The 57,671-nt window shown below is 46.5% G+C and carries 54 protein-coding genes and 1 pseudogene (1 of these 55 cut by a window edge); 34 read left to right on the top strand and 21 right to left on the bottom strand.

The window, feature by feature from the left end:
* Window positions 1–391: 391 nt before the first annotated feature.
* Complete coding sequence (locus CXK86_RS17495) at window positions 392–1,144, bottom strand: MBL fold metallo-hydrolase (protein WP_076251341.1); 753 nt, start codon at window positions 1,142–1,144, stop codon at window positions 392–394.
* Window positions 1,145–1,275: 131 nt separating this feature from the next.
* On the opposite strand from CXK86_RS17495, the gene CXK86_RS17490 reads away from it, so the two are divergent.
* A complete protein-coding gene (locus CXK86_RS17490; protein ID WP_036611514.1) occupies window positions 1,276–1,707 on the top strand; it encodes an Lrp/AsnC family transcriptional regulator in 432 nt (143 codons plus the stop codon).
* 34 nt (window positions 1,708–1,741) lie between these two features.
* On the opposite strand, the gene CXK86_RS17485 is transcribed toward CXK86_RS17490, so the two are convergent.
* The 3 genes from CXK86_RS17485 to CXK86_RS17475 form a co-directional block, all read right to left on the bottom strand.
* Window positions 1,742–2,242 carry a hypothetical protein gene (locus CXK86_RS17485; protein ID WP_076251342.1) on the bottom strand — a complete coding sequence of 167 codons (501 nt, stop codon included), beginning with the start codon at window positions 2,240–2,242 and terminating at the stop codon, window positions 1,742–1,744.
* 104 nt (window positions 2,243–2,346) lie between these two features.
* On the bottom strand, window positions 2,347–4,164 hold the full coding sequence (locus CXK86_RS17480; RefSeq protein ID WP_076251344.1) for an ABC transporter ATP-binding protein: 1,818 nt from the start codon (window positions 4,162–4,164) through the stop codon (window positions 2,347–2,349).
* Window positions 4,157–5,899 (bottom strand): ABC transporter ATP-binding protein, encoded by a 1,743-nt coding sequence (locus CXK86_RS17475; protein ID WP_076251346.1) that lies wholly within the window; start codon window positions 5,897–5,899, stop codon window positions 4,157–4,159. The genes CXK86_RS17480 and CXK86_RS17475 overlap by 8 nt, the downstream gene beginning before the upstream one ends.
* 361 nt (window positions 5,900–6,260) lie before the next feature.
* On the opposite strand from CXK86_RS17475, the gene CXK86_RS17470 reads away from it, so the two are divergent.
* Complete coding sequence (locus CXK86_RS17470; RefSeq protein WP_076251348.1) at window positions 6,261–7,184, top strand: S-layer homology domain-containing protein; 924 nt, start codon at window positions 6,261–6,263, stop codon at window positions 7,182–7,184.
* 451 nt (window positions 7,185–7,635) lie between these two features.
* Here the strand turns inward: CXK86_RS17470 and CXK86_RS17465 are convergent, their stop codons facing one another.
* Window positions 7,636–9,150, bottom strand: coding sequence for a glycoside hydrolase family 43 protein (locus CXK86_RS17465; RefSeq protein WP_076251350.1), 1,515 nt, complete (start codon window positions 9,148–9,150; stop codon window positions 7,636–7,638).
* A 179-nt stretch (window positions 9,151–9,329) separates the two neighbouring features.
* On the opposite strand from CXK86_RS17465, the gene CXK86_RS17460 reads away from it, so the two are divergent.
* A complete protein-coding gene (locus CXK86_RS17460; protein WP_076251351.1) occupies window positions 9,330–10,193 on the top strand; it encodes a helix-turn-helix domain-containing protein in 864 nt (287 codons plus the stop codon).
* A gap of 80 nt (window positions 10,194–10,273) precedes the next feature.
* On the opposite strand, the pseudogene CXK86_RS17455 reads toward CXK86_RS17460, so the two are convergent.
* From CXK86_RS17455 to CXK86_RS17440, 4 genes and pseudogenes are all read right to left on the bottom strand, one after another.
* Window positions 10,274–10,843 (bottom strand): annotated as a pseudogene (locus tag CXK86_RS17455) (YdeI/OmpD-associated family protein).
* 11 nt (window positions 10,844–10,854) lie between these two features.
* Window positions 10,855–11,364, bottom strand: a complete 510-nt coding sequence (locus CXK86_RS17450; RefSeq protein WP_076251353.1) for a DinB family protein — start codon at window positions 11,362–11,364, stop codon at window positions 10,855–10,857.
* A gap of 83 nt (window positions 11,365–11,447) precedes the next feature.
* Entirely contained in the window at window positions 11,448–12,365 is a 918-nt protein-coding gene (locus tag CXK86_RS17445; protein ID WP_076251355.1) for a helix-turn-helix transcriptional regulator, read from the bottom strand.
* Window positions 12,366–12,639: 274 nt separating this feature from the next.
* Window positions 12,640–13,557 carry an ArsR/SmtB family transcription factor gene (locus tag CXK86_RS17440; protein WP_076251357.1) on the bottom strand — a complete coding sequence of 306 codons (918 nt, stop codon included), beginning with the start codon at window positions 13,555–13,557 and terminating at the stop codon, window positions 12,640–12,642.
* Window positions 13,558–13,954: 397 nt separating this feature from the next.
* On the opposite strand from CXK86_RS17440, the gene abnA reads away from it, so the two are divergent.
* From abnA to CXK86_RS17400, 8 genes are all read left to right on the top strand, one after another.
* A complete protein-coding gene (gene abnA / locus CXK86_RS17435) occupies window positions 13,955–14,866 on the top strand; it encodes an arabinan endo-1,5-alpha-L-arabinosidase AbnA (protein WP_076251708.1) in 912 nt (303 codons plus the stop codon).
* Window positions 14,867–14,998: 132 nt separating this feature from the next.
* Window positions 14,999–16,339 carry an ABC transporter substrate-binding protein gene (locus CXK86_RS17430; RefSeq protein ID WP_036611486.1) on the top strand — a complete coding sequence of 447 codons (1,341 nt, stop codon included), beginning with the start codon at window positions 14,999–15,001 and terminating at the stop codon, window positions 16,337–16,339.
* Between the two features lie 157 nt (window positions 16,340–16,496).
* Window positions 16,497–17,387 carry a carbohydrate ABC transporter permease gene (locus CXK86_RS17425; RefSeq protein ID WP_036611613.1) on the top strand — a complete coding sequence of 297 codons (891 nt, stop codon included), beginning with the start codon at window positions 16,497–16,499 and terminating at the stop codon, window positions 17,385–17,387.
* 26 nt (window positions 17,388–17,413) lie between these two features.
* Window positions 17,414–18,256 (top strand): carbohydrate ABC transporter permease, encoded by an 843-nt coding sequence (locus tag CXK86_RS17420; RefSeq protein WP_036611483.1) that lies wholly within the window; start codon window positions 17,414–17,416, stop codon window positions 18,254–18,256.
* Between the two features lie 56 nt (window positions 18,257–18,312).
* The gene (locus tag CXK86_RS17415) at window positions 18,313–19,728 is read left to right on the top strand and encodes an arabinan endo-1,5-alpha-L-arabinosidase (protein ID WP_101314202.1); all 1,416 of its coding nucleotides are present in this window, start codon (window positions 18,313–18,315) and stop codon (window positions 19,726–19,728) included.
* 611 nt (window positions 19,729–20,339) lie between these two features.
* The gene (locus tag CXK86_RS17410) at window positions 20,340–21,320 is read left to right on the top strand and encodes a glycoside hydrolase family 43 protein (protein WP_101314164.1); all 981 of its coding nucleotides are present in this window, start codon (window positions 20,340–20,342) and stop codon (window positions 21,318–21,320) included.
* 195 nt (window positions 21,321–21,515) lie between these two features.
* Window positions 21,516–22,361 carry an EcsC family protein gene (locus CXK86_RS17405; RefSeq protein ID WP_101314163.1) on the top strand — a complete coding sequence of 282 codons (846 nt, stop codon included), beginning with the start codon at window positions 21,516–21,518 and terminating at the stop codon, window positions 22,359–22,361.
* A 58-nt stretch (window positions 22,362–22,419) separates the two neighbouring features.
* Window positions 22,420–22,908: a YbaK/EbsC family protein gene (locus CXK86_RS17400; protein ID WP_101314162.1), complete on the top strand. Its 489-nt coding sequence runs from the start codon at window positions 22,420–22,422 to the stop codon at window positions 22,906–22,908.
* A gap of 421 nt (window positions 22,909–23,329) precedes the next feature.
* Here CXK86_RS17400 and CXK86_RS17395 read toward each other — a convergent pair whose 3' ends face one another.
* The gene (locus CXK86_RS17395) at window positions 23,330–24,604 is read right to left on the bottom strand and encodes an MFS transporter (protein ID WP_036611474.1); all 1,275 of its coding nucleotides are present in this window, start codon (window positions 24,602–24,604) and stop codon (window positions 23,330–23,332) included.
* 210 nt (window positions 24,605–24,814) lie between these two features.
* On the opposite strand from CXK86_RS17395, the gene CXK86_RS17390 reads away from it, so the two are divergent.
* Entirely contained in the window at window positions 24,815–25,027 is a 213-nt protein-coding gene (locus tag CXK86_RS17390; RefSeq protein ID WP_101314161.1) for a hypothetical protein, read from the top strand.
* A gap of 138 nt (window positions 25,028–25,165) precedes the next feature.
* Here CXK86_RS17390 and queF read toward each other — a convergent pair whose 3' ends face one another.
* The 6 genes from queF to CXK86_RS17360 all read right to left on the bottom strand — a co-directional run bounded on the left by queF (window position 25,166) and on the right by CXK86_RS17360 (window position 29,305).
* Window positions 25,166–25,657 carry a preQ(1) synthase gene (queF, locus tag CXK86_RS17385; RefSeq protein ID WP_036668798.1) on the bottom strand — a complete coding sequence of 164 codons (492 nt, stop codon included), beginning with the start codon at window positions 25,655–25,657 and terminating at the stop codon, window positions 25,166–25,168.
* 148 nt (window positions 25,658–25,805) lie between these two features.
* A complete protein-coding gene (gene queE / locus CXK86_RS17380) occupies window positions 25,806–26,579 on the bottom strand; it encodes a 7-carboxy-7-deazaguanine synthase QueE (RefSeq protein ID WP_101314160.1) in 774 nt (257 codons plus the stop codon).
* Window positions 26,572–27,063, bottom strand: a complete 492-nt coding sequence (gene queD / locus CXK86_RS17375; RefSeq protein ID WP_036611465.1) for a 6-carboxytetrahydropterin synthase QueD — start codon at window positions 27,061–27,063, stop codon at window positions 26,572–26,574. The genes queE and queD overlap by 8 nt, the downstream gene beginning before the upstream one ends.
* Window positions 27,060–27,740 (bottom strand): 7-cyano-7-deazaguanine synthase QueC, encoded by a 681-nt coding sequence (gene queC, locus CXK86_RS17370; protein WP_076319156.1) that lies wholly within the window; start codon window positions 27,738–27,740, stop codon window positions 27,060–27,062. Before queC ends, queD begins: the two co-directional genes overlap by 4 nt.
* 386 nt (window positions 27,741–28,126) lie before the next feature.
* Complete coding sequence (locus tag CXK86_RS17365) at window positions 28,127–28,831, bottom strand: AIM24 family protein (RefSeq protein ID WP_036668803.1); 705 nt, start codon at window positions 28,829–28,831, stop codon at window positions 28,127–28,129.
* Window positions 28,832–28,849: 18 nt separating this feature from the next.
* Window positions 28,850–29,305 carry a hypothetical protein gene (locus CXK86_RS17360; RefSeq protein ID WP_036611459.1) on the bottom strand — a complete coding sequence of 152 codons (456 nt, stop codon included), beginning with the start codon at window positions 29,303–29,305 and terminating at the stop codon, window positions 28,850–28,852.
* A gap of 330 nt (window positions 29,306–29,635) precedes the next feature.
* Here CXK86_RS17360 and CXK86_RS32110 point away from each other — a divergent pair, with 330 nt between their 5' ends.
* From CXK86_RS32110 to CXK86_RS17350, 3 genes are all read left to right on the top strand, one after another.
* Window positions 29,636–29,803, top strand: coding sequence for a hypothetical protein (locus CXK86_RS32110; protein WP_164783260.1), 168 nt, complete (start codon window positions 29,636–29,638; stop codon window positions 29,801–29,803).
* A gap of 207 nt (window positions 29,804–30,010) precedes the next feature.
* Complete coding sequence (locus CXK86_RS17355; protein ID WP_017690195.1) at window positions 30,011–30,715, top strand: hypothetical protein; 705 nt, start codon at window positions 30,011–30,013, stop codon at window positions 30,713–30,715.
* 151 nt (window positions 30,716–30,866) lie between these two features.
* On the top strand, window positions 30,867–31,838 hold the full coding sequence (locus tag CXK86_RS17350) for a helix-turn-helix transcriptional regulator (RefSeq protein ID WP_036669185.1): 972 nt from the start codon (window positions 30,867–30,869) through the stop codon (window positions 31,836–31,838).
* A 57-nt stretch (window positions 31,839–31,895) separates the two neighbouring features.
* Here CXK86_RS17350 and CXK86_RS17345 read toward each other — a convergent pair whose 3' ends face one another.
* Window positions 31,896–32,567, bottom strand: a complete 672-nt coding sequence (locus tag CXK86_RS17345; RefSeq protein WP_017690193.1) for a 3'-5' exonuclease — start codon at window positions 32,565–32,567, stop codon at window positions 31,896–31,898.
* A gap of 441 nt (window positions 32,568–33,008) precedes the next feature.
* On the opposite strand from CXK86_RS17345, the gene CXK86_RS17340 reads away from it, so the two are divergent.
* Window positions 33,009–34,955: an FAD-dependent oxidoreductase gene (locus CXK86_RS17340; RefSeq protein ID WP_257467897.1), complete on the top strand. Its 1,947-nt coding sequence runs from the start codon at window positions 33,009–33,011 to the stop codon at window positions 34,953–34,955.
* A gap of 368 nt (window positions 34,956–35,323) precedes the next feature.
* Window positions 35,324–37,108 (top strand): proline--tRNA ligase, encoded by a 1,785-nt coding sequence (locus CXK86_RS17335; protein ID WP_101314159.1) that lies wholly within the window; start codon window positions 35,324–35,326, stop codon window positions 37,106–37,108.
* A gap of 597 nt (window positions 37,109–37,705) precedes the next feature.
* On the opposite strand, the gene CXK86_RS17330 is transcribed toward CXK86_RS17335, so the two are convergent.
* The 3 genes from CXK86_RS17330 to CXK86_RS17320 form a co-directional block, all read right to left on the bottom strand.
* On the bottom strand, window positions 37,706–39,505 hold the full coding sequence (locus tag CXK86_RS17330; protein WP_101314158.1) for a 5'-nucleotidase C-terminal domain-containing protein: 1,800 nt from the start codon (window positions 39,503–39,505) through the stop codon (window positions 37,706–37,708).
* A 172-nt stretch (window positions 39,506–39,677) separates the two neighbouring features.
* Entirely contained in the window at window positions 39,678–40,094 is a 417-nt protein-coding gene (locus CXK86_RS17325) for an ImmA/IrrE family metallo-endopeptidase (RefSeq protein ID WP_101314157.1), read from the bottom strand.
* A gap of 42 nt (window positions 40,095–40,136) precedes the next feature.
* Window positions 40,137–40,580, bottom strand: coding sequence for a helix-turn-helix domain-containing protein (locus tag CXK86_RS17320; RefSeq protein ID WP_082219000.1), 444 nt, complete (start codon window positions 40,578–40,580; stop codon window positions 40,137–40,139).
* Window positions 40,581–41,369: 789 nt separating this feature from the next.
* On the opposite strand from CXK86_RS17320, the gene CXK86_RS17315 reads away from it, so the two are divergent.
* The 9 genes from CXK86_RS17315 (at window position 41,370) to CXK86_RS17280 (ending at window position 49,993) form a co-directional block, all read left to right on the top strand.
* Window positions 41,370–41,852: an ArpU family phage packaging/lysis transcriptional regulator gene (locus tag CXK86_RS17315; RefSeq protein WP_017690187.1), complete on the top strand. Its 483-nt coding sequence runs from the start codon at window positions 41,370–41,372 to the stop codon at window positions 41,850–41,852.
* Window positions 41,853–41,894: 42 nt separating this feature from the next.
* Complete coding sequence (locus CXK86_RS17310) at window positions 41,895–43,619, top strand: GAF domain-containing sensor histidine kinase (protein ID WP_257467894.1); 1,725 nt, start codon at window positions 41,895–41,897, stop codon at window positions 43,617–43,619.
* Between the two features lie 18 nt (window positions 43,620–43,637).
* Window positions 43,638–44,372: a response regulator gene (locus tag CXK86_RS17305; protein WP_101314155.1), complete on the top strand. Its 735-nt coding sequence runs from the start codon at window positions 43,638–43,640 to the stop codon at window positions 44,370–44,372.
* 188 nt (window positions 44,373–44,560) lie between these two features.
* Window positions 44,561–45,136, top strand: coding sequence for an NADPH-dependent FMN reductase (locus CXK86_RS17300; protein ID WP_076319051.1), 576 nt, complete (start codon window positions 44,561–44,563; stop codon window positions 45,134–45,136).
* A 47-nt stretch (window positions 45,137–45,183) separates the two neighbouring features.
* Window positions 45,184–45,642: a VOC family protein gene (locus CXK86_RS17295; protein WP_076327336.1), complete on the top strand. Its 459-nt coding sequence runs from the start codon at window positions 45,184–45,186 to the stop codon at window positions 45,640–45,642.
* Window positions 45,639–46,274: a VOC family protein gene (locus CXK86_RS17290; RefSeq protein WP_101314154.1), complete on the top strand. Its 636-nt coding sequence runs from the start codon at window positions 45,639–45,641 to the stop codon at window positions 46,272–46,274. The genes CXK86_RS17295 and CXK86_RS17290 overlap by 4 nt, the downstream gene beginning before the upstream one ends.
* A 179-nt stretch (window positions 46,275–46,453) precedes the next feature.
* Window positions 46,454–47,413: a hypothetical protein gene (locus CXK86_RS17285; RefSeq protein ID WP_373888069.1), complete on the top strand. Its 960-nt coding sequence runs from the start codon at window positions 46,454–46,456 to the stop codon at window positions 47,411–47,413.
* 521 nt (window positions 47,414–47,934) lie between these two features.
* Window positions 47,935–48,105 carry a hypothetical protein gene (locus tag CXK86_RS32105; RefSeq protein ID WP_180361785.1) on the top strand — a complete coding sequence of 57 codons (171 nt, stop codon included), beginning with the start codon at window positions 47,935–47,937 and terminating at the stop codon, window positions 48,103–48,105.
* Window positions 48,106–48,136: 31 nt separating this feature from the next.
* The gene (locus tag CXK86_RS17280; RefSeq protein WP_101314152.1) at window positions 48,137–49,993 is read left to right on the top strand and encodes a DUF4127 family protein; all 1,857 of its coding nucleotides are present in this window, start codon (window positions 48,137–48,139) and stop codon (window positions 49,991–49,993) included.
* 165 nt (window positions 49,994–50,158) lie between these two features.
* On the opposite strand, the gene CXK86_RS17275 is transcribed toward CXK86_RS17280, so the two are convergent.
* Entirely contained in the window at window positions 50,159–51,181 is a 1,023-nt protein-coding gene (locus tag CXK86_RS17275; protein WP_101314151.1) for a hypothetical protein, read from the bottom strand.
* Window positions 51,182–51,682: 501 nt separating this feature from the next.
* Here CXK86_RS17275 and CXK86_RS17270 point away from each other — a divergent pair.
* The 8 genes from CXK86_RS17270 to CXK86_RS17240 form a co-directional block, all read left to right on the top strand.
* Complete coding sequence (locus CXK86_RS17270) at window positions 51,683–52,606, top strand: hypothetical protein (protein ID WP_144029804.1); 924 nt, start codon at window positions 51,683–51,685, stop codon at window positions 52,604–52,606.
* Between the two features lie 181 nt (window positions 52,607–52,787).
* Complete coding sequence (locus CXK86_RS17265; protein WP_017690177.1) at window positions 52,788–52,988, top strand: YqzN/YkzM domain-containing protein; 201 nt, start codon at window positions 52,788–52,790, stop codon at window positions 52,986–52,988.
* Window positions 52,988–54,451, top strand: coding sequence for a phage tail sheath subtilisin-like domain-containing protein (locus tag CXK86_RS17260; protein ID WP_101314149.1), 1,464 nt, complete (start codon window positions 52,988–52,990; stop codon window positions 54,449–54,451). Before CXK86_RS17265 ends, CXK86_RS17260 begins: the two co-directional genes overlap by 1 nt.
* A 150-nt stretch (window positions 54,452–54,601) precedes the next feature.
* On the top strand, window positions 54,602–55,009 hold the full coding sequence (locus CXK86_RS17255; RefSeq protein WP_101314148.1) for a phage tail tube protein: 408 nt from the start codon (window positions 54,602–54,604) through the stop codon (window positions 55,007–55,009).
* A 174-nt stretch (window positions 55,010–55,183) separates the two neighbouring features.
* Window positions 55,184–55,618, top strand: a complete 435-nt coding sequence (locus CXK86_RS17250; RefSeq protein WP_017690174.1) for a phage tail assembly chaperone — start codon at window positions 55,184–55,186, stop codon at window positions 55,616–55,618.
* A gap of 35 nt (window positions 55,619–55,653) precedes the next feature.
* Window positions 55,654–55,776, top strand: coding sequence for a hypothetical protein (locus CXK86_RS32690; RefSeq protein WP_255319811.1), 123 nt, complete (start codon window positions 55,654–55,656; stop codon window positions 55,774–55,776).
* A gap of 24 nt (window positions 55,777–55,800) precedes the next feature.
* A complete protein-coding gene (locus CXK86_RS17245) occupies window positions 55,801–57,543 on the top strand; it encodes a hypothetical protein (protein WP_101314147.1) in 1,743 nt (580 codons plus the stop codon).
* Window positions 57,544–57,599: 56 nt separating this feature from the next.
* Window positions 57,600–57,671: the 5' portion of a LysM peptidoglycan-binding domain-containing protein gene (locus CXK86_RS17240; RefSeq protein WP_101314200.1), read on the top strand. Its footprint extends 561 nt past the window's final position; only the first 72 of its 633 coding nucleotides appear in the window; it begins with the start codon at window positions 57,600–57,602; its stop codon lies beyond the right edge, outside the window.

Raw genomic sequence — 57,671 nt, 5'->3', positions numbered from 1 at the left:
CGTTGTATTTTATAGGGAAAGGGAAGGCATGGGGGACATGAGTGATGATGTGGCAGACAAGATAGCATATGAGTTAGGTAATGGTGTGTGTTGAAAATGAAGTGCAAAGTCCTGTCATACGCATACGCGCTAACGAACCTGGGACACCTTATTGTGCCGATTATCGTTATAGTAGATATTTAACGAATCTGAGACACGGTATCCTGGCAAAATGATGGATAAATCTCGGTAAAAGCATGCCCAGAGCGGAAATAACATGTCTAGGATTCGTTAGGATATCAGATTAGCTGAAAACAGACTAATAACGTGTGCTGAGTTCGTTACAATCCACCCACCTGTGTGAAAAGTTTATTTCTCTTCCGCTTTGATTCAGCGTAGCTTCCGCTTCAATTTAAAACTCAAAACTTTCGCCATCACGTGGAATGAGCACCTGACCATCCATCTGCTCGGATGCCAGATAAGTCGCAAGATCCGTACGAGACATCACACAATGGTTAATCGCATCCATGTGCACAGCGATGACATGAGCAGATGGCGCATGGCGCTTCACGGCGACAACGTCAGGCCCGTCCATCGTAATGGGATCACCCTCCACGAAGCGTGCACCTCCGGCATTCACGATAATGACTTCAGGCGTATATTGGCGGATGGCCTCAGCAGGTTCTTCACACCAGATGGTATCCCCCGCAATATAGGTGACAGGTTCTCCATCTGCTTCAAGTACGAAACCGGACACCTTGCCCATACGTTCACCGATTTCACCTGTGCCATGATGCCCGGATGTACGGGCGAATCGGACAGAGTGATGCTCATGTTTTTCATCTACAGCTGTTACATTTGTGAATCCAGCCTCCAGAAATACATTCTCGTCCCCAGGCTGGCAGATCAGGGGAATGTCTTTGCCAAGTTGTTTCGCCGCGGCTTCATCCCAGTGGTCCACATGGGTGTGTGTCACGATCAACAGATCCGGATTCAGATAATCCGTTTCGAGTTCAGGCAGACCGACTCTCGGGTTACGTAGCTCATTCGGTGTGTTCGGGAATGCAGGCATGACTTCAGCATCCATCAGCATCGGATCAACGAGAATGTTCAGCCCTCCGTATTCCAGCCACAGTGTAGCATTGCGAATCAATTGGATTTTCATTATATTTGCACTCCTTCGAGTTGTTTAATAGTATTACCCTATATGGTATACAACCCGTTTAACGGCGTACATAACATGATGAATGGAATTAGGCCACGCTAATTTCACCGTGAAAGGATTGCTGAAGCAAGATGAATGAAATGATAGATGACACGGATATACGTATTTTGCAGATTCTGATTCAGGATGCCAAACGTTCTCACAAAGAGATCGGTGAAGAGGTTCATCTCACGGGACAGGCGGTTGGTGCAAGAGTGCGCAAGCTGCAAGATCTGGGTGTAATAGAAGGGTACACGGTAAAATGGAACCCGGAACGCCTTGGCCTCGGCCTACAGGCCTTTGTCACAGTTTTCTTGAACTCCGGCGACAGACATGCCGCCTTTCGTACATTCATTGCTGAACGTGAGGACATCGTTGAAGTCCATCGCGTCAGCGGAGAAGGCTGCTATCTGATGAGAGTGCAGACTGGCACCACAGAGCAGCTTGGCCAACTGCTTGAAGCATTACTGCCCTACGGCAATTACAAAGTCAGCCTGTCCATAGGTGTAGAGAAATCACAGTGATGTGTGGGGAGCTTGTCCTCATCCATCCCGGTACTCAACGATCCTGTTTCTGTTCCTGCAAAGTCTCCTGAAGCAAAGTCACAGCCTGGTTCAGCTCTTTTTTGCTCAGCAGATGATCTGTCTGAATATGAGACCGTGTGCCGTCCTTTAAGTACAGGACAAACATGGGAGAAGCGGACAGGAGCCACTTGCTGCGGGCAGGTGAGGCGAGTTCGACTTTGCGAATCTGGCTCCAAGCAATCTTACGTTTGCCCGTGCTTAACGCATCATCATCCCAGGATAACAACACGGCAGGGGTCTTGGTTAGTCGTGACACAAACATGAAGAACAGCGGTCCGATCAACCACATACCCAGCACGGCTGCAATGGAATAGTATATTGTCTCCAGTCTTTCGGCTTGTCCGTCCACGATGATCCATAATAAGCTCACGCACAAGAGAAGGAAAAGGAAGCATAGACTTCCCTTCCATAGAGCTGTGCTGCGTTGGTAACGAATCTGCTGATGGTCACGCTTGGGTGTTTCGGGTTGTTGCATAGATGTTCCTCCTAATTAACAATGCTGATCGATATGCCAAACGTGCCGCCTGCATGAGCAGAGCGGCATGTTCAACGTTCTGTATTTACTATAACTCAGGTTCATTACCCTGATATAGCTGAATTTTTACCTGCATCACGCGCATGGGTGTACAAGTCTGCATATACACCGTTGGCTGCAATTAGTTCCTGGTGCGGTCCTTCCTCCACAATCTCACCATTCTCCATCACCAGAATTCGATCGGCATGCATCACTGTGGACAGGCGATGAGCAATGACAATGGTGGTGCGTCCCTGGGATACCGATTCCAACGCCTGCTGAACAAGCTGTTCCGTGTGTGAGTCCAGATTGGCGGTTGCCTCATCCAGGATGAGTACTCGGGGCTGGAACACCACGATTCGGGCAAATGAAATCAACTGCCGCTCCCCAGCGGATAGTCCGCTTCCGCGTTCGGATAGATGTGTATCATATCCGTGAGGCAAACGTGAAATCATCGCATGTGCTCCGACAAACCGGCAGGCCTCAATCGCCTGCTCTCGCGTAATATCCTCACGAAACATCCTCACATTATCAATAATGGAACCGGAGAACAGGAAGGGTTCCTGTTGAATCAGACCCACGATCCGATGAAGCTTAGCCTGCGGCAGATGCCGGATATCAGTACCATCAATCTCGATACTGCCCTTGTCTACATCATAGAAGCGATTGAGCAGGGAGATCAGTGTGCTTTTTCCAGCGCCTGTTGTGCCTACAATACCTACCATTTCACCCGGATAGAGGTGCAGGTTCATCTGTTGGATCAAGGGCCGGTCTGCCCGATAACCAAACGACACATCGTTAAAATCAATCTGGCCCATCACATTTTGTGGTTCCAGCGAGGAGGCCATCACGGGTTTGGGATCGGCAACTTCAGGTCGTGTATTCAGAATGTTCCAGATGCGATCCATCGAAACGGTAGTAGACTGGAATGTATTCCATTGCATCGTAATCTGGTTAATCGGTTGAAAGAACTGACGAATATAGCTGATAAACGCATACAATACCCCGACTTGCAGGGACTCACCAAGTACGGCGCGACCTCCAAGCCAGACCATCATAACCAGTGCCGCATTACCAAGGATATCAAACGTCCGGTTGAAGATAACATTGGAGCGGGCTTGAGCAATGTTGGCTTTCAGGTGAAGTGCGTTCTGTTCCGAGAAACGTTTCTTCTGTTCTTCCTCTTGGTGAAAAGCCTGAATCAGGAACATGCCGGACAGGTTCTCCGCCGTAAATGCGATCAGACGGGAAAGACGCGTACGGGCATTTTGATAAGCTTTTCGCAGTCGACTACGGAATAACACTGCAATTACCGCAATAACAGGCAGAACGATCAGGGAGTATGTCGCCAGCACAGGATCAAGTTGGAACATAAAAACGATAATGAGCACCAGCATCATACCATCCCGAATCAGACTGAGCAGTACTTGAGTGAAAAAGCTGCTGATGGTCTCCGTATCACTGGATACGTTTGTAACCAGACTGCCGATATGAAAACGGTCAAAGAAGGACATGGACATCTTGGAAATATGCTTGAACAGGTCCTTTCTGATCCGGGATACAATGTTCTGACCCACATGCTGCAACAGATTATTCTGGATATAGGTGAAAATAAAACTGATGACAGCCAGCCCAAGAAAGATGGCTGCGAGCTGAACGAGAAAGCCCACACTGGTCTGGCCCACGGCCAGATGATCATCGATGGCGATCTTCACCAGATAGGGTTGCAGCAGATCTGCCGATATGCCAAGCAGTGAGCAGAAGAAGATACCGGCAAAAGCCCATTTATGCGGTTTGGCGTATGCCATCATGGCCTTAAACGAAGTTCGTTTACTCTGATCGGCCTCTGCATCTGGGTGAAGTTCAGCGTTAGTGTTAGACATGGTGTAATCCCTCCTCCTGCAAACGGTAGGTGGCCGCATATAACCCCTTGGCAGCCATCAACTGCGCATGTGTTCCCTGTTCAGCGACTCGCCCTTCATCCAGAACGATAATATCGTCCGCATGACGGACCGCGCTGATGCGATGAGAGATGATTAATGTAGTCTTGCCCTTGCCGATCTCACGCAGGCTACGCAGAATACCACTCTCGGTGACAGCATCAACCGCGCTCATGCTGTCATCCAGAATAAGTAACTGTGCTTGTTTGATCAGTCCTCTTGCAAGACTGGTTCGCTGACGCTGTCCACCAGACAAGGTGAGTCCACGTTCGCCAAGCAGTGTATCGAAGCGATCAGGAAAACGGACAATATTATCATAGATCATGGCTTGCCGTGCACTATGTTCCACTGTATCCAGCGATACTTCCCGGTCGCTAAATGCGATGTTATCTCGGATGGTGGTACTAAACAGGAATCCATCCTGAGGGACATAGGCGATGCGTGATCTTAGACTTTCCAGCGACAACTGCCGAATATCGGTACCATTGATGCGAATCGTTCCTTCAGGTGGTTCATATGTACGCAGCAATAGCTTAACGAGGGTACTTTTACCCGAGCCGGTCTTGCCTACAATACCGACCGTTCGCCCGGCACGGATATGGAGTTGAATGTTTTGGAGAGCAGGAGATGAACTGCCAGGATAGGAGAAGGTTAGATTCTCCATGGTGATATCTTGTACGGTTTGGAGCGATGTGGCTTCAGGAAGTTCACGCACATCCGCTACTTCGCTGAGCAGGTCATTCACCCGCTCCAGTGATGCGCCTGAGCGCTGAACGGTATTAATAACATTGCCGATCTGTTGAAGCGGTCCCATAATAATGCGCAGATATAAGGTTAAGGCGACAAAACTCCCGAGTGTAATAGAATTCTGCATGGTCATAATACCTCCGACAAGCAGAGAAACGACCAATGAGATGGCTCCCAGCAGCGGGAGCAAAGCCTGAAACAACGAAGACAGACGAACCAGACGAAGCTGCTTGCTCTTGATTGCATCGACGGTAGTTCCAAAGCGCGCACGAGCACTGTCTTCGATTGCAAATGTCTTGGTTACGCGAATGCCACCCAGCTGCTCTTCCGCAGATTCCGTCATGGTAGCAAGAGCTTCCTGCACGTCGCGAGAGCGCTTGCGAATCCGCGGACCAAAAAACACGACCAGAAATGGAATCGCCAGCAAAGGAACAACACTAATTAGAATGAGCGTCAACGGAATCCCGCTAAGCAGCATCATGACAATGCAGGACACCAGCAGGAAGGTGGCGTTGGTCATGAGTGTCACACCATTGGATATCGCTTCACGTACGGAAGTCACGTCATTCATGACATAACTGAGCAGTTTTCCGTTCCCCTGTTTGGAGAAATAATGTTCGCTAAGTTCGGAAAACTTACTGAATATACGCTCACGCGTCATGAATTCGAAGCGTCGACCGAGCTTCATAATCATGAATTGCCCAGTACCGAACAGCAGATTATACCCGATGGCAATAGCCAGAAGGGACAGGCTGTACCTTACGACCGTCTGCATCTGAAGAGAGTTCTGCATCAACTGATCCGTGAAGCTGCCGAGTATGCGGGGCAGGGATGCTTGCCCGACATTGGAGGCAATAATCAGAAGAACAGCAACCAGATAAACAGGCCAGTTCGACACAACATAACCGCGAAGTAATCCTTTCTTGGACATAAGCGTTGTTCTCCTTTTGTTATAGGTGAAGTCAGTTCAGGCAGGTGGAGTCAAGAAAAGGGCCGACACCTGTTATTAGCGCGTCGTGCCCTCTTACTGTATGCGATCCAGTTCGTTGTTTATCCGTCATCCGATAGATTTCTCTATTCTTATTTTTGCGCTAATCCGATGGGATGTCAACGAAGCCAGTTAGCAATAGCAGGTGGCCCCGATTAGTGACAGCGGAGAAGAGTTCTATGTCGTGTTCTCCTGTTGTATCCACCAGATGTCGAAATTACTGAAACATTTTCTAGGGATGCCCCGTCTGTAGGAATGAAGAGGTTAAAAATAGGCTTTACTAATCATATGGAGGTGCCAGGAAATGAAACATAAAAAAGGATTGGCCGCAACACTTGCGCTCTGCGTTTCTTTGACAGCAGGAGGTGCATCGGTATTTGCTTTCACAGATGTGAAGGATGAAGGTCAGAAGTCGGTTGTGGATTCATTGAAATCAAAAGGCATTGTTAACGGAGTAACAGCGGATCTGTTCCGTCCAGATCTTGCATTGTCCGAGCCACAGGGTGTTCAACTGATTGTGAATGCATTTGGTCTGAAAAATGAATTTGCGGAAGCATCCGCTCAGAATAAAATCAGTCCGGATACGTGGTATGCCGATGCGGTGCAGGCCGCTACTCAGAATGGACTGTCCATTCCGGTTGAAGTGAACCCGCAGGGCAAGATGACGCGTGAACTGTTTGTCATTTTGCTGAATGAAGGGATTAACACAACCGGGAATTATCCGGTCATCATGAAGTATAATCTTGTTAAGGACGAAAATAAAATCGGTAAGGACGCCATATCTGCAGTCCAGAACCTGCTGAACATGAACATCATTGAACTGGATAAGGACGGGAATTTCCGTCCAGATCAGTCGCTTACCCGTATGGAGGCTGCAAGCATGATCTTCAATGCACTTGAATTTGTGGATAAACACGGCAATGGCGGCTCGACAGAGCCAGCTCCAACCAATCCAGGTGAAGGCCAACAAGCGATTGTACCTGAAGTAACAACGACGAAGGTTGATGACAAAACAACCAAAGTTAAACTCAGTGCTGAAATGCCGCACCCTGGTTATGGATTGAAGATTGATGATGTGAAATTGGAGAAGGATGGACGCGCCATCGTGCTCTATTCCATTATTCAACCTGATCCAGACATGATGTATCCAATGGTTATCACAAATGTGACTGCAGAAACCGATATCCCAACAGGGTATACAGCAGAAGCTCAACCTTCTGGTAAGTAAATTATTCTTTGAGATATCAAACTTGCGCTAAGCACAACGTCAATGAACAGAATATAGCTTAACTTAAAAACCCACCCTTCATGCGTACATGGAGGGTGGGTTTTCGTTGATGGAGAGGACGACACCAATAACCAAGATCCAACTGATGCAAGGTGAGATATGCTAACGAACTCAGCGCACCTTATTTGGACGTTTATAGTGGTTATGCAATTCTAACGAACTTGAGACGCGTTATTCCCGCAAATAAGACTGGAAACAACAGAGAAAGCATCTAATAGGCAGGAATAACGCTTCTACGATTCGTTAAAAATCCCAATCAGTTAAATAGCGTCGAATAACGTGTGCTGGGTTCGTTAGACTTTCCTGATTCACGACGCTTCTGCGAAAGGTAAATTAGTGAGAGGTTACATAGTACGAACCTGATCGAAAGGTATTGGATCTTGCGGTTTGATTATTCGTCCAGAGGTTCATAGTCAAACCAATCGAAACTTGCAGGCGTACACTCCCCCGATGGAGCATAAGCGTACATGGCGATCATCACACCTGTGAAACCACTTGCCACTTCCGTAGATAACAGATGTGTTTCTCCTGAACCCACTTCGATGGCATCGGATGAACCTTGCTGATAGAGGAACGTGAAGTGGTTACGGTCAGCCTTGATTTGTAATACAACCGGCCCCGGGTCACAGTCAAGCACCTGTTCGGTTCGCAGAGAGCCGACGGTTCGCCGCAATACGATTTTTTTCTGCCCATCGACCTGTGTTACAGCCAAATCGTAATGATATTTATCATTCATAAATACGGTTAATCCAGCTTCCTCACCGCTCGCACTTGGTTCATAATGCAGCTCGGCCGCCATTTCGCATAAGAAATGGCTCAAGCGACGTCCGACAAAGGCTGGATTTCCTCCATCATCGAGTGAAACCGGCTGACCCCGCAGGATGAGTTGCCCGGGATTTTCAGTGAGCGTCCAACTACCCGGAGCCGGATTACGTAAGAAGATCCAGTTCATGCCTAATGATGGTTCGTCAAAATGATCCCGTATAGCCCGAGGTGACCAAGGATGCTCAGGCAATGAAGGTCCGGTCATCTCTGGTTCAATATGTCCGTCCACACCGATTATCAGCCAACCGGTGTCCGTCCAAGTGACAGGTGCCAGGAACGTTTCGCGTCCCAGATGGTGCCGCATAGGGTAACCTGCTGGACGAATGCCCAGACATACGGCCCACCAGCTTCCATCCTGGATCTGGACAAGGTCTGCATGACCGGTTGCATGAATGCTGGATTTCATGCTCCGATTGGACAGAATCGGATTATGAGGACACGGATCAAATGGACCGTATGGCTCTGTGCTCCGAGCAATGGTCTCCATATGACCATACTCGGTTCCACCTTCGGCGATCATGAGATAGTAGAGGCCGTTTATTTTATACATGTGTGGAGCTTCGGGGGCTGCTCCTCCGGTTCCAGTCCAGATCAATCGGCTATCGGTTAGTCTGGCTCCGGTCGTGATGTCTATCTCGCACTGATAAATGCCCTCGCCTTCAACGCCGTTACAGGCCGTTTGAAAATACACACGTCCATCATCATCAAAGAGAAAAGAGGGATCAATGCCGCCCTGATCAACAAAAATCGGAGCAGACCATGGTCCCTCGGGCAGGGCACTACGCACATAAAAATTTCCGCCGCCGCTGACATTGGTTGTTGTCATGTAGAACCAGCCATCATGGTACCGGAGTGTTGGGGCGAAAATGCCGCCAGAACTGCCCGCGTTCGCTAGAGGGAGTTGCTCAGTTGTTGTGAGGACATGGCCGATCTGTCGCCAGTTCACAAGGTCTTTGCTGTGGAAGATGGGTACACCAGGGAAATATTCAAAGGTACTGGTTACCAGATAATAGTCTTCATCTACACGGCAGATACTTGGATCTGGGTAAAACCCCGGAATCACCGGATTGGTATATTTCATCATGTTATGCTCCTATTCATTTCGAGAGTTTAATATGAATCTGAAAGTGAACGTATGAAATGTATCCTTGCTACAAGGGGAATTATATCGTCTTTAATCATTTCCAACCTTGATTTTTCGGTCCTCGAATAGCATGATATAGACATTCAACCCAACATGGTTTGCGGAGGGGAATGCTTTTGAGTAATGCATATTTGAGATGGTTTACTTCAGATCAACAGTTTCCATTTTTCATTCAGTATGGTGGACACGACCAAGACATGGAACTTCATAATCATGTGGACTTTACGGAACTTGTCATTGTTCTGAGTGGTCATGCAACCCATGTGGTGAACACCGAGGAATTTTTTATTAAAAAAGGGAACGCATTTGTGATTAATGGCGACACTCATCATGCGTATAAAGACCCTCATGATTTTAGGATCTGTAACATTATGTTCAGTCCCGAAATGCTTGCTTCGGCTGGGCCCGATCTGAGAAAATCTAACGGCTTCCAGGCGCTGTTTGTTTTGGAACCGTTTTATCGTAATATTCACTCCTTTCCGAGTAAATTGGCGTTATCCATTTCCAGTCTGGAGTATGTAGAATCACTGATATCGTTCATGATTGAAGAGTATCAGAGTAAACAGCAAGGGTATCAGACGATGTTGATCTCACGTCTTACGGAGATGGTTGTTTATTTGTCGAGGCAATATGATACGCAGGAGAAAGGGATCGAAGGTAATAATCTGATGCATCTGGCAAATGCCATTTCATTTATTGAAGATCATTATCTGGAGCCACTGTCGCTAGAGGATATTGCGGGGAAGTCGAATATCTCAATAAGGCATCTGAATCGGATTTTTCGATCCTATTATCAGATGACCCCGATCTCTTATCTGCAAAAGTTGCGTCTGGAGAAGGCATGTCATTTGTTGAAAAACGGGAATCTGTCCATCACGGAAATTTCGTATGAATGTGGATTTAACGACAGTAATTATTTCACCCGCCAGTTTAAGAAAGCTTTTGGCAAGTCTCCAAAAACATACAGGCAGACTCATTAATACATGACCGAATATAAAACACCAAAACAGGGCCTCCTCATATGGAGGTCCTGTCTGCTGTCTCAGGGAAAAGGGGGAGTTCAATAGTTCAAGAGCCGTCCGTTGTCATGCCACTGACCGTACATTTTATTTTCCTTTGTGTTGGTTATGAACTTATTCAATCTGCTCTGGAATAATGCTGGCTGATTCTTAACACTTTGGATCGTATCGATCCGAACGTTTTGATACAGGGTAGGAAAGGACATGAAATTTGCATAAACCTGATGATCTTATTTCAGCCTCTGTTCGATCACACCATCAATTATGAAAGCATTTGGCTCCATAACAGGAAGAACCTTTCTACCCTCGTCATGCATGAAGCCCAACTTTTCAAGACGACGGACACGTTCCTTGTTCAATTCAGTCCATGAGCTGCGTTTACTTCTAGGAGATAATCTCTGTGCTAATTGAGTCTCGGATATTTTCTTTTTGACTCCATCGATCCAGCCAAAGCACAGCGACTCCTCAACCACGTCCAAATACAGCAGGGTATTTGGCACGGGTTTTATGCTTATCATTACCCAGCAAGATTTCTCGACTTTTCCACGCGTATGCAACCAATTTCTCAATTCATCCCTCGACGTCATGGGGATACAATTTACATTTTCCATCCGATTGTCAACTATACTTGAGCCGGTTCCTGATACCAAAAGAGTGAATAGTCATTCATGATGGAGGCATACCCCAATTGACGCAGCATGGTAGAAACATTGCCTCGATGATAGGTTCCGTGGTTAACCACATGGATTACGATGTCCGATAAGCTGGTTTCGCGAACTCCTGCAAATGGATTATCGAGTAGAATGGTTTGCTCCAGATCAGCTTGGCCTCGTAACCACTCACTGTATTGTGCCGACAGGTCGGTAAAACATTGGATGTACTCATCCACAGAACCGTGAATTTCACTATTGAGTGGTATGCATGCTTGCAGTGCCTCGGGCATCCCGGTGCCAGTTAACACCAGATACCACATCTTATCCACTGTATAGATATGGCTGAGTGCGTGAGCAATGGTTGGATATGAACTGTTCACTTCCTGACTCAGGACAGAGGAGGGCAGTTCCTTGATTCTGCCCAGGATGGTTTGATTGGCCCATGCGTGGTAGTTATACATTTGTTCCGGATGATTCATTGATGATCGTCTCCTTTAATTTGGCGATGGATTAGATGAACTTACTGAGATGATTATAAAAAAAGAAGTATGACAACAGCGTGTCATACTTCTTCATAGAGCTTAAGTGCGTTTCGAAGTTGTTCTTTCAGAATGTCTCTTAATTCAATCGGTTCAAGTACCTCGGCGCCACTGCCTAAACTAAGTAGAAACGACCATAACCACTTGGCTTGTAACGGTTGATGAACCGAGATACGCATTGTCATACTTCCATCCTCGTGAAATTGCTTATCTGCCTGTTGAAAATGATCCATGGCTTCCGCGAGCGCTTCCGGGTTCACCCGAAATACCACATCACTTACCTGATCTTGCCATGATGGATCTGAGACAACCGTCTCTTGGGGAAGCTCAAGGTGGGGTTGGAAGTGTTCCGATGTCAGTTGCACGTTCATCATCCGGGACAGTCGGAACTCGCGATAATCCTGCCGTGTCTGGCAAAATCCATATATATACCAATTACGATATTTAAAATGAAGTCTTACCGGTTCCAGATGGCGGGGGGTATGTTCATTTTTCGTATTGATGTAGTCAAAACGGACAACCTGATGATCCGTAATACCTTTACGCAGATGAGGAAGGGCATCAGGTTCTGTTCGACGTGTCTCCAGATCCACCGAGAGACTTGAGGTTTGATGCTCCGGTCCAATCGTTTGCAGACGTTCAATCGTGCCTTGTGCACGTGCATCTTCGAATACTGTGGACAGACTGCTCAGGACCGTGATCAGGGAATCCACATCATAAGAACCAAGCAAGCTTTTATCCATCTTGTATCCGTCCATCATGCCATAGCCGCCTTTGAGTCCCTGATGGGAGACGACCGGGAAGCCGGCGGCACAGATTACATCAATATCCCGATAGATCGTTCTTGGGGACACCTGAAACTCTTCAGCCAAGGTGGAAGCAGACAATACTTCGTGGTTCAGTAGTTTATATATGATTGAGATTAATCGCTCCAATTTCAAAAGGTATCCCCGCCCGTTATTCCATTTTGTCTTTATAGGCCATTATTATATCACGCCAGGGTAAACAACATGGAGGATTACAGAGGGGCTATAGGAGTCATATCATCCAGTATGTTTTGTTCCAACATGATAGGACAAGTTCTTAGGCGAGAGCAAACAAAAAAGAGTGCTGGATAGCACCCTTTCGAAGACACATGATTGTTGTTGTGTTGAACAGTTACGTTAGCAGATCGGTCGAACTTAATTAATATCGAGTGAATAGTCAGAGCCGGCTCTACTCTTCTTGCACGTTATAGAGAACCCGAGCGAGCAGATTCTGTCCATAGTTTCCGAAGTTTTTACCAAAGATCGTTAAGCCCCGTTTGTTCAAAGGTTCGTCCGTAACCGCAATGCGGAAGTGAATATCGCTTTTGTAATCCAGCCTAATCTGGTCCAACGTCACGTCCGAGATGCGGCATCCGTCGATATAGCTGCCTTCCTGTGTAATCCGGATCAGCTTCAGCATGCCGTACTGATTCAAGTGCGGAGGCCACCATTCCGGATTAAAGGTACCGCGTGTATTGCCAAAATCCCCCGGACTTGTCCAGCAGCCAATCTCAATCCCATTGACATAGAAGTAAATATCCGAAGGGTAATTGTCACAAAAGCCAGGGGCCTCCGATCCCAGTTCCATCGACAACTGAATTTCGCTAAAGGACTGATTGGGTTTGAGATAGTTTGGAATCCGATATTCCAGATAACCTTCAGCCAGCCAGATCATCTCCGCATCAATTCGCAGTGGATCAGCAAAGTACCGCGGATCATCGAACTCTCCAACAATGCTGTCCCGGGTAGCGAGACCACATGTAGGTGCGGCCTGATAATCGCTATAATGACCGACCTGAATTTCCACCTCATAACGATTGTTAATCTCTTGTGAACGCAGATCAACCATCAATTTTTCCTCATTGAGATAACATATCTTCTGAATTCCATGTTTGCCAACGGCGGTGTTGATCTCGATCAATCCGCTCTCTTCAAGCTTCTTGATATGCATCGTGATGGCGCCATTGCTCAGTCCCAGCTTGGTTGCAAGATCATTGAGATTAAGACTTTGGTTCTTGGCCAGCAGCTCGATGATCTGAATCCGGATTTCCGAACTGAGCGCTTTGAAGATATTCACACCCGACATCAGATCTTTAATATAAATCATAGGTGGATTTCCTTTCCCCGTTCTGAACAAAGTCTTCGACACAGACATTTGCACATTTATATGTTTTATTTCAGATAATTATAAATCATTCCCTCATGGAAGGGAAGGGTGGAGAAATAGAAGCCAAAACCCTTGTATATAGCGCAAATACGAAAATATAATCTATATTTTGTCCACTAATCCGGTTAAAATAAGTGTTAATCAGTTCACATATATTTGAAATATACCATTGAAATGTCATGTAACCGCTTTTATAATCCTATTATACCTAAATTGATTCAATACTTCATGAACCTAATTAACCATTTGAACAGGAAAGGTGGAGTTCAGTTTGGAAAAGTTAAGCAATGTGAAGAGGTTTAAGTGGAAACGGTTGGCGTTACCGGCATTACTTGTGATGGTATTACTGCTGGCAGGTCAGTCAAAAGCTTTGGCGGCATTCTGGAATCTGACCGGAGATACCGCTGTTCATGATCCGTCGATTATCAAAGAGGGCAATTCCTGGTACACCTTTTCAACCGGCCCGGGCATTCAAGTATTGAAATCCGATAATGGATCGTCCTGGTATCGTGTTCCACAGATCTTCTTAAGTAAGCCATCCTGGTGGGCTTCTGCCGTTCCGGGACAAAGCGGATTGGATGTATGGGCACCGGATGTAGAGCAGTATAACGGAAAAGTATGGCTCTATTATTCAATCTCCACCTTTGGCTCCAATCGGTCTGCGATTGGTCTTGCGTCTGCGAATAGCATTGGAGCAGGGCAGTGGAAGGACGAAGGATTGGTGCTTCAAACCACGACCGCCAATAATTATAATGCCATTGATCCAAATCTGGTCATTGATGCTTCAGGCAATCCATGGCTGGCCTTTGGTTCTTTCTGGAGTGGCCTGAAGATTGTCAAGCTGGACAAAAACACGATGAAACCGACGGGAAGTATAACTTCCATTGCTGCGCGCCCGAATAACGGAGGTGCTATTGAAGGACCAAGTATTGTATATCGTGGCGGCTACTATTACCTGTTTGCTTCCATCGATTCTTGCTGCCAAGGGGTGAACAGTACCTACAAAATGGTCTATGGACGTTCGACCAGTATAACAGGCCCTTATGTGGACAAAAACGGAGTTAATATGCTGAATGGTGGCGGAACGATATTGGATACAGGCAATGTAAAATGGAAAGGTCCAGGTGGTCAGGACGTGTACAACGGCAATGTCATCGCAAGACATGCCTATGATGCAGAGGATAATGGCAATCCGAAATTGCTGATTAATGACTTGCTTTGGGACTCGAGTGGCTGGCCGAAATATTGATTTATTTTATATAAATATAAAATGTTTTATAAAAGTGTTGACTAAAGTGATCTGGATTTGATAAATTTAACAACAGAAATCTTATTTCATCCAATTGAATACGGTTACAAGTCCAGATCAGGAGGGGTTCAGATGGTAAAGAAAAAGAATTGGGTCACATTTATGCTTCTTATGCTGGTAAGTGCGCTGGTACTCGCAGGTTGCGGAGGAAGCAGCGGTGCAAGTGGGGACAAGGAGTTAACGTTTATGTTCCGCGGCGGTACTGATGAGCAGAAAGCATACCAAGCGGTGGTCAAGAAATTCGAAGAAGATCATCCGGGTGTGAAAGTCAAAATTATCGTAACGGCTGCGGATCAATATGCAACCAAGCTAAGAGCGGCAATTACAGGCAACAGCTTGCCTGACGTATTTTATATCAATCCGGGTGACGTGAAAGCGTATGTGAACAGCAATGTGCTGATGAACCTCACTTCGTATATTGAAAACAATCCGGATGTTGATCTCGATAATATCTGGAAATACGGCGTGGACCTGTATCGTTATGACGGCCAAATGGCAGGTCAAGGTGATATCTACGGTATGCCGAAGGATCTGGGGCCATTTGCACTGGGCTACAACAAAACGTTGTTTGAAAAAGAGGGCATCCCACTCCCTGACAAGGATAAACCATACACATGGGAAGAGTTCATCAAGGTGAACCAGCAAGCGACCAAGGATACCAATGGAGATGGTAAACCGGATGTATACGGTACTGGATTCAACGTACAGTGGGCACTGCAATCCTTTGTATGGAGTAACGGTGGGGATTGGTTGGATGAGACCAAAACAAAAGTAACGATTGATGATCCAAAATTCGCTGAAGCACTGCAATTCTTCGCGGATATGCAGAACGTATACAAAATTACACCTTCCATTGAGGAAGCGCAAACATTGGATACGTATCAACGCTGGATGAAAGGTGAAATGGCTTTCTTCCCTGTAGGCCCATGGGATATGAGTACATTTGAGAAATTGCCTTTCGATTATGATTTGCTGCCATTCCCTGCGGGATCAACTGGCAAATCGGCAACGTGGATCGGATCTCTGGGAATCGGAGTATCCGCGAAAACGAAACATCCAGAAGAAGCAGCAGCATTGGTGAACTACCTTACGGCTTCGAAGGAAGGCATGCAACAACTGGTAGATGCCAAGGTACAAATTCCGAACTTGCTTGATATGGCAGACGAGTGGGCCAAAGATACATCCACGAAACCAGCCAACAAACAGGAATTCATTGATATTGTTGAAGATTACGGCCGGGCTCTGCCAGGTAACTACACGTACAATGCGGAATGGTATGACCTGTTCTTCACGGACATCCAGCCGGTATTGGATGGCAAGATTACAGCCGCAGACTATGTGAAGCAGCAACAACCGAAAATGCAAAAACTGCTCGACAAAGCGGTAGAACAAGAAAAGAAATCTCAGAAATAGTAGATAGGAAAGGGTGATGCCGGCAGCCTGCAATCATGCTGCTGGCATCATTCGTATTGGAACTTATTGGATTCCATACGGGCATGTGGCATTCGTTGATCGACAAGGTTCAATCGAAGAATGCCACATGCTGATACTAGAAACAGGGGTGAACGCCGTGATTACGAAATCGAGTTTGTATCGCAAAGAGATGCTGTACGGATATCTGTTTATTTTACCTCCGATTCTTGGATTGCTGATCTTTGTCATGTTCCCGTTCCTCTACTCCCTTTATGGTTCCTTTACGGATTGGGACGGACTGGGACAGATGAACTTTATCGGTTTGGCCAACTTCAAGGATTTGCTCACGGATGACCTCTTTTACAAAGCGATGTTTAATACATTCTTCCTGATGCTTGGTATTCCAATTGGATTGTTGCTCGCATTATTGCTGGCAATGGGTCTGAATCGTAAAATTCCCGGCACGACGACATTCCGTGTGATCTATTACATTCCGGTTATTTCTTCCCTCGCTGCGGTGTCCATCATGTGGAACTGGGCGTACAACGGGGATTACGGTCTGGTGAACCAGTTCCTTGACCTGTTTGGGATTAAAGGTCCTAACTGGCTAGCGAACAAAGACACGGTTAAACCGGCTTTGATTATTATGACGGTGTGGAAAGGCTTGGGATACACGATGTTGTTGTACCTGGCAGCACTGCAAAGTGTATCACGTACATACTACGAGGCGGCTGAGCTGGATGGAGCGAACGGGTTCCAAATCTTCCGCAATATCACCTGGCCTATGGTGAAGCCAGTTACCTTTTTCCTCATTGTTACAAATATCATTGGCGGTTCCCAGATCTTCACCGAGATGAACATTATGACACCTACGGGTGGTCCTGAATACTCTTCGGCATCAATCGTTTTCTACATCTGGCAGAAAGCCTTCAGTAACTTGCAGATGGGTTATGCCTCAGCGATGGCCATGATTCTTGGTATTTTCATTTTTGTCATTACCCTGGTGCAATTCAAAATGAACGAAAAATCAGCCTATGATGGGGATTGATTGTCAAGGAAAGGAGTGAACCGGAGATGTCTTACAGTCAAAAGAGGAAATTAACGAACTCTATCATCTTTATCGTACTCGCGATTGGTGCGATTGCGATGATTGCACCACTGATCTGGATGTTGTCCACTTCATTGAAGGAGAAGCAGGATGTGTTCGCGCTTCCGCCTGTGTGGATACCTGAAGTATTCCAATTTGGAAAGTATAAAGAAATCTGGGAAGCCGGTCCCCTACTCAGCGGGATCAAAAACAGCCTCATCGTTGCGGTGAGTGTAACGGTGGTGGGTACGTTTACGTCCAGTATCGCTGCCTTTGCTTTTGCCAAATTAAGATTCCCGCACAAAAACAAACTGTTTCTCGCGTTGCTGGCATCCATGATGATTCCTTATCCAACAGTCATGATCCCGCAATTCATCATGTTTGCAAAGCTGGGCTGGGTGGATACGCTGTTACCACTGATTGTTCCTGGCCTGTTCGGTAACGTAATCATGATCTTCTTCCTGCGCCAGTACCTGCTTAGTGTACCTGATGCAATTATTGAGGCGGCCAAAATCGATGGAAGTTCCTACTTCCGGCTGTACTCCAGTATTACGTTTCCGCTTATCAAACCGGCGATTGCTGCACAGCTGATTCTCTGGTTCATGGGCATCTGGAACGATTATCTGGCACCGATTATTTATCTGAATTCACCAGAGAAGCAGACGTTACAGCTCGTTATAGCAAACTTTAATGCCACGTATGCGATTCAAACCGATTACCCGCTTATTATGGCGGCGTCGATTGTGGCTCTGTTACCTGTATTAATCATCTTCCTGATCTTCCAGAAACAGATTATTGAATCGGTTGCCATTTCGGGAGTGAAGGGATGAACCAGCGGAAGAAATTCCGACGGTGGTCGAATTCAGGAAAAGGAGTGGTTGCTTCCATGTTGTTATTGTTGGTTGTTGGAGCTACTGGTTGTTCTGGAGCAGGAGAAACGGTTTCCCGTCCGGTCTTTCCTGAAGCTCCTCAAGATACTCAGCTGTATGACACATCCATACTGGATGATGAATCCCGTTGGACGGTAAATAATGCGCATGATCCAGCCATTATCAAAACCGATCAGGGATACTATGTCTATTCCACAGACGTTCGTGTAGCAGGAGAAGCGAAACCCGGTGTCATGGTACGCAAATCAGATGATCTGATTCACTGGACATGGGTAGATCAGGCTCTGCCCGGTATTCCGCAAGAAGCGCTGGATTGGACAGGTGCAGTCAATCTGTGGGCACCGGATGTGATCCAGGCTGGCGATACCTATCGGATGTATTATTCGGCTTCTTCTTTTGGCAGTACCCAGTCTGCCATTGGTCTGCAGACATCCTCATCTCCCGAAGGTCCATGGACAGATGAAGGACTGGTTGTGAAAACTTCTGCGAATGAACAGGACAAATTAAATGCCATTGATGCCAATCCCATCGTAGATGCCGAGGGCAATTCGTGGATGGTATATGGTTCATTCTTTGACGGCATCTATATTGCGCCACTCGATCCGGAGACGGGGAAATTCAAGGACGAAGGTTATGGTACACGCATTGCCGCTCGGGATCGTGCTACCGAAGAAGGTGCAGTGGAAGGTCCTTACATTGTGTATAACCCGGAATTCAAAAAGTATTATCTGTTCGTCTCCTATGATTCCTTATTTGAAGATTATAACGTGCGGGTTGCGCGTGCTGATTCAATCACAGGACCGTACACGGACATGAATGGCATGAACATGCTGGATACGGATCATCTGCCGCAATATGAGATCGGCACCAAAATTCTCGGCGGTTATCGCTTCACAGAAGGTGAGGGCTGGGTTGCGCCTGGACATAACTCTGTGTTGAAGGACGGAGACGATTATTACATCGTACATCATGCACGGGGTGAGACGGATAAAAACTGGCCATATCTACATGTACGCAAAATGTTATGGACGAAGGACGGTTGGCCTGTGGTTTCACCTGAGCGTTACGCAGGTGAGACAGCACAGGACATTCCGAAATCCATGATTGCCGGGGAGTGGGAAGGCATGGCGATTGATCCGTCCGTAGACGGGCAAATTCAGGCCGTGCCTTATACCCTAACAAGCAACGGTAAAATTAAAAGCGAAAAAGGTTCAGGAACCTGGACATTTGATGACAAACAAACACTGACGTTGAAGTGGAAAGAAAGCCCATGGGGCGGAGCCTCCATAGAAGAGCTGAAGCTGCTCCCGTCCTGGGACTGGGAGCGAAGCCAGCCCGCGCTGGTGGTAACAGGCCTCAATGACCACGGTGTGGCGGTCTGGGGCAAGCAGATCAGCGCAGCTGAGGAATAAGGAGCGAGCTGCGAGAGAGAAAAGAGACGAGCTGCTGCGCCAAGGTGCACAAGCAGAGAGGGGGAGGAAGGAGCCGCAGGAGCGAGTTTGGCATCCGATTTCAACCGCAGAGAGCGGTAGTAAAAGAAATCGGAGGACAAGAGAGCACCAAGGCTCTACCGCCCCCGAGCGTCCGCTGTGTATGCAAGCTGTCCTATTAAGCTGCGCTAACGCAGATAGACACTTAAGATTCATCTGTGCTGGCCTATGTCTGAGGCCAATCATGCACTAAATATGGGGAGGGTTGACCCTGCGAAGCGGTCGACCCCATAAAACCGAGCCAACAAAAAGGCTCGAAGTGAGGTTGTAACCCGGCGAGCGCGGTAAGAGCGAGCTACCGCTCCGAGGGTGCACAAGCAGTGAGGGGGAGGAAGGAGCCGCAGGAGCGAGTTTGGCATCCGATTTCAACCGTCAAGAGCGGTGGAAAGAGAAATCGGAGGACAAGAGAGCACCAAGGCCCTGCCACCCCCGAACGTCCGCTGTGCACCACCCCAAAAGGGTTTTCGCTTTTTCGCAATTGGGTTACATCCCCAAACTTCGAGCCAAACAACATTTGAAAGGGGAGCATTCCCATGACTGATTCCATTACATTTACTAATCCCATTCTGGAGCAGCGCGCTGATCCGTGGGTGTACCGTCATACAGACGGTTACTATTATTTCTCCGCTTCCGTGCCAGCTTTTGACCGGATTGAGATCCGGCGAGCAGAGACGTTGGAAGAGTTAAGAGATGCTGAGCCGGTAACGGCTTGGACGAAGCGTGACACAGGGCCGATGAGTGCCAACATCTGGGCACCGGAGATTCATTTTATCGATGGAAAATGGTACATACATTACGCTGCTGCTCACACCAGTGAGACCAACGAAGGTCTGTTCGATCATCGGATGTATGTTTTGGAGAACGATTCTGCGAATCCACTCGAAGGAGAGTGGGTAGAGAAAGGGCAGATTTACACACGGTGGGAATCATTCGCGCTGGATGCAACAACCTTTGAACATAAAGGAATCCGCTATCTGGTTTGGGCACAGAAAGATCCTGATATTGTGGGCAACTCGAACCTGTACATTGCCGAAATGGAAAACCCATGGACGCTGCGCGGCGAACAGGTCATGATCTCTACGCCTGAGTACGATTGGGAAATCATCGGCTTTAAGGTGAATGAAGGCCCAGCCGTGATGCATCGGAATGGGCGCTTGTTTATCGGCTACTCGGCAAGCGCGACCGATTACAATTATTGTATGGGTCTGCTCACCGCAGATGAAAATGCCGACTTGCTTGATCCGGCCAGCTGGGTGAAATCACCCGAGCCGGTATTCCAGACTTGTGAAGCGAACGGCCAATACGGTCCTGGCCATAACAGCTTTACGGTGTCGCCGGATGGCAAGACCGATATTCTGATTTATCATGCGCGTAATTACAAAGACATCGAGGGTGACCCCTTGTATGATCCGAACCGTCACGCCCGTGCTCAAGTGATTCGTTGGCGTGAAGATGGCACACCTGACTTCGGTGTTCCGGCACCGGATGGCAGCGCAGTAGCGGAAGCAAAATAAGAGGTCGTGTAACCTTTCATACGAGAGCCCTTAGTTAGCGAGTAATGCTGATTAAGGGCTCTTCTGTATGTGAACGATAAGATAGAATGGCCTGAACATATGTGTCCTGGACACAAAACAAAGCAACCACAACGATGATTTCTGCGTATGAGAAAGATACAGATTACGATGCAGAACCTATTAGGAGGATCATATATGGATTCACGCGAGACGTTGGACAAGGAACTTGAACAGATTTTAAAATGGGAGAAACAACAGAAAGACTTGTTTATTTGGGATAAAATCGGGCGTTTGCCCTTTGCGATGTTGGATAAAGTGATGCCTAAAGCGCTGAAACAGAAGATCGGAGATTCCCTGAACGATGTGGGTCAGTATGTGCAGAATGGAGGCAAGTTCCTCGTACAAAAGAAAAAAGTAGCTAAGCTGCTGCAAGAGGAAGCCGAGAGGTCCGGTTATTCCATGATGGATACGACCTATCGTCTGGAGCAGGATGCTGAAGCGGAGGGGACAGCGAAGATTCATAGTGTAGAGAATCTGCCACTTAAGGTACTGGACCAGGTGGCGGATAACATTACTGACAGTCGAACGAAGTTTGCCGCGGCACAGGGAGCAGCTACAGGGTTTGGTGGCATTGTAACCATTGCAGCAGATATTCCGATGGTGATGGGGCTTTCTCTGAAGGTACTGCAGGAGATGGCACTATGTTACGGGTATGATCCGGATGAACCGCTGGAGCGCATCTTTATTGTCAAATGTCTGCAATTCTCTTCCGCTGATATTGTAGGTAAGAAAGCGATCATTGAAGAACTGGCCGCTTATGATGATCCCGACAAACCTATTGAAGTAGTATCGCAGATGCAGGGATGGCGGGAAGTGTTTAACTCCTACAGTGAATCTTTTGGCTGGAAGAAGCTGTTCCAACTCGTGCCGATTGCAGGCATGGTGTTTGGTTCGGTGAGCAACAAAAATACAATTCGGGATGTAGCCGAAGCAGGTAAAATGCTGTACAAAAAACGGCTGATCCTTCAGCGTTTGAAGTAATATTACAGAAGAAGTAATATTAGAGAAGAATATTTATATTGAAAGAGATGAATTTGATATGTTAAACAAACAGGGTTTCTATGATCTTTTAGATCGCAATAATATCGTTTACGAAAGTATTGAACATCCCGCAGTATACACGATGGAGGAAATATTCTCTTATCAGATTCCACATACAGAACGTATCGTTAAAAATCTGTTTCTGCGTGATGACAAGAAGCGCAACTATTATCTGGTGACGATTGCTGGAACGAAGTCCGTTGATTTGAGAAGTTTAAGCGAAAAGATACCTAGCCGCAAATTAAGTTTTGCCAGTGAAAAGGATTTGTTGGAGTTACTCGGATTGGAAAAAGGGCACGTCAACCCTATGGGGGTTCTCAATAATATTCAGAAAAACGTGACCGTAGTTTTTGACAAGGATTTAGTTGGTCAGAAAATTGGAATTCATCCCATGGAGAATACGGCAACGGTATTTCTTGAATTTGAATATGTGAAGGAACTAATTACAGCTCAAGGTAGCAACGTTGTCATGTGTGACGTTGAATAATACGTTTGATGCTAAATACGAGAAAAACAAATATAAAAAAGGGTTCCTGCCAGTCTGTGAATACAGAGTTGGCAAGAACCCTTTTGTTATGGTTCAAACATTTTATATAGACTGCAAATGTAGGTGACTAAAGTGAAATCTAACGAACTCAGCAGACGCTACTGGGCGATATTTCACTAATCCCGATTTCTAAAGAATCTCAGACACGTTATTTCTGCATTTCACACGCACATTCCAAGGTTTTCGGCCTTTTTCTCGGGAATAGCGTTCCTCAGATTCTTTAGATTGCGAAATCGGCAGTATTCGTTCAAATAAGTGCTGTCAGGTTCGTTAGCGCAAGATAACGTCTTATAAGGGCAATGCTGCACGTAAGGATTGGATCTAATATAGAATAAAAAGTGGGCACCTATTGATGTATTTTTTACTCTTCACTACCGTTTTCTTTCGCCCAGATATTGAGTAATTTATCGGATGGAAGCAGGAACGTGAAGATCCCGAGCAGGGGCAGGAAGCTGCACATCTGCATTACGGGTGATACACCGAAAACGTCAATCCAGTTGCCCAGCACGAGTGCGCCCAGACCTCCCATACCAAATGCCAGACCAGTAATTAGACCGGAAACCGTTCCGATTTTGCCCGGAATCAGCATCTGTGCGTACACAACCGTAACCGAGAAGCTGGATAACATAATAAAACCAATAATGGTTAGCAGTACGCCTGTCCAGAACAGATTCGCATAGGGCAACAACAGAGCCAGAGGAGCAGCTCCAGCCATGGACAGGAAGATCAGGTTACGTTTGCCGAATCGGTCCGCAAGAGGTCCTCCGAAGAATGTACCAAGTGCTCCAGCAGCCAGGAACAAGAAGATATAGATCTGCGCGTCCTCTGTGGACAATCCAAAAGTATCTTTCAGATTAAACGCATAAAAGCTGCCGATGGAAGCGATATACCAGGAACGAACAAAGACGAGCAAGATCAATAGCGTGATGGCGGCAGTAATCTTTTTACGTAAAGCAGGATTGGGTGCACGACGGGCAGCAGCTTGTCTACGCAGGTATCCTCCCGATTGCAGCATGCGTCCATACCAACGGGCGATGTAGATCTGAACCGCAATCCCCATGGCAGCAATGCCTGTAAATCCAATGGCACCGAACAGTCCAAACGGGATAAAGATCCAGCGTGTAAGCAATGGGGCAAGGGATTGCCCTGCGTTACCACCGACTTGGAAGATGGATTGTGCCAGCCCGCGGCGCTGACCAGCAGCCATATGCGATACCCGTGAACCCTCCGGATGGAAAGCGGCAGAACCCAGACCCACAAAAATAACGGAAATTAGGACAGCCATGTAACTGTCAGCGAAAGCCAACAGCAACATGCCGGTAAATGTAAAACCCATGCCAATGGGCAGAATGGATGGCGTCGGTTTTTTATCTGCAAACCAGCCTACGACAGGCTGCATAATGGATGCGGTAAAGTTAATAGCAAAGGAGATCCATCCGATCTGAGTATACGTGAGATGCATAGAATCTTTCAGAATCGGAAAAATGGCTGGAATAACCGACTGGATCGAATCATTGAAGAGATGAACCAAACTAATGGCAATGAGTATCCGGTAAACGGTGCTTTGGGCATCCGATCCGGGTGGGGCTTTCGAACGCGCTGCGGCGTCCTTGGTTAAAGTGGATTGAGTAGACATGTACAATTCTCCTTTGGTCGCGGTCACGAGGGATCAGCGCCTGATGTTGTAATATATGCGTGTAAGCATATTGTTACATAATAGGATAGATTGATTGGACCGACAAGGGGAACATGAGAAAACGTACATTTACAAAATAAACGTATTACTTTAGCATCTACTGTAAGAAGACCTATATTTATGTGTAATAAGGATGGAGGAGGGATGGATATGAAATCCTTATCACCTTATGAATCCGCCAAACGTGAGTTGGTGATGACTATTTTGTATATGGTTGTAATAACGTTTCAGGCTATATATGTTGCCCCAGCATCTTTGTCTGTTGCTATCGTCATATTTATCATTTGTCAGTCAATTGGTGTGCTGATGTTGCGACATTACATCAAAAAAGTCAAAAAACTGAAGAATGATCAATCTACTTGAATGCGCTGCGATCCCACTGCATCGAGAGACTGAGTTTCTAAAGGTTTATACTAAAAAGCCGAACTTCTTCAGATTTGAAGAGTTCGGCTTTTGGCATTCTATGATTCTATTTTATACAGAATGGATGAACCTGACGAATTAACGATTATCAATCGTCTCCGGGTACATATCATGGTTCATCATGCGGTGGTCGGCCATCTGCTCGTATTTCGTTCCAGGCTTACCATAGTTCGTATACGGGTCAATGGAGATGCCGCCGCGCGGTGTGAATTTGCCCCATACTTCGATGTAGCGGGGGTCCATCAGCTTGATCAGGTCGTTCATGATGATGTTCACGCAGTCCTCGTGGAAATCACCATGGTTACGGAAGCTGAACAGGTACAGCTTGAGTGATTTACTCTCGACCATCTTCACATCAGGAATGTAACTGATATAGATCGTTGCAAAGTCCGGCTGACCTGTAATTGGGCACAGGCTAGTGAACTCCGGGCAGTTGAATTTCACAAAATAATCGCGGTACGGATGTTTGTTATCAAAGTTCTCCAGGATTCCTGGATCATATTCAAACGTATATTTAACGTTCTGGTTGCCCAGCAACGTCACATCTTGCATTTCATCAGGTTGTCTCATCGGTTATTAAACGCTCCTTGTTTCCGCCAAAGCCCAAAGCCTCGCGGTATATATGAATAGGCCATTTGCCTGTTTAATTCTCTTCATTGTCTGAGGACATCTCGTTCTCATCCTTACATCACGCCGCCCGTTCCACCCATACTGCCCATCAAACGCCGCGTTTGTTGCCCCATACCAGCGTATGAAGCTGTGGAAGCACACGAACATCATTCAGGTCATCGGAGGCACTGACTTGGTCAATCAGCCACTCATAACGAGCAAGAAGTGAGGACGCTAGATCTGGCGTATCAGCGGAAGTCACATCCGGGTTCCCAGTTTGTAAAAATAAATCCGTGCCCGGATACCGCGCATGCACACGGCGGGCATAGTCCAGGTCTGTCTCATCGAAGATCACGATCTTCAGACTATGACTTCGTTCTACCGGGCCAGCGGCCAGCCGTTCGATCAGATCATCCAGCACGGCCCAATCGGTGTCCATGCCGGAGCTGGGTGGCTTAGGCGAGACAGTGACTTCGTCAATGTCCGTCAGCCAAGGCTGCCAGCGGGAGCCTTGTGTCTCCACCGCGGTGCGGATGCCGTTCTCCCGCAGCAGGGCAACCAACCCGCCCAGCGAAGCGAGCAGGGCGGGATTACCGCCAGAGATAGTCACATGGGAGAAACGCGTGCCGCCAACGCGGCGCAATTCTTCCCATACATCCTCCGGCGTAATCATCCGAATCTGGTCCTTGCCACTGCCGTCCCAGGTAAAGGCCGAGTCGCACCAGGAGCAGCGATAATCGCAGCCGGCGGTACGAACAAACATCGTTTTTTGTCCGATGACCATGCCTTCGCCTTGAACCGTCGGACCAAAAATCTCCATCACGGGAATACGAGCCTCTTTGCGAGAGCCCGTCTCATTCACCTGCTGTGTCACACTACTCATCGATCATCCACTCCCGTCTCGCTTCCGCGTAACTGGTGGGTGTCTCGAAGAGTCGGACAAACTCCGTCCGCCCACCATCGGTCAGCCCGGCATAGGGTTCCGTCTGGAGCGCATGTTCCATCTGTTCGAACAGCCAAACGACCATATTTTCAGCCGTAGTATTCATTAAAGGAAGTGTCTCGTTAAGGTACTGATGATCCAGATATCCTTCAATTTGAGTTTTCCATATATCTTTGATATGTCCAAAATCAACTGTCAGCCCGGTTTCACCCGGATAACCGCTGATGCCAAAAATAACTTTATACGTATGACCGTGCAAGTTCTTGCATTTGCCTTCATAACAATGCAGGTGATGTGCTGCGTCAAAGGTGAATTCTTTGCTTACAAGCACACGTTTGCGGTGATAGCGCAGCTGGGTGGGGAGAATATCTTCTCCGATGCGTTGCAGATGCTCTACAATACGGAATGTTCCAGGTTCTCTCATCGTACATCCACTCCCGCCGATTCAGCAGCAGAGCGTTGCTGTACATAGCGATCCAATCCGGCTTTGCGAAGTTTGCAAGCGGGGCAATCTCCGCATCCATCGCCGATCACGCCGTTATAACAGGTCAGAGTACGCTCACGGACATAATCAAAGGCACCTAGATCATCGGCCATCTTCCACGTTTGGGCTTTGTCCAGCCACATGAGCGGGGTGTGAATGACAAATGGATAGTCCATGGACAGGTTAAGCGTCACATTCATCGATTTCACAAATGAATCCCGGCAATCCGGGTATCCGCTGAAATCCGTCTCGCATACACCTGTAACCAGGTGACGTGCTCCTTTTTGCTTGGCCATAATGGCTGCAAAACTGAGGAACAGTAGATTCCGTCCATCCACAAATGTACTCGGCAGTTCGCCTTCTTCATGCGTAATCTCGACATCCGTGCGAGTGAGCGCATTGGGGGCAAGCTGATTTAACAGACTCATATCCAGTACCGTTTGCTGTACGCCCAGATCACGTGCGATCTCTGTTGCACATTCAATCTCTAACTTGTGGCGCTGACCATAATCAAACGTGACGACCTCTACTTCGGCAAACTGTTGTTTGGCCCAGAACAGACACGTGGTACTATCCTGACCGCCGCTGAATACAACGACTGCTTTTTCTTCGTTCAACATAAAAAAACCTCTCTATCTTCTTGAGATCAAACCATGCACATAGGCATAGAGTGTCGGAAGAACAGAGAAGTTCATGAACTGGCATCCATCAAAAAACACACCTTCTCGATAACCGCTTCAAAAAAGCAGGCAAGAGTAAGTGTCCTTAGTTTTTTACGTACATGATTGCATGGTGACCGCAACGTGTACGCAAGACTTATACTGACCATCACATGGTCAAGTCTTATAGAGGGAGTTCGCGAACCTCTCCCATGCCACAGGCATGGATTTTCTTCTTCAATTGTCTGAACCATTATAACATGAAACGGTGTGGTGACCACCCCACTGGAGCATAGTGGCAGCTAATTGGTCGGCTCCATCAACTAACAGCTTATTTGATCAGTTTATTTGATCAATACATTGCCGAAAGGGATCACTTCTTTCAGAATTCGTTTGAACAGTCCCTCATCGTTAAGATCCTGTTCCAAGCGGTGATTCTCACGTCCCGCCTGAAAGAGTACAGATCCATGTCCTGTCATCTTCCAATGATAATTCATATGCTGACTGGCAAGGTTGTTACCATATACGGTGAGTTCCAGATGTGCATTTTCGGGATAGGCAATAATGCTACCAGCATCCACATAGAGCGGCGCTGTTGGGTGAAGTTCCTGTTGGCAGACCTGACCTTGAGTGAGCAATCCGATTTTGCCTTTGCCGGAAAATTTCATTTTCACTGCATCACGGGTGATCAGCATGTTTTTGATTTTCTGAATTTTGGTATGCATGGTTACACCATCAGAGTAGAAGAACAGGTGGCGGAAGTCATAGAGCAGATCACTGTCCTCCGTGAGCTCCACTTCCTTCATCGTGAATCCGGGAGGCAGGGCAGCCACAAATTGGCAAGGTCCGGTGATTTCGGATTTAATCAGCTTCTTTTTGCGATATATGCCCGTGATATTCATGAATTTATCATTGCGACTCCCACTTGGACCGCGGAAGGCCACAATTTGTTGCGGATGCAAAATATGAAGGCGGTCATCTTTAATGAGTGAAAATGTGACGACTTGTCCTGCTCCGCCTGCTTCAGCATTGTTCAGGTGTATGTTCATGCAGTTGCTCCTGTTCTTTTATACTCGGCCCGAACGGCGACGCATTCCCCAGCGCATCACACGAATCAGAACAAAGTAACCCAATATGAGAGAAACGACAGTGATGATCGTCGTCTGAATTCGTTTGGTGGTAGCTGCTTTGGCATTCTGGTCGTCCTGTAATTTACTTACCATTTCAGTGAGTTTCTGGTTCTGAGCCAGCAGTTGTTCGTTCTGGGTCTTAAATGCTTCGACATTGGCCTGGGCTTGTCCCAACTGAGCAGACGTTTGATTTAACTGCTCCATCGTTTGTTTATAACTTTCCTGCAGAGCGTTCACTTCTCCGGGAAGTTCGGAGACTCGCTCCCATCCGCTGTATATATCCGTAAAAATATTGGCACTGGCTGCACTTACTGTCGAAGCGATCGAAACGGTAAATAGAATGCATGTGGTGAATAACACCCGAATGAAATAACCCTGAATGGATTTTGGCATCGTTAACACCTCTTTCTTCGGTTAGATAGATCAATCGCCGAATTCGTCGTCTATTGTTGAAATAGGGCTCTTACATTATACGTCAAAACAGGGACGATGGGTTCAAGATGATATCGTTTTATTACCCGAAATATATAAAATTATTTAGGAACAGGGCTGTTTAGCTTACAAATCTGCGGGGTAATAGAACGATAGGCAAGCATACCGGACCGTTTTACAGATCTTTTACTTCAGTTCCGGGTGCATGCTATTCACAAATGCGCAATTTAATGAACGATACCAATATATCCGATTGAATATAAGATCGTGAACATGAAGGAGTAGAAACATATGTATACAGCAGATCAGAACACATCAACCAAAACAATTATGATCACTGTTAATGGAGAGCCAGTAGGGCGTAAGCTGGTCATTGACAGTGTCACCTATGCACCGGTAAACGAAGCAGATAGTGTACAATATTTACACAAAATGGGAATCGATCATCCTACTGTTTAATTTGGGACTTGTCATAGATAAGTGATTGATAAGCTTGGCATAATGCCAGGCTTTTTCGTCGTTTATTGTCGTATTGAGACGGATTTAGGGATATAAAACTAATATATTGGAAAAATTTAATGAGAACATGTGTTCCGTGACAATATAGTGTCCATTCACCCTGATAACTTAGAAGATAATACACATAAATCGGGGGAGAGACTACCAGTGAACTCAGTCTTTGAAGTATCTTATTCGTGGAATAAAGAGGCCATACCGACAGGGGGAGCCGACCCCGTATATATGATGGTAGAGTGGCGTAACGGTGCCCCTGCCAAAAGACTTAGGAAAATAGCACCCAAAATTGTATCAAGAGATTTGGAACTTTTGCTCAAACCGGAATATGGAGTACAGCTAAAAGGTATCTATGGATGTCGTTCCAAGGAAACGGATATTGGCTGGTTATTGAGGCTTGGGGATATGTACAAGGGAGAAAGTAAACAAATTTTGCTTGAATTCGTCATGGGACCCCGTGTATCAGGAAAAGCTGCCGTATGTTCAGCCTACTGGAGCACAAGGAAGTTGAAGCAAAGTCAACGTGTATTGTTACGAAGAGAACAGTTGTATATTCAGTACACCAGTCATCTGGGCATGCTGCGACAGCCGGAAGATCCCAAGGTGGAGAAGACGATCAAATTAAGTGAAACCGTGCCCCTGATCAAACAAGCCCTGCGCGCCTACGAAAGAGGCCGGGTTCAAGAGGGAAGTAATATGTTACGTCGTCATGCTGATGCCTTGTTAATTGAAGCTGCGCGGAAGCAAGATCTGGACTATTACGCGGAAGCCGAGATCGTTGAAAAGTTGCGTTATCACTATGAGATCACGTTTACAACAGGATATCATGATCGTGAAAAAAAGATATTAGGGGAATAGGGTTGATTTCAGGTGGTAACGGTATAGAGAGAGTCTACATATTTGAAGGTGAAGTTTAGGAGAAGGTCGAATGTATGTATCAATATCATATTAAACAATGGATGGAGTTGTATCAAATTTATTGAAACAACATCGTGGAGGGTCCGGCAAAATGACAGACCGACTAATCCGATTAATGCGCATTATAACGCTGGTGCAGGCGAAGCCAGGCATACTGGCACGTGAGCTCGCCCAGCGATGCGAGACGACGGAAAGGACGATATACCGCGACATGGAGGCCCTCAGTGCAATGCATATCCCGATCGCCAATATGGGACACGGGCAAGGGTACATGTTTATCAGCCAATTTGCCATGTATCCGCTAAATTGGTCTGATGAAGAAGCCCAAGCCTTCATGCATCTTGCTGAAGTTATGGAGAATATTCGTCCTTTGCTGAAACCTGCTTTTGAGAGCGCTTATGAGAAAGTGGTTGCTGCGAGTCAGAAAAACAAAACAGAACGAGTGGAATGGTCGGAGCAAATTAGTGGATTGTTCAAAGCGGGATTGCCCGCATGGCAAAATGAAAACAACGATTCGCAGAATCAATCCATGATTACCCTGCTTCAGGCTGGCATTTCACAGAACACCATTGAAGGGGAGTATCTGTCTCAAGGTAAAAAAGGGATCGTACGTATAGATCCTTACTGTCTTATCCCTCGTGAATACAGATTTGAGCTGTTAGGGTATTGTCACCTGTCGGAGAAACTTCGAATATTTCAGGTGAGCCGGCTGCAAAAGATACGAATATTGCCACGCACGTTTCGCAAAGAGGATTATCTGATGCAATCGCACTTCCGCATTCCTTGGGCATACGAGGGAAGTACGGAGTGGACTGCGTTCAAAATTCGATTTGCACCCCATGCTGTGGAGCGTGTGATGCAGGAGCAATTTTTTTTACGACCCATCCTAACCATTGAACCGGAAGGTAGCCTGTTATTTGAAGCCATATTAAGTGATGTTGACGAATTTCTTGTATGGATATCTAAATATGGACCTGATGCGGAAATTCTCGAACCGGAGATCTGCCGCATCAAGATGAAAGAACGTCTAAACTATTGGCAACAAATGTACAATAAAAGTTGAGATTAGAATGCCACCTATCCTAAGCCAAAACACGATTAAGTACTGTGCTGTGGACGGTTACTCTTTGGTTTTGAAAAGGCTTGCCAGATTGCCAAATGGAGATTCTTTTTCTTCATCTTCTGTGGAGCTGGAATAAACAACCTTGGATGTAATGCCCTCATCATCGGCTGCACAGTTGTTTTCCAGAGTGAAACGGTCAAATTGATGCATAAACACCTTGGCTGTATTGATGGCATCATCCAAGGCACGATGCTGGGTACCATCAAATTCAATTCCGCAGATTTCAAGAGCCTGAGCGAGTCCGAGTTGACGGAACTTACCTTCTTTACGAACGGTGCGGGACCATTGTTGCTGGAGATCGTTATGATTGGTGATCCAGGCCACATCAAGTTGATGGGTGCGACAATGAGAGATCAGTTTGCTGCGGTCATCGGGTCCCCAGGAACACATGTAATAGGGGTCACTTCCCATCCAGGCGATGAATTGATTCAGTGCTGCCGGGAAAAGGGGGGCTGCATCAATATCTTTCTGGGTGATACCTGTAAACTGAATCGTGTCAGTGGACAGAACAGACTTATTGGAAGGACGAACATACGTATGGAACGTATCCGTTACGACCAATCCATCCGCACTTTCCGTAACTTTGACGGCACCGATATCAATAATTTCAGAAGAATAGCGAGTATTGCGGCTTACCGTGAATTCAAGATCATATATGATATATGGCATAGGACAAGCTCCTTTATCGATTAATACCTGTGATAGATTTCTATTTCTCTATATTACAGGGAACGTGCTGCCATGTCAGCCATCGCCAGAGAATTCATTGTAGTCAGGATGAACGAACAGTCCGAGTGTTTAATGAACTTTCTGATGCATTTCCGGTTTTGGTAAGTCTTTACTTCGCCAAAAGTGGTCGTTATAATGAGGAAAGGTAGGGACTTTCCTATGTTTTTGTTTGTATTTATGGCAACATAAAAGTAGAATTTTCCGTCTTATTATCAGAACTTCCTAACACCGTTTGAAGTGTTGGGGAGTTTTTTATTATTTATAGCATGCTCATGCAGGAAAGGAGAAAAAGTTAGTCGGTTGTTGGTATAACACAGGAAAACTAGTTCACGAGTTAAGTTAGTATTATTGAATTTAAAGTACATATGGAGGTTTGTTTCTTTGATTAGTAGAAAATTGAAAATAACAGCAATTATAGCCAGTGTGTTTATTGTTTTAATGAGCGCTGCATATGGTGCATTCTATATTTGGAACAAGAATTATAAATTTAATAATAATTATGTATGGCAGCCTTTGGAGGACGTGCAATCTACACTAAACCTGAAAGATTCCTATAACGTTATTGTAGCCGGAACGGATCCGGAAGGTATTACTGCTGCCTTATCAGCTGCCCGTAATGGGATGCGTGTATTGCTGGTAGAAGCAAGAGATCGCAACATGTTGGGAGGATTGTTGACCGAGGGAGGCCTTAATACACTGGATCTAAATTATTCCCCAGAACAACCGCAGTTATTGAGTAGTTTGCGGCAGCCTGACTTTTTGAACAAAGGTATCTTCCAGGAATGGTTTGACCAGATCGAGGGTAGTTCATTTGATACCAACACAGCGGCTAACATTTTCTATCGGATGGTTCGTTCTGAACCTAACATTGACCTGTTGATGAATGTTAAGGAATTAGTTCCCCTTACTGAACAATCTACGGGAGATCACACGACAATAACGGGTATGAGCATAACTAAAGAAGATGGAACAACTGTTCAGATTTCAACCCGCTCCATCATTGATGCAACGCAAGATGCGGATATTGCAGCCGCTGCAGGAGTTCCATACTCCATAGGTAGACAAGATATTGGAGATGGTAAATCCAAAATGGTCTCTACGCTTGTATTCAAGCTAAGCGGTGTTACTGATGAGGTATGGCAAAAGTTTAGGGAAAGAGAGGGAACCGGGGTTGATAAGATGAGTGCTTGGGGGTACGGTGATGCTCGAAAATATGAATCCTCGAATCCACAACATATTAAGATTCGCAGTCTGAATATCGGAAGACAAAATGATGATACAATCTTGATTAATACGATGCAAATCTTTGGGGTAGATCCGTTAGATCCGATATCTGTGAAAAAAGGTCTGGAAATCGGGCGTAAAGAAGCCCCACTAATTGTTGATTTTCTGAAGAAAAATTATGATGAATTTGCAGGGCTAAAATATGCTGGAACAGCAGACGAGCTTTACGTGAGAGAATCACGTCATATCTATGGCGAGTACCGATTAACATTAGCTGATGTCATGGAAAATCGTGATCATTGGGATGCTATTGGATACGGCTCATACGATATTGATATTCAGAGCACGAGTGTTGGAAATCCCGGCACGATTATGTTGAGTCCGATTCAATATGGTGTACCTTTTCGCTCGCTTGTACCGCTAAAGGTTGATGGTTTGCTCGTCGTTGGACGTGCAGCAAGTTTTGATACAATCCCACACGGTAGTGCAAGAGTTGTCCCACTGGGAATGGCAGAGGGAGAAGCAGCAGGAGCGGCGGTCAAGCTGGCATATATCCATAAGGAGTCCTTCCGCGAACTCTCAACTTCCGAAGAGCGAGCATCTGAACTACGTAAGATGCTGGAGAATCAGGGGATGGATCTGAAAGTACATCGTTTCGAACAGCCTGATTATATCGAGCATAAGGATTACAAGGGATTGCTGGCTGCAGCGAGTATGTATATGACTTCAGGCAATTATAATAACGATGGTTGGGAACTGGATAAAGGAATGAATCCAGAACGATTTTTAAGTAAATTGAAAAGAATGCAAGCGATGTTTCCAGAAGCCTACACAGGCAGTGCCGACCAAGCTCTAGCAAATATGGAGAATGCCGTAACCCTACCTTTAACGTTGGATCAGGCTGCGTATATGTTATGTCTGGCAATGGGATCTTCAGAAACGGAAACTTCACTTGAACAGGCACTTGCTCAATTACAAATGCAAAACTTTATAAGTGCCGACACGCTTGCTGGCATTGCTGACAAGAACAATCTTACAAATGGGGATGCGTTTATGCTCATTCGTGATGTAGTGGAGTATTATTCTGGAGTTGTATTCGACTAATTGGTTGACAATTACTTGTAAATGAACTAATGTGGTCAAAAATGATAACAGCGTTATAACGAGGACATGATTGTGCAATCCAGCTTCAACAGAGAGGGAACAGTGTGGTGCAAGGTTCCTGTAGCTGCTTCATAAATTCCTACCTCGCGAGCTGCGGAAGAGAATGCCCCTACAGGGTTGCAACCTCCGCCGGCAGGGCCCGTTATGCCCCGTAGGACTGCATGTTACAGATCGCAAAGGTTGCGAACGGATTAATTTGCAGTTAAATAAGGGTGGTACCACGACACATTCGTCCCTTGACGGATGTGTCTTTTTGCTGTTTATGCGCCGTATTTAATAACAAAAAGGAAGATTAGGAGTGTGTTATGATGCGTCAAAGTGAAATGCTTGTCCCAACATTACGTGAAGCGCCAGCGGAGGCAGATGCAGCGGGACATCGCTGGTTACTGCGTTCCGGTATGATTCGCCAACTGGCAGCAGGGATATACAGTTACTTGCCCCTCGGACGGCGTATATTGTTAAATGTTGAACGGATCGTTCGTGAAGAGATGGATCGTGCTGGATGTCAGGAAGTGTTGCTGCCGATTATGCAGCCAGCCGAACTGTGGGAAGAATCCGGAAGATACACACAGTATGGTCCCGAATTGATGCGTCTGAAGGATCGTCATGCACGGGAATTTGCTCTTGGACCAACACATGAGGAAGTCGTAACCGCTATAGCGCGGGACGAGGTGAGTTCGTATCGTAAGCTGCCATTCACCCTGTACCAGATCGGAACCAAGTTCCGGGATGAGCGCCGTCCTCGATTTGGATTGCTGCGTGGACGTGAGTTCATCATGAAGGATGCGTACTCTTTTGCTTCGGACTGGGAAGAGCTTGATCGGACTTATCAGGCGATGAACACGGCGTATAGTCGCATTCTGGAGCGTTGTGGTCTGGACTATATCCGTGTTGAGGCCGACGCAGGAACGATTGGCGGTCAAGGAGAAACACATGAGTTCATGGCTCTTGCTGATGTGGGTGAGGACACAATTGTAACCTGCAAACATTGTGGATATGCTGCGAATCTGGAGAAAGCGGGTTATCAGACTTCTGGAGATATGGAGAAAAAAGAAGGGAGTTTGGAAGTTCCAGCCGACTCTGCGAGTGCAGACTCCGCGCTTCAAACGGATGAACATTCAGGAGCGGAAAAGGTAGTACGCATCTCCACACCTGGCGTTCGTACGATCGCAGAGTTAACCACTTTTGTGGGCGAAGGGGCTGAAAATATGATCAAAACGCTGCTTTATGTGGCGGATGGTCAGCTCGTCGCTGCGCTTGTGCGTGGAGATCATGAATTGAATGACATCGCATTGAAGCAGGTGTTGGGGGCAGAGGAACTGATCCTTGCAGACGATGCAGCCATTGCGGCACATCCAAATCTGAAGGTAGGATTCCTGGGTCCGATTGGACTAAATCTGCCGATGGTGGTGGACGCTGACGTGGCAGTGATGAAGAGTGCAATTACAGGAGCCAATGAAGTGGATGTGCATGTTTCCGGTGTACGCCCAGGGGTTGATTTTGCATTGGAGCGAGTAGAACGAATCCGCTTTGCTGCGGAAGGGGATGCTTGTCCAACATGTGGATCGCCACTTGTGTTTACCAAAGGTATTGAGGTTGGACACATATTCAAATTGGGAACGAAATATAGTGATGCCATGGGTGCTTCATTCCTGGATCGTAATGGTCGCCAGTGTGCGCCAGTCATGGGATGTTACGGCATTGGCGTATCCCGCCTGATGGCTGCGATAGCTGAACAGTATGCAGGAGATGAAGGCATAAGATGGCCTGCCGCTGTTGCGCCTTATGATGTGCATCTGATTACAGTAAGTTGGAAGGATGAGCAGCAGCGTCAGCTCACCCTCGAACTGGAACAACAATTGATCGATGGCGGTTACACGGTATTGGTTGATGACCGGGATGAACGTCCAGGTGTGAAATTCAAGGATGCGGAGCTGATTGGATTGCCTGTGCAGATCGTTATTGGCCGAGGAGCAGCCGAAGGACAGGTCGAACTGGGGTCACACGCACTTGCAGCAACAGGTGAATCGAAACGAATCGGGTTGACTGCACAGGAAGCTGTGCTTTATGTGAAGGAACAGCTCACTTCCTAAATTCAGGGGAATCGCTAATTATATGAGTTCATATAATAGTACCGAATATGATGCGGTAGCTGATTTTGATTGCTAAAATTTCAATGTGAGCATGAAAAAGAGGGCTATAGGCATAAAATTTGGTAGGATTTTATGAGTGATATCATACGAAATAACTATATTTGGATAGTTGTATTTAGTATACAAATGATTTTATGATTAAGGATTTGAAGATGATCATACCCAGGCGGATTTATGTGCAAGTATGCAATGTTGAGAAGATAGAGATGTCGAAATAAAAGTACAATAACCGCATGAACACGGTCATTCCGGAGAGTTTTTATATAGTTCGGTGTGGAAGGTACATGATGAAGTTGGTCCGTAAAGGCCAGGCTGGGATTTATTTTTGCCTCAGATGATTGTCAGGATCAGCAGGATATGTCCACAGGAAATGTTCAAGTATCTGATATGGATTGATGTTTAAGAACGGAGATACAAAAGGGTGTCCCCTTAACCAGTAATCTGGCTTTGGGGACACCCTTTTAGTTATGACAAGATAGATCGGTATGCTGATGCACTATAAGCGGTCATGCCTATATGCACTTTGCTTTGCTGAGCTTAAGAAGCTGCAGGCAATTTCAATTGTTGACCTGGATAAATCCAGTGTGGATTTTTGATATTGTTCAGCTTTTGCAATGCCTGCCAAGTTGTGCCGTATTGTTTGGAGATAGAGTACAGGGAATCTCCGGATTTCACAACATGCAGTTTGGCTGGAGCAGGTTTACTTGGTGTTGGTTTAGATGGTTTTTCCGGTTTTGGTGTTTCTGGTTTTGGCTTGGTTGGAACTGGTGTTTCTGTTGCCGGAGTTTCCGGCTCTACTGCAGGTTTTACCGCTTCACTGATCCGACCATCTGTTTTGATGTCTACAGCGCCAAGCTTCTGCATGTAATTGATCAATGCTTCGTCCAGCGCGCCATACATACCCGTAGTTGGATATTTGGCAAACATGGTGTATTCGTCACCACCAACAGCTGTGAAATCATTCGTTGCCAGTGTATACGTTGCTTCCGGATCAAGGGCTTTATCGCCCACGGTTACGGAATGTACACGGCTACCTTCTGCAGCGGAAGTGTCGATTTTGAACTTGATACCAGATACTTGCGGGAATCCACCGCTTGGTTCAGGGTAGGAAGCTACACCGACTTCAAGGGCTGCCAGAATATCGGACCCTTTCACTTCAAGCGTTACCACTTGATTACCAAAAGGAAGTACTGTGATGATATCACCTTTGGTTACGATCCCTTTTTCGATGGAAGCACGGATACCCCCACCGTTTGTCAGTGCAATATCGGCTTTGCTGACATCACGAATGGCATCTGCAAGCAGGTCACCCAGATTAGTTTCTCCTGCACGTACCTGTTCACGTTTACCATCCAGCAGAATAGCTGTATTGGCTACTTCTTCTTTCAAGATAGGTTCTTGTTCTTTTTGAATGGAGTTTACGAGAGTCGCGACTTTCTCATTTGGTTTGATGTCTTTTGCTTCAGTTTCATCAATTAATGTTGCTTGTTTCTTCGTTACTTTACCACCATCTACCCACAGATCGATGACACCTACGTAGTTAGTGTATTCTCCTGCACTTGCAATCAATGTTCCGTTATCGGATACAAGGCCATCTTGCAGTACAGTGTGGCTGTGACCATCGATGAATACATCGATGCCAGGAACTTCTTTAACAACTTTAAAGCTAGTATCCGTGCTGGATGCATCTTGTCCAAGGTGTCCCAATACCACAACAACATCTACTTTGCTGCGGATTTCGTTTACCAGAACTTTGGCTTCCGCAGATGGATCTGTAATATCAAGACCTTCTACGTTTGTAGGATTCGTTTTATACAACGTTTCCGGTGTAGTCAAAGCGATGATACCAATCTTCACGCCATCCACCTCTTTAATGAGGTAAGGATCGAAGAGACGTGTTCCGTCTTTTTTCTTCACGTTGGCACTCAGCATGGGGAAGTTCATCATGTCTGCCAGTTCGATCAGGCGATCCGAACCATAGTTGAATTCGTGGTTACCCGGTACGATGGCCTGGTATCCCATTTCATTCATGACTTTCACGATGCTCTCACCATTCACAAGAGTGGCAAATGTTGTACCATGCACAGCATCTCCAGCATCTAGCAAGAGTGTGTTCGGGTTTTCGCTACGATATTTGTCAGCGATTCCAGCTACTTTGGCAAAACCCATAGCAGGTGAAGATTCAACTGCACGGGCATGCGTATCATTCGTATGTAGAATGGTAATGTGTTTACCTGTGCCCGGAGTGGTATCCGTTGCAGCTGCGGCAATACCTACACTGCCAAACAGCAAACAGACCGTTAGCAGAAGTGAAACGTAATTCTTCCAGATTTTCATATGATTCCGAAACCTCCCAAAATAATAATCTACTTGAGCATTTACACAGCTCAAATAGTATTTTAACAGACTATTATTAGGAAATCTCGCGAATTACGTAAAAATAAGTAACCTGAAAGTGACATGTAAATCTGCTGTTGGAAAATATAATCTTCGGAAAGAACGTATGTTCTTAAATAGTGTAAAAAAAATGCTGCGCTTCACGCGGCAGTCCGGTACGTAAACAAAATTTCTCCAAAGATTCATCCGGTTCAGGCATCACTCCGGAGGTCAGCAATTGAATGGCAAAACGATTGGCCTGTCTTTCCAGCTTGCCTGGAGCAAAATAGGAATGTTCCTCCAGAAAGAATCGATTAATCCCTTTATGAAGTCGGTCGTGTCCAAGCTCATGGGCGCACACGAACCGTTGCCACTCCGGCGGCAAATCATTGTGTATGACGATAAACCTGCGCCGGAGCTTGCGAAAGTACAGTCCCTTGGTGGACTTCCCCAAATTGGTGAAACGAATCTGTATTCCAACCGCGCGGGCAATACTGAACGGGCAGTTGGTCCGGTGTTTTCGAATCAGCTTTGTTACGATGTCATCCATATGATCTCACCTGCTGCCTTATTAAATTCAGTGGGTCATGCCTCATGGGCGATTGTCCGATTCGTCTGTCTTTTTGCGTTTGTTCATCTGTTTGGCTTCCCAGAACAGACCTGTCAGCACATCCTTGATTCGTTTCTTGTCCTCTTCATCGAGTGGAATACCGTCAAACATCAGATCATCATCGTCCTCCAGCATCTTTTTGAAATCACGACGGTCTTTGTATGTAGCCCATTCCGGTACGTCCTGAAGTTCAGCAGCACTCCCTGGTTCAATATAACCGGCCTGCTTCATCATCTCTGTATAGGGCACCGAGAGTGCATCTGAAATCTTGCGGATGGTCGCTGGTTTTGGCACACCCCGGACCCCATTCTCAATACGTGAAATTTGTGAGTTGCTTATTCCAGCTGCTTCGGCGAGCTGATTGATGCTGTATCCCTGTTGCTCGCGCAGTTGTTTCATATAAGGACCAAAAGCGTGCTCCACAATTATGCCAACTCCTTCGATTCGTACAAGTACTTGAATTAATATTAAGAAGAAAGATGAATGCGACAACTCCTAAACCCTCTGCGGGTGCGCCGTTCCGGATTCGGATCGTTCTTTTGATCGCTGTTATCCCCGGATTTCCTGTTTCCCTTTCCTAAAGGGTGAAATCCGTTGATAGCGTATGCTTCCGATGTAGCTTTCTTGCAGAAAGCTTTTAGGCGAACGCTTTGCTTCTTCAGAATCGATTCCGTCTCCTTCATTACGTATGCGCTTGATATGTACCTTAACGGCATTAAGGAGAAGGGGAACTTCATAATATTAAAAATCAAATGACTTATACGGAAGTTCATTAATTAAACAGTACTATAACGTATATATACCATTAGGTAAAGAGATATGAAACAATTATGCCAAAAGGCATAGGAAATGAGAGCGAAGGTTTTATTTTATCGTTAAAACGAACCAAAATGGAGGTTTACTCCGATCTCCAGAAAGTGGTATCCTCAAATAGAAATACGAACACTATACGAACAGAATGTAACAATGACACAGGTTGGATTTTAGAAATGACTCTTTGAAGAAGGTAATTCCCCGGATTATACCGATTTGGAGTGATTCCAAAAGGCAACAGCGGGAAATTGAAGACATGTCGTTATTTATGTAGGAAACTGGACAACTCTATGAATAAGAGCGTTTTTCCATCGTGCAAAGAATGATGGCAAAACAACATGACGTGAACGATAGAGTGAGAGATATGAATGGAGTAAAAAATATTAGAGGAGGAAGATAAATATGGAATTGATGCTGCCCGAATTGGACCGACGCAAAACGCAAACGGCTGTTGAAGCTGCGCTGGAGAAATATCGAATCTATAAAACGATTGCATTTGAAGAACGAGAGGTTATGGTGACGGCAAGTTATGCCGAGCGTTTCCACGGTGCAACCAATGTGACGGGGGATTCCACGGCGAGAACGGCAATCTACAATGTGGACGTGCAGCGCGCGCGTCAGGCATATTGCGATACGATTGATTTTGTTGTGTCCCGGTTGAGTGAAAAGGAACGTGTACTCGTCTGTGAACGATATCTGAAAGACGATGATGTGTTTGACTATAAAGTGTATAACCATGTGTTTGATCCGCCTGTCAGCAAGGATACGTATACGAAGATTCGTACACGTGCTTTCTACAAAATGGCGCTGGCTCTGTCAGATCGAGGTCTGATTAATATGGAGCCTTTGTCTGTGTCCCGCAAAGAGCGACAGAAGCTGGGCTGAGTGAGCGATTGAAGAAGTTGATCCTTTAATATCCAAGGTGGATTGGTTACAATAGTTGAACAAACCACAGTTGGTACAGCCAAAGGAGAGAAGTCTGCGATGTCGGAAGAAGTCGGAATGCAGGAAATGGTCACGTTGAAGACAATAGCGGAAACGCTCAATACGTCCAATGATCTGAACTTAATGCTGGATACCGTGGTCGGCAAATTACTGGAGTTGACCGGATTAACGGCAGGTTGGATGTTTCTGATTAATGAACGTGGAGACTATACCTGTGTTTCGGATTATAATCTGCCCCCGGCATTACTGCGTAAAGATAAAGAGCCCATGCGAACAGGTACCTGCTGGTGTGTGAACCGCTTTAAGGACGGTCAACTCAATCATGCGGTCAACATCATTAACTGTAAACGGCTGGAGGATGCGGTGGAATTCCAATGGGGAGATACCCATGATATTACCCACCATGCAACCGTCCCGTTAAGGTCAGGTGAGAAGATGCTCGGCCTGCTCAACGTGGCTGCGCCAGCCAAGGAACATTTCAGCGACAGTGAACTGGCGCTGTTACAGGGCGTGGCGTACCAGATTGGTAGTGCGGTAGAGCGGATGAGATTGTATCGCACGGAGCAGCGACGAGCTGATCTGTATGCCAAGCTGGGGGAGTTCAGCACGGCCTTGGGTCTTGCAGTGAACGAATGCACCAATTCTGAGGCTTTTTGTTTAAAAGTTGTACAGCTGCTTGGGCAGCATTATGATTGGCCTTTTGCTACAATCATTCAGCAGAAAAGCGGAATGTTCGTTTTGCAGGCAGCCTATGCAAATGATACGGTTCGAACGTTATCAGGTACTCCGTTATCTTCCGAAGTGACGAGCCACATTAACCATGTAATCAATAGTCATCGTGTAACATCTCTGTCTGGGACAGAGATCGCTGAGATATTTACCCTGTGCAAGCCTGACCAGACTACGAATTCCATTGTCTCGGGAATTGCTGCTCCACTTCCGTACCATACGCCGGGAGAAACGGGAATTCTGGTGATCGGAATAGGAACATCAGGTCCTGCACAGGCGGACCGTGAAGTGCTGGAGGCATTGGCCGAACATATTGCGGCCTCATGGGAGAGTCTGAAGCTGGCGGAGAATCGCCGCGAACTTGCACGAATGGAAGAGAGAAATCGGTTGGCTCGCGATCTGCATGATTCGGTTAATCAGATTTTATTTTCACTATCGTTAACGGCTAAAGGCGCGGAAAGTATGTTATCCGGCTCCGAGCAGTTGCTCCCGGCAACGGAAGCGTTGAAGGATATTCGGGCTTTGTCTCAGGAGGCTCTCAAGGAAATGCGCGCATTGATTATGCAACTCCGTCCCGCGGGACTGGAAGCAGGGCTGCTCCATGCACTACAGGAATACGGCACCAGCCAGGGGCTTCAAGTGGTGACGAATCGGACGGGAATGCGGTCTTTACCACGTAATATAGAAGAAGCATTGTGGCGAATCGGACAGGAAGCGCTGAATAATGTACGGAAACACGCGGATGTTCCTTCTGCTGAGGTCACCCTCAAGTTAAGTAATCATGAAGTGGTGCTCACTGTCACAGATCAGGGAAAAGGTGGTGCGAACAGGCCAAAAGCGTCGTCTGGAAGCTCCCTTGGCCTGTCCATTATGAAGGAACGGGCTCAATCGCTCGGAGGCAACTTAGAAATAGTGAGTTCTTCCCGTAAGGGAACGACAGTAACGGCAGTCATTCCACTTCCGTTCGAATCTGTATAAAGTCAGGGGGAAGAAGAGATGCCGATTACGATTTTGCTTGCAGATGATCATGCGATGGTGAGACGGGGACTGCACGTTTTTTTGACGACACAGCAAGACATGAAGGTTGTGGGCGAAGCATCGAACGGACAGGAAGCACTGGCTCAGGCGGAAGCGTTAAAACCTGACGTGGTATTAATGGATCTGCATATGCCGGTCATGGACGGAATTGAAACAGCCAGAAGGCTGCGCACGTTATTGCCAGCAACGCGAATCATTGTGCTCACCTCGTTTTCGGATCAGGATCATGTCGTTCCTGCTGTTCGCGCAGGAGTTAAAGGATATCTGCTCAAGGATATTGAACCGGAGGATCTGGCTGTAGCCATTCGCAATGTGCATGCAGGTCAGGTGGAATTGCATCCTGCCGCAGCAGGTCAATTGATGCATGTGATGGCTTCATCCGATTGGTCCATAAATGAACAGCAACCACAGGATATACCGACAGATCAGTCAGCAGACAGTCAACATCAGGAGCCAAAGCAGAAGGGGAAATCAGCTGAAGCGTCTCTTGGCGGACTGGATATGCTCACTCGCCGTGAACAAGAAGTCTTGGGGTTGATTGCTCAAGGATTGAGCAACAAGGAAATTGCAGTTCAATTGGTCATCACCGAAAAAACGGTCAAAACCCATGTCAGTCATCTGCTCGACAAACTGGGACTAGCAGATCGGACGCAAGCGGCTCTTCATGCCGTAAGAAATGGCTGGGTCGTGTGACCAATTCCGACATATGTTCATACTTAAGTCGTATAAACTCAACCTAAAGGTTGAGTTTTTTGGTATTTCAAGTTAAGTCTATCTGCTGACGATTTGGATGCAAAAGAAAGGTAAGATAAGAGTAGAAATAACAGATCGGTTGAAACATGAGAGTTTGAATTATTAAAAAACCAAGGAGAGTGACATGAATGAATATTGTTATTTTGGCAGGAAGCAATCGGAACAATGCAACCAGTACACGTCTGGGAGAGTATGCTGTGGAGATTATTCGCGGTCAGGGACATCAGGCCAGCCTGTTTGATCTGTATCAGACACCACTTCCATTCTACGCACCAGATGAAAAACAAGCGGATCATGAACATCTGGCAGACCTGAATACACGTATGCTCGCGGCTGATGCGATCATCCTGTCTACACCAGAGTATCACGGCAGTATTAGCGGTGTGCTCAAAAATGCACTGGATCACCTGAGTCAGGCTCATTTCAGCGGCAAGACCGTCCTGTCCATCAGCTCCTCTGGCGGAGCGGTGGGGGTAAGTTCGCTTTTACAACTGCAAGCGATTGTTCGCAATCTGCATGGCATCAATGCCCAGGAATGGATATCCATTGGTGGTGCGCAGCGCAGACGATTCGAAGCGACATTTGACGGATATGAAGAGTACGAAGGCAGTCAGGATATAGAGGACCGGGTGCAGCGGGTTATTGGATCGTTTTTAAATCTGGCACAGACGTTAACGAATGCGCGGAATTCTACCATGAGTTGAGAACCAAGGAAGATGAAAAATCGGAAAAGGAAAAGAGGTTGAGCATTATGATTACAGGCATATTTGAAACACATCTAAACGTGACGGATCTGGAGAGATCCCATCATTTCTATGAAACGGTCCTTGGTTTACCTCATGCCTACGGGCAGAAAGAACGTGGGAACTCCTTCTACTGGATTGGTGGAAAAGGCAAAGCCATGCTGGGATTGTGGCAAAAGGAATCTTCCGAGGTGAAACGTCAGCACTTTGCTTTTCATGTATCTCTGGAGGATATGAAACACGCGGTGGCTCACTTGGAGAACAAAGGGATCAAGACACAGAACTTCCTGAATGATGATATCGGTGAACTGTATGTCTTCGGCTGGATGCCTGCGGTATCTGTATATTTTAAGGATCCAGATGGTCATTTGCTTGAATTCATCGCCATGCTCCCGGATGAAGCGAAGCCTGAACTCGGCATGGTGCCGTGGAGTCAGTGGGAGGAGATGCAGGAGAAGACCGTATGATGATTGAAGAATTACAGTTATATACAACACGGATGGAGGACCTCAAGCATTTTTATCGTGATACGTTGGGAATGGAGGTGTCCAATGCGACGGATCAGGCCTTCAACCTGCAGGTTGGAAGGACAAAGATGATTTTCAAACCGTGTGAAACAGATCGTGAGCCCTTTTATCATGTGGCATGGTCGATTCCGACGAATCGGTTCAAGGAAGCGAAGCAGTGGGCTGCATCACGTGTTGTTTTAAGCAGAGAAGGAGATCGGGATGAGACGTACTCTACTAACTGGAACTCTCATTCTCTCTATTTCGAAGATCCAGCAGGCAATATTATTGAGCTGATTGCTCATCATCGTATTCAGAACGAGAGTGACCATGACTTCTCGACTCAAGATATATTACAGGTGTGTGAAGTTGGACTGGTGACGGAGGATGTTCTGTCTACGGTGAATGAGCTTCAGCAGATTGGACTCACGCGCTGGGGTGAGGTTAGTGATACCTTTGCTCCTGTAGGAGATGTACATGGTTTATTTATTGTGGTGAAGAAGGATCGAACATGGTTTTTCTCCAAGCAAAAAGCAAAGATCTATCCCCTGGAAGTATCCATCCGTGGCGTGGGCAAGCTTCGAATTGGCTAAACTTTGTATTCCGGGGCAAAACGGGCATATGTGGAGCATTTCCATCATGTTATAGAAGTAAGCGCTCTATTTATTAATTAGGATATATAAGTTGAACTAAATTTACACGATAACGGAGAGGACAGATCTTAGTTCAACTTATATAGTTTCTCTGATGGGTTTACATATAATGAAGGGTGGTGGCAAGCTTGGATCGACGTTTGTTGGAAGATGGACTAGCGATTATCGTTTCCAGTCGGGAACGTACAGGAGATCTGTGGCACGCCCATTATGGGGCGGGTGCGATTGCGGCATATTTTTGGTTGCGGGAAAATCGTCTCACTGCCCTTGCCGCCGGCAGTGTTACCGCCGAAGCAAAAGCCATGCTTCGCCAGCATGGAATCAGCCCTGGCCAGACCTCTCCGATTGGTGAAATGATGCCCAGGGAAGATGCCGAGGCGTATATTACGGACGCATTGGATCGAACGATTGGAGAGCTGCACTGGGTTGGACACCAGGCCATCTACGGGGCAATCAGTCTGAAAGCCATTCGCGAACTGGATGGATGGGGCACTTCGGAGGATATTGGTCGGCTGGTTGAACTGATCGATTCATTCGATCGAACCATCCCGGGAAGATCCTGGATGAACACAACGATGAAAGAAATTCGCAGTCTCAAGCCGGAAAAAAGCGATGGTTTCCCCGAGATCGAAGATCCAGTTCAGTTGTCACGCCTGATTCTGGATGAGCTTGGGGCGTTTCAGACTATCTATCACGCGGAAGCGCATCATGATCTGATCGGTCATATGCTCACCTATGGACATGCGCTTAACATATTATATGAATTGGGTTATCCGGCATTATTCCACAAAGGCATTCCGCCTTTCCTTACCATGGTGAAGGCACTACGCTTAAGCCGAGATGTGGATATTGAACAGGAGATGCCAACATTGCAATCACCCGTAGACCTGCTGCCACTGGAACGGGCAGAACGATCAGTGGCGCTCCCTCATGAACTGGAATATTGGCTCACCGACAGACGTTCCCGTGACTGGAACGGAGGTCATGTATTTAAATTCCCGTTCAGTTTTTATCATCATGCCAAGAACGGGGAACCTATACCGGAAACATGGGAGAACTTTCGTTATATCATCGCGTGAGATAAAGCCAACAATATGGAACAAACGATATAGAACGAACGATATGGAACCAACGATATAGAATCAAAATGAAGAGCACTTGCCAAAGCTGGCAGGTGCTTTTTGGTGTTCTAGCGTTAATATTCCAAGCTACTGGAGCAGAGCTTGGAGGAGTGAGAGCTAACGAATCGTAGGCGTCTTATTCAAGGATTTAAAGCATCTACAGAAATCTAAGGAACCTGAGACACGTTATATTAGAATAAACAGCCATTTTCAGCGTTAATGTCAGGTTTTTTTAGAAAATAGGGTGTCTGATGTTCCTTATAATTTAAAAAGAGGACCTGAATGCCAAATAAGACGTCCTGTGTTCTTTAGAAAATCATCTATCCATTCGCCGGAATTAGCGGGCTGGGACTTCAAGATTTTTGGACACGGGCACCCATAATTCAAAAATCCATCATAGTTTGTTTGAATTGAAATGCACACATTAGTTTTATCCAGATTAAAACCGACAATTGTCCGCCCCGGACACGACTACATTCATGCGTAATTCATCCCGATTACCATCAGCGCGAGTGGGAAAAGGCGGTAAGATGGTATTATCGGATCAGCAGCAAGGAAGATACACCGACAGCTCATACGCTAAAGTACAGCTGGCCATGGAGCCGGTTTTTAAATTCGGTGATTGCATCCTTGCCCTGATCGGGTATTAAAGACTAAATAGATAACAGGAGGCTACGTGATATGAAAACAGTATTGTATGTTCCACTGGATGATCGTCCAGCGAATCTGGATGATGTGATTGTGCAAGGGAAAGCAGCCGGTATCCATATCGTTACACCGAACCTGAGTGATATTAAGAATCGTCTGGACTCGGAGAAAACCGTAGATGGTACAACGCTGCTAGGCACCTCCACGCCGGTTTATGGCAAACCGTCCAAGATTCACGACTTTATTCTGAAACATGCTGCCAAGGTCGACGGATTTATTATTTCATCCGATATGCTCGCCTATGGCGGTCTGATTGGCAGTCGTCAGCTCCGTGAAGATGGAGGAGGCGCCTATCCAGAATACGATGATGAGACCACACGTTTGCTGGATGTGATCCGCGTGATCAAGCAGAAATATCCACGCAAACCCGTATTTGTAATGGACACCATCATGCGTTTGGCTACGACCTCGTTTGCAGATGGCTTGGCGCTTGATGCATATAATGAGTCCCGTGCATTGATGCAGCAGCCACGTCAGATATACACTGAGTTTGAGGATATTATCGAAGGTTATAACCTGTCCCCGGATGGAGTGGAATATGGGACAACGACCTATTTTGATAAAGAACAGTATTACAATACAAGAAAGCATAAATTCAAAACAAATCTGTACATTTTGGATCAGCTGGCTCGCACAGGTTATATCGATTTCCTTGCAGTTGGAGTCGACGATGCTAACACGCAGGGTGTTCAGATCAATGAAATCAAATATGTAGAAGCGCGGATCAATGAATGGCTGGGTGGAACCAATGGACAAAATCCGGATCGTGCTATCGTCTTGCCGGATGCAGATGGTCTGGGGCACGCTTTGGTTGCTCGCATGGCGAACCAGTTGTTCCGAGGCGGGGCGAGGACACGTTACGCAGTGAAATATTTTGGTCCTCACGGCAATACCATCATTAACACGTATGAATACATGGATGTACACGAGAATGTGGTTCGTCATGTGGATATTGTAGGTGGTGTGCTTGTAGCGGATTCGGCATATCCTGAACCGGAGGTGGTGACGGATGTAGGTGCTGGCTTGGAAAATGAACAGCTAGTGGCTGTAGCAGCCGATCAAGTTGTCCCGTTTGACATGACCTCCGAACTGGATCGTATGACGAAGGGTCACCCGGGTAATTCCGGAGAGAACACGGGCATCGACATTGAGATTATTGCCATTACGGCTCTGGATCAGGTGCAGGCTGCGTTGGAGCAATTGACGCTGAATAGTGAGCAAGGTCTGCCTTCGGTATTGATTGATTTTGTGGGTAAAGGACCAGCCAATGTCGATGTTGCCGAAGCATTGCTAAACAGTCCATATACCGGACGGGTTCTGGGTTATAGTGCATGGAATACACCAGGTAACAAGATCGGTATTGCTGTAGGTATGGGGCAGTCGAGGTACGCATTGATCACAACAGAGAAGCATGAGCATAAGTTGCGAGATGCGATGAACGCGCATGGCTCGTTGTTGTTTAAGCGTTTCCTGAAGGATTACTACTACAAAGCGGTAGCGATTGCGGACATCCGCACGTATTCCCGAGCCCATGCGTTGTATACCAACGTGGCTACCCTTTCGGATCAAAATATGTTGCTGTTCAACTCAGAGGAAGACTATGCCCATTTGCAAACATTGCTCCGTGATTTGATGCAGACTTATACCACGGCGCTTGCGAATAAAACAGCCTTCCAGACAGGCAATGTGGCGATTAAGCAGATCTGTAATGACGAATTGTCCTATGCGACGTATGGCAGTGCGCTGCTGGAATATGCGAATCCCGATTTCATCTGGGGGCGTGCATTTGAGATTACGTTGAACCCGCAGGTTAATTTTAATATTGTGTAAAAGATTGCCTCAGATATGCAGCCTATAAGCCATGACCGCTTCCTTTAAACGTTGGCTTAGGCCAGCACTGGAAGAAGGTATGGTGTGGAATGGATCGGAATCAGTTAAGGGGATCGGATCAGGTGATCATTACGATCCCCTTAACATTACGTTTAACTTGCAACGCTACCCTATTGCACCAGCTAACTTATCAAGTGCAATGTACTCCTTATTCGAAAGCTCTTCAATCATTGAAGTCAGTTTGGGTATCTTGAGTGAGTGTTCGTTGATTATCATTTGTTTAAGCGTATTGTTTCGAAGAGAACGAGCCTTTAGTTCAATATCCTCAAATAGGTTGCAAAACAGACTGCCATCAATTAATCCAAGTTTATGTAAATAATGAATTCGCTTGGTCATTAACGTCTTATGCTCAGATAACATATGTAATGCTCTTATATATTGATGATCGGCACGAACAGATTCAATTAATTTGCTATAAATGTGGATACCAAATACAGGGTCCAGACTGCCGTGCAGACATTGCTCTTCTGCTGGAATGCCTTCAATGACTTCAAAGTATGCAGCACTATTCGTAGAATTAAGATAATGTTTCAGTGAGATTTTGAAAAACTCCAAATTGAAACGATAGGACTTGAACGAATTCATGGAGATAAGTTGTATACCAAATACATTATCCCAGCAGTCCTCTTTATAGTTGATATGTTCATTGACTGCTTGCTCAATTTCATAAAAGGATCCCTTTGTTTTCTTATAATTGGGCAACGGGTCAGGAAAAAAATCTGCGATATTAAATTCTTGATTATCCCGATCATAACCGTATATGAATAAATCATGAGGTGCACTTTCTTCAGTTCTGTAGGCTTTAATATGTTGTTTATCGATAAGAACATAAATGTAGTTACCATTATTAATTGACTCTATGAAGAAATCGGTAACATTTAACTTGAGCAATTGGATCATTTCTTTTTGCATACTGTGAATATTTAACAACGGATGGTACTCTCTCATTAATGGCTGGTAGAACTCCAAGTGGAAAGTATCCGGTTGGTAGAAATCAAACCTTAGTTGCATGTGATTCGTAAATAACCATTCATGGTAGGAAGGGTGATTGGGAAGAATAGAGTGCATATTAGCATGAATCGGATAACCTTGAATTACAGGTGAATGCATAATAAGTTCTTTTTTCATGATCAATATCTCACTCTCTACATGGGATAGTTAACTTTTAGCGCACCACAAACGCCTTTCTTAATGCTTCACACTTCGTCTAATTATGTACAGCCTATATACGAAGGATATTACACCTGCAATAAAATGTAAATAAATAACATTATTTTGATATCAGTATAAAAGTGATTGCTGTGTTGGGCAATTAGAACAGGTGTCGTCTTTTTTCCACCCGAACGTCTACCTTAATCGCACCGAAGTCGTACGGAACACCATCCGCGCTAGGGATGAACGGGTGTAAGATTGTATTATCGGATCAATAACAAGGGACGCACCGAAAGCACATACGCTAATGTACAGACCGGCCAGGTGGCCGGTCTTTTTGATGCGGTGAATGAAGTCCCGGTACTGGTTCGATAGCAATACAGACTCTGAGTTAAAAGGGGGAGTCTACTGCTGCTACATTGTCGCTGCACGGTGTGGGCAGATCTCAAACTTGCAGCTAAAGGGGGCGAAATAAATGTGTCTATGAGAAATGAGATTAGCACTGCCATGAGCACCAGTAAAATGAGTAAGCTCATTAAAAAAACGCTGAAACAGAAGCTTGCGGTACTTGTTCCAGATTGGAACGGTCGTGTGCTGGATGTACCTGCGTTAGGCGAAATGTTGGCGGGGCCTTGTGCCGTCGTTGCGTTTGCCGAAGAAGTGCCGAAGTCTGCCTGGGCGGGATACCGACGGATTATAAAAATCTCACCATACGCTCGTCCGGAAAATGGTGGCGCTGAACAAGTGGAAGCTTGGTCAGCCCTTCTAATCGAAGGGTTGCACCAGGTAAGACTGATTGACGAAGAAGGTGGAGCCTTCACCTGCATCTATCTGGGTTCTTCAGATAGTGATCGGGTGGATGCAGGGTCTGCCATGCTTACACGCAGTCTACGGTTTGGGGTGTATGTTCCCGAAGACTCGGGAGCTTCTCTCGCTGAATCAGAGGATGCATGGTTAGCTGCGCTTCAAGGCTGGACACAGCTGGAACTTGGCTCGAACTGGTCGGTGTATGGAGATGTCTGGCCTGGTGGGTACGAGAAGCCGTCTGTGTTATGGCGATTGGCTGGATGCAGCACGTCTGTGGCGGGCACTTCGGCATTGGAGGTTCGACAACAGTGGATTGGGCATGTGCTCACCGATCATTCGGTGTTAACACGTCAGACCGTTACTCGGTTGGCCCGGCAACTGGTAGTGCAATCTCGTCTTGCCATCACTGAAACGGGTGGCGAAGAGCACGAAGGTAACACAAGGTATGTGACGGTGGATGAGGTCACGGCAGATCTGCAGACGGATGCATATCTGAATGGTCAGATTCGCCTTACGTTGCAACAGCGGATTCGTCGTCCGGGTACGAATGTACCTTTCATTCGTGAGATCCACCATAGCAAAGGTATGGAGTAAACGTTAGCCCAGAGGAACTTCAGTTTAAAGGTTGGTTCCAGATTATAGCTTTGAGTAGATTGCTTTAGCTTCAACATTATAGCTTCAAATTCATAGGTTCATAGGATCAAAAATTCATAGATCAAGCTTAAAGTTCATCGTTTAACGAAATTAGTAGTCCAACAAATGAGGTGAGATGGCAATGGCAAGCTCAGTGAAAAAAAGCAAACAGACAGCCCCGCGGTATACACGGGCAGAACTGATGAATCATGCAGAAGCCCTCTTTGCCGTTAAGGCAGAGGTGCTGTACGGTGCGCTGTACGAAGCGGCGCAAGAGACGTTTTCCATTGAAGAAACGCAGGAACGAATTAACCAATTTATGAAAGCGAAGGTGAAGGGATAATGGCAGGTGGAAATTGGGAGCAAACAAATCGTCCGGTCCTTCCGGGCTTATATATGAATTTTCAGGCGGTAGCATCTTCGGCCATTCAAGCGGGTACGCGGGGAACCGTCGTTGTGCCGATCAAGGCCAACTGGGGTCCGGTAGGGACTTTTGTTGAAGTAGGGAGCGAAGCGGCGATTGAACGTATTTATGCGGCGAATGTGCTGGACAACGGTACGGCTTATACGTCCTTGAAACTTGCCTTGTTGGGTGGTCCGAAGAAGTTACTCGCTTATCGGGTAGCAAGTGCTGCGGCCAAAGCAGCTACGCTTACTTTGAAGGACAGCAGTGATGCCAATGTTCTGCAACTGGATGCGAAGTATCCGGGAGATCGTGCAAATGGATTCTACGTCACCATCCAGCCAGGTGTGATTGATAATACGAAACATGAAGTGCGTCTCTTCGAAGGTAACCGGATGTTGTATGCGCTCCTGACAGCGGATATTACAGCAGCTTCTCTGGCAAAAGAGATTAACGCGGATGAGCAAAATGTCTGGGTAACGGCTCAGGCAATTGGCGATGGTGCAGGTGTAGTTGCAACAATTGCGGGTGCGGCATTCAAAGGTGGCGTAAGTGGCAACTATGACCTGACCAATGCAGAATACATTGCTGTACAGGGTGCGCTGGAAGGGGAGCAATTCGACGTCTTGGCTTTGGATCAGGCGGCAGATGCACCTCTGCTTGCTAGTTTTGCGGCATGGGTGAAACGTGTGCGTAGTGAAGGTAAACCGGTGGTGGCTGTATTTGGCGGTTCCGCAGCGGACGACACTTCTGCTTCAGCAGCACAAAAAGCGGCAGCACGTTCGCTTGCGCTCAACCATGAAGGTGTGATTAATGTCGGTACAGGCGTTCGCCTTGGAGATGCATTCTACAGCTCGGCGGAAACGTCCGCCTATGTTGCGGGACTGATTGCCGGACAACGTCTGAACCAATCCACAACCTATGCAGCTACTCCATTCGATGATGTGACACGTCGCTGGACGCGTGCAGAACAGGAGCAGGCGGTACAGAATGGCGTATTTATTTTCTTCCATGATGGACGTCAGGTGAAAGCGCTTCGCGGTGTAAACACACTGGTAACGCCAGCCGCTGGACAGAATAATGCGTGGAAAAAAATCCGTTCCATTCGTGTGTTGGATGCGATCAACACGGATTTGCAGCGCTCCGCGGAAGATACGTATATCGGTAAAGTGAACAATACTGAAGAGGGTCGTCAAGCACTGATTAGTGCCATGAAGGCCTATTTGGCGTTGCTTGCACAGAGTAATGTGATTGAAGCTGACGGTTATGATGTCATTCTTGACCCGGCGTATTATGGCACGGCACCAGTTCTCAAACCGGAAGCAGATCAGGTATTCCTGCAATGGAATGTGAAGCTGACGGATGTGATGGAGCAGTTGTTTGGTACATTTTACGTGCAATAAGGTTGTGTGCGAGGAAAGAACAGTTTTTTAGAATAATTACTATATGTTGAACTGATGGTTTACACGATAACAGTGATCGGAAGATTGTTCTGACTGCGGAGTTATATCGTGTAATATTTATTAGTTTAACGAACCCAAGGAGGAAAATATATGTTGGATGCGTCAAGAGTAATTCTCGGTACCCATGGTCAGCTGCATATCGATGGTATGTGGCAGACAAACATTAACAAGTTGGAAGCGAGTGTGGAGATTGAAAAGCGTGAGCTGAACCTGGTCGGTAACGACTGGAAAGTGCATAAAAACGGCGCGAAAAAAGGAACAGGCACGATGACGGGCTACAAAGTCACTTCGGATATGATCCAGCGCGGCTTCACCAAATTCGAGATTATTTCCAAGCTGAACGACCCTGAATCGTATGGACATGAGAGTGTATTGCTGAGAGGTTGCATGGTGGATAAAATTCAGCTTGCCAACTGGACAGCCGGCGAAGAAGTACCTGAGGAAACAGGTTTTACGTTTGAAGGATTTGAATTGCTGAATCCGATTGTGGCGAACTAAGCTTTGAAATAGGTACGTGATTGGGCTAGTTTGCTCAAGCGTGATTGCATAGTTACTTCATATAATACAGACACCAATGCGGGCCGAGATGATCTCGGTCTCTTTGTTGTCTCTACAGGCTTGGAAGCTGGCATAGATAAACCCATTTATGAAATAAGAAGGAGATAACACCCGATGAGTATGAATGAAAATATGTCCGAAGAACAGATTTTGGATCAGTTGTTTGAAGCAGCAGAACGTTTGCCAGAGGAGAATGTGCGCATTCAGCGTCTGGATCTGCTGTTGACCTTGCGTGGACTGACGTCCTCCAAAGTGGATCACATTCGCGAACGCTGTACGATTCGAAAAACGACCAAAGGCCGCACCGAGGAAAAGGTGGACACCGAAACGTTTAACGCGCTGCTCATTTCCGAAGCAACGGTGAAATTGAAAGTCCGCAGCCTAGAGTTGTCCGGCTGGGGAGACACCCGCATTACAGGCCGTATGAAGTTGTCCGGTGGCGAACAGGCGGTACGTCGTATGTTGCTCGCTGGTGAATTGGATGCTGTAGGCGATAAAGTGCTGGAGCTGTCCGGCTTCGGTGTGGAGATTGAAGACCTAAAAAACTGATTCACTCCGGCGGGATGACCACGTTCCTGTATCACATGTGGGTGCGTCATCATCTCCGGCCCGGAGAGTTCTGGTCTTTGCCACGCGGGGAACGCTCGCTGTTAATTGCGTTCTCGGAAGAGGAAATGTCAGCGATAACTTCGCAAATGAATCGATAACAATATAGGGCAGGAGGTGAAAAAATGGCAGAAATGATTGTAGGTCTATCCAAATCCAATGCGGAAATGCGGACAACCCTTCGTTATCTGGATCAGATCCAACGCTCAACGGAACGTCTGGGCAGAGTTCGTTATCAGAGTCTGATTAAGGTGAACAATGAGCTGAGAACGACAGGACGCAGGTTGGAGCATATTTATAGTATGGCTGTGCGAATCAGCAGGCTGCGAATCACACCGACGATTGGGTTGATTGATAAGCTGAGTCCGGCACTGGATCGCGCATGGGTTAAACTGAATAAATTCAGGGACCAGATGGTTACGGCTTCGGGAACAGTATCCCTTGAAGTTCGGCAGAAGATTGAAGTGGCGATGGGTAAAGGAGGGGCTTCGGGTCCAACTATGGCTGTCGTGATTCAAAACAACAAAAATATCACTAATGCTACGAAGGAAGAAGATCCTAAGAGTTGGTTGGATAAATGGATTTTTGACCCTGCCGACAAGATTAATAGTTTGTTTGATGTATTTAATAACGTTAAGGGAATATTTGATAAATTCAAAAAGAAAAAAGAAGATAATCCTGCATCAGATCCAACCAGAAGTCCAGCATCCAAATGCTGCTGTTGCACAGGTGGAAAGATGGGCAAAAACCGTAGAGTTCGTTCACCGAATGCGGATGGTGGTGGATCAGATCGTGGAAGACGAAATTACCGAAGTGGTAGAAGGTCTAGTAATCGTTCGAACCGGGGCCCATCACCAGTACCCAATCCTGTACCTGATACTCCAACTCCTCCGGCCAATCGCAACCGTAATAGGGGAGGCGGTAGAAGAATACGAGGAAGCGGTAGATTAGGATTTGCGGATGGTGGATTGGGATCTTTAACCGACATGCTGGCTGGTAATGGATTGATGGATAATTTAAGTAGTGGCTTTGCCAAAGGAGCAAAAAGGTTGCTCGGACCCATCAGCATGCTTGCTGATGTTGCGAATGTAGCGACAGCGCCCCCGGAAGAGCGTGGCCGAGCTGTGGGTTCGATGATTGGCGGCACAGCAGGTACTGCGATTGGTAGCGCCATCGGTAGCGTTCTTTTGCCTGGCATCGGAACATGGGTTGGTGGTGCAGTAGGTGGTTGGGCTGGAAGTGCAGCAGGCGGCTGGATTGGAGACAAAGCGAAGGATATTGGAAACTTTATGTCTAGTGCTACCGAGGGTGTAGGGGATGCATTGTCGGGTGCAGCTGATTATGTTTCTGAGAAAACAAAAAAAATCACGGATGGCATATCCGGCTTCTTTGGATTTGGTTCCAAAAAAGAAGAAAAGACGGTCTCGGCAGCAACGGTGGCTGCACCGTCTCCAGTTGCAACAGGCCCGCAGATGCCACCTGCCTATATTCCATCGGCACTGAATATGACAGGCCCAGCGGCATATATGAACAGCAAGGTCAGTCAGCCTACCTCTGCTGGATTCATGGGAACAAGCATGATGCAGAACCAAGCAATGGCGCTTGGTAACGGTGCGCAGACGAATGGAAAATCGTCCACGATGACGGTACAGATATCCGAAGAACAGATGAGCAGCCTGTCCGGATACTTGAAGGATTTCAAAACCGAAACTACCAATCAGATTGCGATCAATATTCCACCAGGTGCGGTGCAGGTGACCGTGCGCGAAAATGCGATTGATTATGACGCAGTTTCTCACCAGGTGGGGCAACGGATCTCTAACGAGTTCCGCCGTGCGATGCAAAATCGCAAAACAATTATGGCCTAAGCAGAAAGGAGGCCGCAGATATGTCAGTACTTGAAGATAAAGTTGGTCCTAACAAAATGTCATTTACGTTGAAGGACGGCAACACTCCATTTCAATTCCCAGTGAACCCTGAAGAAGTTAATATTTCT

The sequence above is a fragment of the Paenibacillus sp. BGI2013 genome (assembly GCF_002843485.1).
In the GTDB taxonomy this organism is placed as follows: Bacteria; Bacillota; Bacilli; order Paenibacillales; family Paenibacillaceae; genus Paenibacillus; species Paenibacillus amylolyticus.
The sequence above is the reverse complement of the archived record's forward strand: the minus strand, read 5'-3'. Positions and strand labels throughout refer to the sequence as shown.

What these genes read in the sequence shown, in the direction of transcription:
- CXK86_RS17495 (WP_076251341.1), bottom strand. Translation starts at nt 1,144, where the DNA reads ATGAAAATCCAATTGATTCGCAATGCTACACTGTGGCTGGAATACGGA.
- CXK86_RS17490 (WP_036611514.1), top strand. Translation starts at nt 1,276, where the DNA reads ATGAATGAAATGATAGATGACACGGATATACGTATTTTGCAGATTCTG.
- CXK86_RS17485 (WP_076251342.1), bottom strand. Translation starts at nt 2,242, where the DNA reads ATGCAACAACCCGAAACACCCAAGCGTGACCATCAGCAGATTCGTTAC.
- CXK86_RS17480 (WP_076251344.1), bottom strand. Translation starts at nt 4,164, where the DNA reads ATGTCTAACACTAACGCTGAACTTCACCCAGATGCAGAGGCCGATCAG.
- CXK86_RS17475 (WP_076251346.1), bottom strand. Translation starts at nt 5,899, where the DNA reads ATGTCCAAGAAAGGATTACTTCGCGGTTATGTTGTGTCGAACTGGCCT.
- CXK86_RS17470 (WP_076251348.1), top strand. Translation starts at nt 6,261, where the DNA reads ATGAAACATAAAAAAGGATTGGCCGCAACACTTGCGCTCTGCGTTTCT.
- CXK86_RS17465 (WP_076251350.1), bottom strand. Translation starts at nt 9,150, where the DNA reads ATGAAATATACCAATCCGGTGATTCCGGGGTTTTACCCAGATCCAAGT.
- CXK86_RS17450 (WP_076251353.1), bottom strand. Translation starts at nt 11,364, where the DNA reads ATGAATCATCCGGAACAAATGTATAACTACCACGCATGGGCCAATCAA.
- CXK86_RS17440 (WP_076251357.1), bottom strand. Translation starts at nt 13,557, where the DNA reads ATGATTTATATTAAAGATCTGATGTCGGGTGTGAATATCTTCAAAGCG.
- abnA (WP_076251708.1), top strand. Translation starts at nt 13,955, where the DNA reads ATGGTATTACTGCTGGCAGGTCAGTCAAAAGCTTTGGCGGCATTCTGG.
- CXK86_RS17430 (WP_036611486.1), top strand. Translation starts at nt 14,999, where the DNA reads ATGGTAAAGAAAAAGAATTGGGTCACATTTATGCTTCTTATGCTGGTA.
- CXK86_RS17420 (WP_036611483.1), top strand. Translation starts at nt 17,414, where the DNA reads ATGTCTTACAGTCAAAAGAGGAAATTAACGAACTCTATCATCTTTATC.
- CXK86_RS17415 (WP_101314202.1), top strand. Translation starts at nt 18,313, where the DNA reads ATGTTGTTATTGTTGGTTGTTGGAGCTACTGGTTGTTCTGGAGCAGGA.
- CXK86_RS17410 (WP_101314164.1), top strand. Translation starts at nt 20,340, where the DNA reads ATGACTGATTCCATTACATTTACTAATCCCATTCTGGAGCAGCGCGCT.
- CXK86_RS17405 (WP_101314163.1), top strand. Translation starts at nt 21,516, where the DNA reads ATGGATTCACGCGAGACGTTGGACAAGGAACTTGAACAGATTTTAAAA.
- CXK86_RS17400 (WP_101314162.1), top strand. Translation starts at nt 22,420, where the DNA reads ATGTTAAACAAACAGGGTTTCTATGATCTTTTAGATCGCAATAATATC.
- CXK86_RS17395 (WP_036611474.1), bottom strand. Translation starts at nt 24,604, where the DNA reads ATGTCTACTCAATCCACTTTAACCAAGGACGCCGCAGCGCGTTCGAAA.
- CXK86_RS17390 (WP_101314161.1), top strand. Translation starts at nt 24,815, where the DNA reads ATGAAATCCTTATCACCTTATGAATCCGCCAAACGTGAGTTGGTGATG.
- queF (WP_036668798.1), bottom strand. Translation starts at nt 25,657, where the DNA reads ATGAGACAACCTGATGAAATGCAAGATGTGACGTTGCTGGGCAACCAG.
- queE (WP_101314160.1), bottom strand. Translation starts at nt 26,579, where the DNA reads ATGAGTAGTGTGACACAGCAGGTGAATGAGACGGGCTCTCGCAAAGAG.
- queD (WP_036611465.1), bottom strand. Translation starts at nt 27,063, where the DNA reads ATGAGAGAACCTGGAACATTCCGTATTGTAGAGCATCTGCAACGCATC.
- CXK86_RS17365 (WP_036668803.1), bottom strand. Translation starts at nt 28,831, where the DNA reads ATGAACATACACCTGAACAATGCTGAAGCAGGCGGAGCAGGACAAGTC.
- CXK86_RS17360 (WP_036611459.1), bottom strand. Translation starts at nt 29,305, where the DNA reads ATGCCAAAATCCATTCAGGGTTATTTCATTCGGGTGTTATTCACCACA.
- CXK86_RS32110 (WP_164783260.1), top strand. Translation starts at nt 29,636, where the DNA reads ATGTATACAGCAGATCAGAACACATCAACCAAAACAATTATGATCACT.
- CXK86_RS17350 (WP_036669185.1), top strand. Translation starts at nt 30,867, where the DNA reads ATGACAGACCGACTAATCCGATTAATGCGCATTATAACGCTGGTGCAG.
- CXK86_RS17345 (WP_017690193.1), bottom strand. Translation starts at nt 32,567, where the DNA reads ATGCCATATATCATATATGATCTTGAATTCACGGTAAGCCGCAATACT.
- CXK86_RS17335 (WP_101314159.1), top strand. Translation starts at nt 35,324, where the DNA reads ATGCGTCAAAGTGAAATGCTTGTCCCAACATTACGTGAAGCGCCAGCG.
- CXK86_RS17330 (WP_101314158.1), bottom strand. Translation starts at nt 39,505, where the DNA reads ATGAAAATCTGGAAGAATTACGTTTCACTTCTGCTAACGGTCTGTTTG.
- CXK86_RS17325 (WP_101314157.1), bottom strand. Translation starts at nt 40,094, where the DNA reads ATGGATGACATCGTAACAAAGCTGATTCGAAAACACCGGACCAACTGC.
- CXK86_RS17315 (WP_017690187.1), top strand. Translation starts at nt 41,370, where the DNA reads ATGGAATTGATGCTGCCCGAATTGGACCGACGCAAAACGCAAACGGCT.
- CXK86_RS17305 (WP_101314155.1), top strand. Translation starts at nt 43,638, where the DNA reads ATGCCGATTACGATTTTGCTTGCAGATGATCATGCGATGGTGAGACGG.
- CXK86_RS17300 (WP_076319051.1), top strand. Translation starts at nt 44,561, where the DNA reads ATGAATATTGTTATTTTGGCAGGAAGCAATCGGAACAATGCAACCAGT.
- CXK86_RS17295 (WP_076327336.1), top strand. Translation starts at nt 45,184, where the DNA reads ATGATTACAGGCATATTTGAAACACATCTAAACGTGACGGATCTGGAG.
- CXK86_RS17290 (WP_101314154.1), top strand. Translation starts at nt 45,639, where the DNA reads ATGATGATTGAAGAATTACAGTTATATACAACACGGATGGAGGACCTC.
- CXK86_RS32105 (WP_180361785.1), top strand. Translation starts at nt 47,935, where the DNA reads ATGCGTAATTCATCCCGATTACCATCAGCGCGAGTGGGAAAAGGCGGT.
- CXK86_RS17280 (WP_101314152.1), top strand. Translation starts at nt 48,137, where the DNA reads ATGAAAACAGTATTGTATGTTCCACTGGATGATCGTCCAGCGAATCTG.
- CXK86_RS17275 (WP_101314151.1), bottom strand. Translation starts at nt 51,181, where the DNA reads ATGAAAAAAGAACTTATTATGCATTCACCTGTAATTCAAGGTTATCCG.
- CXK86_RS17265 (WP_017690177.1), top strand. Translation starts at nt 52,788, where the DNA reads ATGGCAAGCTCAGTGAAAAAAAGCAAACAGACAGCCCCGCGGTATACA.
- CXK86_RS17260 (WP_101314149.1), top strand. Translation starts at nt 52,988, where the DNA reads ATGGCAGGTGGAAATTGGGAGCAAACAAATCGTCCGGTCCTTCCGGGC.
- CXK86_RS17255 (WP_101314148.1), top strand. Translation starts at nt 54,602, where the DNA reads ATGTTGGATGCGTCAAGAGTAATTCTCGGTACCCATGGTCAGCTGCAT.
- CXK86_RS17250 (WP_017690174.1), top strand. Translation starts at nt 55,184, where the DNA reads ATGAGTATGAATGAAAATATGTCCGAAGAACAGATTTTGGATCAGTTG.
- CXK86_RS32690 (WP_255319811.1), top strand. Translation starts at nt 55,654, where the DNA reads ATGTGGGTGCGTCATCATCTCCGGCCCGGAGAGTTCTGGTCTTTGCCA.
- CXK86_RS17245 (WP_101314147.1), top strand. Translation starts at nt 55,801, where the DNA reads ATGGCAGAAATGATTGTAGGTCTATCCAAATCCAATGCGGAAATGCGG.